Origin of the sequence: Arabiibacter massiliensis (assembly GCF_902386925.1) — a bacterium.
Classification (GTDB): domain Bacteria; phylum Actinomycetota; class Coriobacteriia; order Coriobacteriales; family Eggerthellaceae; genus Arabiibacter; species Arabiibacter massiliensis.
This window is the reverse complement of the sequence record NZ_LR698996.1, coordinates 1,314,134-1,371,804: the sequence shown is the minus strand read 5'-3', so window position 1 is coordinate 1,371,804 and position 57,671 is coordinate 1,314,134. Positions and strand designations below refer to the sequence as shown.

Sequence of the window (57,671 nt, the reverse complement as noted above, 5' to 3'; positions counted from 1 at the left end):
TGCTGTACGCCTCCGTCGCCGACACCACGGTGGGCGCGCCGGCGGAAGGCGAGGTCGCCGATCCGGACGCCGTAGATGCCGTCGATGAGGCAGCAGAGGAGATCGTCTCGTGAGCTGTTCTATCTTGCCCGGAGGACGCCCCGATCGCCCGGAGGAGGAGTGCGCCGTGTTCGGCGTGTTCGCTCCCGGCGAGGACGTGGCGCGCATGGCCTGCTTCGGGCTCCAGGCGCTGCAGCACCGCGGCCAGGAGAGCGCCGGCATCGCGGTGGGCGATGGCGAGACGATCATGGCGGCGAAGGATCTAGGGCTCGTGACGCAGGTGTTCGACGAGGCCACGCTCGCGGCGCTCGAGGGGTTCGTGGCCGTGGGGCACGCGCGCTACTCCACGAGCGGCGGCGCGGCGTCGTGGGAGGCCGCGCAGCCCCACATCTCGGCCATCGACGACGTGCTCATCGCGCTCGCGCACAACGGCACGCTCGTGAACACGAACGCCATCCGCGCCCGCCTGGTGGGCGAGGGGGTGCAGTTCCGCTCGCGTACCGATAGCGAGGTGGCCGCGAAGGCCATCGGCCAGGTCACGCAGGAGACGCACCACCTGAGGAACGGCATCCGCCGCGCCATGGAGCAGCTGGAGGGCGCGTACGCCATGGTGCTGGCCAGCCCCGACGCGCTCTACGCGTTCCGCGACCCGAACGGCATCCGGCCGCTGTGCATCGGCGAGCTGCCGGATGGGCGCGGCTGGGCCGTGTCCTCCGAGACGTGCGGCCTGGACATCGTGGGCGCGGCCTACGTGCGCGACGTGGCCCCGGGCGAGATCGTGCGCTTCAGCGCCGAGGGCATGCACGCCGAGCAGGGAGTTCCCGCCGGGCGCCGCGCCTCGTGCATCTTCGAGTACGTGTACTTCGCCCGCCCCGACAGCGTGATCGACGGGCAGAGCGTCTACCAGGCGCGCCGCAGCATGGGCCGCATCCTGGCCAAGGAGGCGCCGGTGGAGGCCGACCTGGTGCTCGGCGTGCCCGACTCGGGCGTGCCGCCGGCGCTCGGGTTCGCCGACGAGAGCGGCATCGCCTACGCCGACGGCATCGTGAAGAACCGCTACGTGGGCCGCACGTTCATCGAGCCCACCCAGGCCATGCGCCAGCTGGGCATCCGCCTGAAGCTGAACCCGCTGCCCTCGGTGATCGCCGGCAAGCGGCTCGTGGTCATCGACGACAGCATCGTGCGCGGCAACACCTCCAAAAAGCTCGTGCAGATGCTGCGCGACGCGGGCGCGGCGGAGGTGCATCTGCGCATCGTGAGCCCCGAGGTGCGGTGGCCGTGCTTCTATGGCATCGACACCGACACGCGCGACCAGCTGATCGCAGCGAACATGAGCTTGGGCGAGATGAACGCGTGGATCGGGTCGGACTCGCTCGCGTTCATCAGCCTGGAGGGCCTGCGGGCTGCCGTGCCCGACGTGCGCTGCCAGGGCTTCTGCGAGGCCTGCTTCACGGGCGACTACCCGGTGGCCATCCCGGACGCGATGGCGAAGAAGAGCTTTCTCACGAAGAAGGATTTCGAGGACGTGTACGCCGAGGGCGCCGGCGAGGCCGGCGTGTAAGGTACAAGGAGAGAAGATGACCGAGAGAAACACCGCAAGCCCCAAGCACGGCGCCGAGGCCCCGCACATGCCCAGCTGGATGGACGAGGACGCCGTCACCTACGCGCAGGCCGGCGTTGACACGGCCGAGGGCGCGCGCGCCGTCGAGGCCATCAAGGGCGTCGTGCACGACACGTACCGCCCCGAGGTGGTGGGCGACATCGGCGGCTTCGGCGGCCTGTTCTCCATCGCGGCGGCCAAGGACATGGCCGACCCGCTGCTGGTGAGCGGCACCGACGGCGTGGGTACGAAGCTCAAGGTGGCCCAGATGGCCGGCAAGCACGACACCGTGGGCATCGATTTGGTGGCCATGTGCGCCAACGACATCCTTGCCACGGGCGCCGAGCCGCTGTTCTTCCTCGACTACGTGGCCATCGGCAAGCTCAAGGCCGAGAACGTGGCCGAGGTCGTGGCGGGCATCGGCGAAGGTTGCAAGCAGGCCGGCTGCGCCCTCATCGGCGGCGAGATGGCCGAGCACCCCGGCGTGATGGACCCGGACGACTACGACCTGTCCGGCTTCTGCGTGGGCCTGGTGGACCGGGCGAAGATGCTCGACCCCGCGGCCGTGCGCGAGGGCGACGTGCTGATCGGCCTGGCCTCGAGCGGCCTGCACTCAAACGGCTACTCGCTCGCGCGCAAGGTGTGCGTGGAGGGCAAGACCCACTACGAGCTGCGCATCGAGCGCGAGGAGCTGGACGGCGCGAGCCTGCAGGATGCGCTTCTGGAGCCCACGCGCATCTACGTGAAGCCCGTGCGCGCCGTGCTGGCCGCATGCGAGGGCGCCGTGCGCGCGCTCGCGCACATCACGGGCGGCGGCATCTCCGAGAACCTCGACCGCGCCCTGCCCGAGGGCGTGGACGCCGAGGTGGACCTGGGCACGTGGCCCGTGCCGCTCATCGCGAAGTACGTGAGCGACGCCGCCCACCTCGACGAGGCCGAGGCCCTGAAGACGTTCAACATGGGCCTGGGCATGATCCTGATCGTGGACCCCGAGCGCGCCGAAGAGGTGGAGGCCGCCCTGGCCGAGGCCGGCGAGCAGACGTTCCGCGTGGGCCGCATCGCGGCCGGCGAGGGCAAAGTGCGCTACACGAACGACGGCAAGCTCTACGGCTACGAGGGGTAGAATTCAAGCGGGCAACCCTCCGGAATTTCCGGATGGTTGCCCGAAACGCACGCAACTATTAAGGAAAACTTAAAAGTTCGCGCAAGCGAGCACGACGACGAGTCGTTTTTGAGGGGGTCGTATGACCGAGAAGCTTAAGATTGGCGTTCTGCTCTCCGGGAGCGGCACGAACCTGCAGGCCATCATCGACTCGATAGCGGGCGAGGGGCTGCCGGTGGAGATCGTGCGGGTGGTGTCGTCGCGGCCGGACGCTTTCGGCATCGAGCGGGCGCGGGCGGCGGGCATCCCCGCGACCGTGCTCAACCGCGACGTGTACGCCGACCCGGAGGCGGCCGACGCGCGCATCGTTTCGGAGCTGCGCGAGGCGGGTGCCGCGTACGTGGTCATGGCGGGCTACATGCGCAAGGTGACGCCGGTCATGCTGGACGCGTTCCCCGACCGGGTGCTCAACCTGCATCCGGCGCTTCTGCCCTCGTTCAAGGGCGCGCACGCCATCGCCGATGCGTTCGACGCGGGCGTGAAGGTGACGGGCATCACCGTCCACTTCGCCAACGAGGACTACGACAAAGGGCCCATCGTGGCGCAGCGCGCCGTGGAGGTGCGCGAGGACGACACGCTGGAAACCCTCGAGGCGCGCATCCACGAGGCCGAGCACGCGCTGTATCCTGAAGTGCTGCGCCTCGTGGCCGAGGGCCGCGTGACCGTGGGCGAGGACCGGAAGGTGCATATCGGAATGGCATAAAAGGGGACTGTCCCCTTTTATGCCATTTTCCGACTTGAGGAGGGATTCATGGAGAGGGAAACGCTGCAAGGCATCGTCGACGACCTGCGTGCGGGGCGCACCCCGGTGCTCTCGCCCGAGGACTTCCCGTGCTTCTCGGCCGAGGCACTCGAGGGCAACGGGCATGTGGAGCCGTCGTATCTGGGCGTGATAGCCGCGAGCCTGACTGCGGCCGATATCCCCACGTTCGAGCGCGCCCTGCGCGCGATGGACGAGGGCGATCTGGCGTGGCTCGGCTTCAAGATCGTCTACGACGCCGCCGAGGCGCAGGCCAACACCGACAACGAGGTGACGAAGAAGTACGGCGACACGGGCTCCGCCGACGGCGAGCCGCTCGTGTTCTTCTGCAACGACGCGAAGGAGATCTTGGCGTCGCGCCCGTTCAGCCCGCGCGACACGTTCCAGATGAAGGACGCCACGCGCGGCCCCTCGATGCACAACGAGCAGTTCGAGGGCCTCACCTGGCTCTCCGTGCCGCTGTTCGACCAGGTGCACGTGTGGCTCTTGGGCGCGTCGGACGCCGCGAGCGAGGTGGCGGCGCTGGCCGACCACGTGGGCTTCGCGGTCACCGTGGTGGACTACGACCCCGCCTACGTAAGCGAGGCGCGCTTCCCGCGGGCGCGACGCATCGTGCTCGACGGCGGCAACTTCGACGGCCTGGCCGACCTCGCCTGCGCGCCGGAGGACTACGTGTGCGTGCTCACGCGCGGCCACATGTTCGACCCCGAGGGTTGCGTGTGGGCTGCGAAGCACCGCGTGCACTACGTGGGAATGATGGGCTGCGCCGGCAAGAACGACACCGTGCACGACCTCGTGCTGGCGAAGGGCGCCACCGAGGAGGACTGGGCGCGCGTCAAGCGCCCCATCGGCCTGAAGTTCGGCGCGAAGACGCCCGCCGAATTAGCTATCGCTATCGTCGCCGAACTGGTAGACGTGCGCTACCGCCAGCGCTACAGTGAAGAGGCGCGCGAGCGCCACGAGAGGAACCTGGGACGGTAGCCCAGGCGCACTGCCTGTTTCCCGTCGCGGATCGGCGGGTTCACCATAGCAGGACCGAACAGAAAGGATGTAAGACCATATGAGCGATCCTAAGATCAAACGCGTGCTGGTGTCCGTGACGGACAAGACGGGGGTGGCCGATTTCGCGCGCGCCCTCGTGGACGAATTCGGCGCGGAGATCATCTCCACGGGCGGCACCGCCCGCGCCCTCAAGGACGCCGGCGTGCCGGTGACGCCCATCGACGACGTGACGCAGTTCCCCGAGATGATGGACGGCCGCGTGAAGACGCTGCACCCGCGCGTGCACGGCGGCCTCTTGGCCAAGCGCGACAACCCCGACCACATGGCGCAGGCGGCCGAGCACGGCATCGAGATGATCGACATGGTGGTGGTGAACCTCTACGCCTTCGAGAAGACGGTGACCGGCGGCGCCGACTTCGGCACCTGCATCGAGAACATCGACATCGGCGGCCCGTCCATGCTGCGCTCCGCGGCCAAGAACTTCGAGAGCGTGGCCGTGGTCACGCGGCCGGACAGCTACGACGCCATCCTGGCCGAGATGCGCGCGAACGGCGGCACCACCCTGCGCGCCACCCGCGCGAAGCTCGCGCTCGACGTGTTCGAGACCACGGCCAGCTACGACGGCGCCATCGCCGCGTGGATGGCGGGGCAGCTGGCGGGCGACGAGGGCGCCGACGCGGCCAAGTTCCCCGCGCGCCGCACCGTGCGCCTGACGAAGGCCCAGGACCTGCGCTACGGCGAGAACCCGCATCAGGCCGCCGCGTTCTACCGCCGCGACGACTACGCCGACGCCCCCTTCAGCCTGGCGCACGCCAAGCAGCACCAGGGCAAGGAGCTCTCATACAACAACTACCTCGACCTCGACGCCGCTTGGACGGCCGTGCGCGAGTTCGACGAGCCCGCGTGCGTCATCGTGAAGCACCTTACGCCCTGCGGCGTGTGCCAGGACGACGACCTCGTGGCCGCCTACAAGCGCGCCCACGAGTGCGACCCGGTGAGCGCCTACGGCGGCGTCATGGCGTTCAACCGCCCGGTGACGAGCGACGTGGTGGTGGCCATCTTCGACAACAAGCAGTTCGTGGAAGCCATCGTGGCGCCCGAGTTCGCGGGCGACGCGCTGGACATGTACGCCGCCAAGAAGAACGCGCGCCTCTTGTCCACGGGCGGCGTGAACCCGGCCGGCGGCGAGGTGGAGTTCCGCGCTGTCGAGGGCGGTCTGCTGTGCCAGGACTCCGACGCCGTGGCCGAGGACCCCGCGGCGTTCACGGTTCCCACGAAGCGCCAGCCCACCGACGAGGAGATGGCCGAGCTCCTGTTCGCGTGGAAGGTGTGCAAGTCGGTGAAGTCCAACGCCATCACCCTCACGAAGGGCCGCGCCACCGTGGGCGTGGGCGGCGGGCAGCCCAACCGCGTGAACTCCGCGCGCATCGCCGTGGAGCAGGCGGGCGAGAAGGCGAAGGGCGCCGTGGCGGCCTCCGACGCGTTCTTCCCGTTCCGCGACGGCCTCGACGCGCTCGCCGACGCGGGCGTGACGGCCGTCATCGAGCCGGGCGGCTCCATCCGCGACGAGGAAGTGATCGCCGCCGCCGACGAGCACGGCATCGCGCTCGTGTTCACCGGGCATAGGCACTTCCGCCACTAGATACCGCGGCTTCGACGCGCCTTCGGACGGCCTCCCCCGGGAGGCCGTCCGTGTGTTCAGGCTCGTGAGCCCCTCTTGTCATCCTGAGCGAGCGCAGTGCCCCTCTTGTCATCCTGAGCGAGCGAAGCGAGTCGAAGGAACCCGTGCGGCGATAGCTGGAAGACTTCCGGTTGGCACCACACGGGATCCTTCGACTCCGCGCTGACGCGCTCCGCTCAGGATGACAAGGGGCAGGGTTTGTGGATGTTGTTTGACGGGTGGGCAACGGCGGCGGGGGAGGGCGCTCGTGGGCGTTGCCGTCACGTAAAGTGGGGGCATGAAGAAATCCGAAGCGCTCAAACACCTGGGGCTCACCGAGGGCGCGACCGACGACGAGGTCAAACAAGCCCACCGCAAGCTGGTGATCGCGCATCACCCGGACAAGTTCCCGCTCGACTCCCCGGAGCGCGCGGAGGCCGAGGAGTTCACCAAGCGCATCAACGAGGCGCGCGACGTGCTGCTCAACCGCTCGTGGACGCCCGAGTTCGACCCGCGCCGCGACCCGCGCCCCTACGCGGGCAACCCCTACGCGCACCCGGCCGGCGCGCCGCAAGGCGAGTGGGACCCGTTCGCGGGATGGCCGTTCGGCCAGGGCCAGCCCACGACGACGTCCTCCGGCGGGGGCCGCACCACCTATGTGTGGACCTCGTGGGACGGCACGCGCTCGGCCGGCGGCGAGGCGGGCGGCGGCATGCCGTTCGATTTCGACCCGTTCGACCCCTTCGCGCCGTTCCGCGCGACGGCCGCCCCGCAGAAGACGCCGCAGGAGGCGCTCGCCGATGCCACCGCCGACCTCAAGCGCGAGGGCGGCGCCGTGGCGGCGAAGGCGTTTCTGCTCGTGGCTCTCTCGCTTCTGGGCACGCCGGCCACGGGGCTGTTCTTCTACGTGATGGCCTCGGTCGTCTACGGGTTGTGGAAGCGCCTCGGCAGCTGCCTCATCGGGTTCATCATCCCCATCGTGCTCATCGGCGCGCCGTTCGTCTTCATGATCGCGCCCCGGCAGGGGGCGGTCACGGGCGGCCTGGCCGTGGCGTTCCTCATCGCCGTGCTGTTCGACGTGACGAACATCCGCGACCGGGTGCGCGTCCTCCAAGCGGCGCGCGCGGCCGCCGGGCGGTAGCGCGCGCCGCGGTCGTGGTATACTGATCTCTTTCGGGTCAAGGTTCGCGGAAGGGGTCGCTTTGAAGAAAGCGCTGCTGCTGGTCATCGGCATCGTGGCGGTGTGCTTCCTCATCGCGAACGCCGATTACCTGGCCAGCTTCGTCGCGACGCTCAAGACCGGCGCGCTCGTGCCGCTCGTGGTGGCGTGCGTGCTCATGCTGGCGCGCCATCTGGTGCAGGCGGCCTCCTACGACGCGGCCTTCGAGGCCGTGGGGCATAAGACGGGCTTCTGGCACAACGTCATCCTCATCTTCTCGCTCGTGTTCATCAACACGTTCTGCCTGTTCAGCGGCGCGACCGGCGTTGCCTTCATCATCGACGACGCGCACCGGCGCGGCTGCGACGCGGGCCAGTCCACCTCCGGCGCCATCCTCTCGCAGATCGGCTACTTCGCGGCCATCCTCGTGATCTCGGTCATCGGCTTCGTCACCATGCTCGTGTCGGGCTCCATGAACGCGCTCTTCCTCGTGGGCGGCCTCGCGCTCGCCGTGGTGCTCGCGGTGCTCTCCAGCATGTTCGTGGCGGGATACCGCCGTCCGCGCATCCTGTTCCGCGTGTTCATAGGCGTGGAATCGCTCATCAACAAGGCGCTCGGCCTGCTGAAGAAGCACCTCAAGCCCGCTTGGGGCCGCAAGATGGCGTCGTCGTTCATATCCTCGGCGTCCATCCTGGCGAAGAACCCGCAGGGCACGCTGGTCACGGTGGCCTACGCGTCGTTCTCGGCCATCCTCAACATGGCGTGCCTCGTGGCCATCGGCTACGCGTTCGGCTTCGACAACGTGGCCGCGCTCGTGGCGGCGTTCGCGGTGGCGGCCATCTCGGTGATACTCAGCCCCACGCCGCAGGGCGTGGGCGTGGTGGAGGCGGCCATCGCGGCCATCCTCACGGCGCACGGCTGCTCGCTGGCCACGGCCACGGCCATCGCGCTGGTGTACCGCGGCATCATGTTCTGGATGCCGTTCTGCATCGGCGCCGTGCTGCTGTCCCAGTCGGGCTTCTTCGCCGAGAAGAAGGACCCTTCCGAGGAGAAGCGCGCGAAGGACATGGGGTGGCTCTCCGGCACGCTCGTGCTCGTCATCGGCCTGGTCAACCTGGGCCTCGCGCTCATCCCGCAGTCGTTCGAGCCGTTCACCGTGCTCACCGAGTGGGTGAACATGGGCGGCGTGCTCATCGGTCCGGCGCTCGTGGCGGGCAGCGTCGTGCTCGTGGTGCTGGCGGTGGGCCTCATCCTGCGCCTGCGCACCGCGTGGGCGCTCACGCTGGGCGCGCTCGTATTGCTGGCCGGCGCGGAGTTCCTCTACGTGAACACCTGGCAGGTGGCCATGGCGGCCGTCGCGCTGGTGGCGTGGCTGTTCTGGAAGCGCGCCGCATTCGACCGGCCCCTCGTGCCCCAGGAGGACGCGCCGCGCCTCGTGCGCGAGTTCCGCGAGAACGTCGCGCGGTTCCGCGCGTGGAGGGGGGCGCGCCGGGCGGCGGCGTCCGAGGGCGGGAAAGCCCCGGTGGCCGAGCGCATGCGGGAGACGGGGGAGCGCCTGCGCGATGCGGCCGTGGCCACGGTCCTCGAGCCCGAGGGAAGCCCCGCAGAGCGCGTGCGCAGGAAAACGGGTTGGGAACGGAGGGCTGAAGAAGGCGCGGAGATCGGCCGCGCCGCCCAGCTTGACGCTATACTGGCTTTCGGCGACGACGCCGCCCTCGCGTCCGCGGCAGCGGGCGCTACCGGCGTTTCCGGCGCCGACATCGCATCGAAGGAGGATCCACGACATGATAGTGCTCGATGAGCCGTACGCTTCCGAACCGCTCGCGCAGTGGCTCGAGGAGTCGCAGCATCCGGTGCTCGACAACGGCTTCGCCCGCACGGTGGCGCCCGGCAAGCTGAACCTGGTGGCGCCCGAGGAGGCCGTCCGCCGCATCGACGGCGGCGAGCGCGTGTACACGAACTCGGAGAACGCGCTTTCGTGGATCGCGGACAACGTGGGCAACGAGTCCCTCGTGCGCGCCATCGGCCTGTTCAAGGACAAGGCCGCCATGCGCCGCGCGCTCTCCTCGCTCGATCCGGAGCTGTTCTTCAAGACGTGCTCGGTGGACGAGCTGTTCAAGCTGGATTTCTCGCAGCTGGAGGCCCCGTTCGTGCTCAAGCCCTCCGTGGGCTTCTGCAGCATGGGCGTCTACGCGATCCAGGACCGCGACGATTGGGAGCGCGCGCTCGCCGACATCCAGAAGAACGCCTCAACCTGGCACGACATGTACCCGGAAAGCGTGATCGGCGCGGGCTCGTTCATCTTGGAGGGCTACATCACGGGCACCGAGTACGCGCTGGACGCCTACTTCGACGAAGCGGGCCGCGCGCGCATCCTCAACGTGCTGCGCCACGACTTCGCCTCGCCCGAGGACACCTCCGACCGCATGTACGTGACGAGCGCCCCCATCGTGCGCGAGACGTCGCCGCTGTTCACCGCCTGGCTCGACCGCGTGAACGCGCTCGTGGGCGCGCGCAACTTCCCCGTGCACGTGGAGGTGCGCGTGGAGGACGGGCACGTGAGCCCCATCGAGTTCAACCCGCTGCGCTTCGCGGGCCTCGGCGGCACCGATGTCAGCTGGTACGGCTACGGCTACCGCACCTACCAGGCGTTCCTCGAGGACGACGCGCCCGACTTCGACGCGGCGTTCGCCGGCAAGGACGACAAGGTGTACACGATGTCGCTTCTGAACCCGCCGGCGTCGGCCACGGGGGAGGAGGCCTTCGACTACGACGCGTTCGCCGAGCGGTTCACCAACGTGCTGGAGCTGCGGCGCTTCGACGTGAACCGCGTGGGCAACTACGGGTTCCTGTTCCTCGAAACCGATGCTGATTCGGCCGGCGAGCTGGACTTCCTCATGAGATCCGACCTCGAGGAGTTCCTCCGCTAGGCGGGGGGACGCGATCGGCGGGGCGACGACGTGAAGCTCAATATCAGAAACCTGCTCATCGGGCTCGTCATCGTCATCGTGCTGGCGGTGGTGCTGCTGCGCGGCGACCAGCTGGTGGAGCTGGCGGAGACCATCAAGAAGGGCTCCATCGTGCCGCTCGTGGCCGCGGTGCTCACGCAGCTGGGCAAGTACTTCGCGCAGAGCTTCGCGTATTCCTACGCCTTCGAGGCCGTGGACGAGCACATGAGCCCGCGGAGCACGTTGCCGCTGGTGTTCGGCACGTTCTTCGTGAACACCATCGCGCCCTCGCTCAACCTGGCGGGCACGACGCTGGTGGTGGACGACGCGCGCCGCCGCGGCATCGCTCCGGGAAAGGCCACGTCGGCGGCGCTGCTCATGCAGATAACCATCGATTCGGGCTTCGCCACCATCATGCTGGTGGCCTTCGCCATCCTGGCGCTCACGGTGGGGCTCTCGCCGCTGTGGTTCTTGCTGGGGCTGCTGGTGATCGCGCTGGTGGGTGCCATGGTGACCATCCTCGTGCTGGGCCGCAAGCGCCCGGCGCTGGTGCTGCGCCTCCTGCGTCCCGTCGAGCGGCTGGTGGACCGCGTGCTGACGCGCTTCAAGAAGAAGCCGCTCGACCCGTGGGTGGAGCGCGTGGTGTGCTCGTTCTCCGACGCTGCCGGCCTCATCGCGCGCAACCCCAAGACCACGGCGAAGGCGTTCGGCTGCTCCATCGGGGCCAGCGCGTGCGAGCTCGCGTGCTTCTCCCTGGTGGGCGTCGGCTTCGGCGTGAACCATCCCGAGGCGCTCATCTGCGGGTACGTGGTGGCCACGCTGTTCGCCATGATCTCCATCACGCCGCAGGGCGTGGGCGTGGTGGAGGCCGCCGTGGTGGTGGCGTTCACGTCGTTCGGCGAATCGGCCGCCGCGGGCCTGTCCATCGCGCTCGTGTACCGCGGCATCGTGTTCTGGATGCCGTTCCTCATCGGCGCCATCCTCATCCAGACCACCAAGACCTTCAAGCGCGGCGCCAAGCAAGCCGTCCGCACCTCCGACAAGCGCAAGCGCTGAGGGGCGTGACGAAGGGCGCCGTCCGCACCTCCGACAAGCGCAAGCGCTGAGGGGCGTGACGAAGGGCGTGACAGGGGGGGGGCGGTGACAGGGGGACGGTTCTCTTGACACCGGGTTCGGGTGTCAAGAGAACCGTCCCCCTGTCACGCCCCCCTGTCACGCCCGTCCCTTCGTCACGCCAACTTTGGTGTCCTTGCGGTGTGCAGGGTGCGCGTTACCGTGCTCCAACTGCGCTTTCGTGGGCGCTCGTTCGCTTCTAATTCTGTTCGATCGCCGGATCGCGGCATGGTATTCTTGACGCTGCACTAGAATAGACGGATGCAGTCCACAGGTGCTGTGCGCGCTTGCGCGCGGATAGGGGGGATCATGCGCTCACGTGGTTCGAGGACGGTTCGGCTCCTTGCGGCGCTCGCCTGCGCGGGCGCGCTCCTGTGCGCGGGCTGCGCGTCCGGCGCTCCCGCCTCGCCCGAGCCCGAGGACGTCGATGCGGCGTCCCTGCTCGATCCGGGCGATCCGGTGCAGGTGGAGCTGTGGACGTACTACAACGGCGCGCAGCAACAGGCTTTCGAGTCGCTGGTCAAGGAGTTCAACGAGACGCGCGGCAAGGACGTGGGCGTGGTGGCCACGCACGCGAGCCAGGGCGGCGTGGAGGATCTGGCCGCCGCCGTCACGGACGCGGCCGAGGGCCGGGTGGGGGCTTCCGCCATGCCCGACGCGTTCCTCTCCTACGCCGACACGGCCTACGCCCTGGACAACATGGGCAAGGTGGCCGACCTTTCCGGCTACCTTTCCGACGAGGAGAAATCGCAGTTCGTAGAAAGCTTCCTTGCCGAGGGCGACCTGGCGGGCGACGGCTCGCTCAAGGTGTTTCCCGTGTGCAAGTCCACCGAGACGTTGCAGATCAACCTGACCGATTGGCAGAAGTTCGCCGAGGCCACGGGCGCGACCCTTGACGACCTGGCCACGGTCGAGGGCGTCACGCGCACGGCCCAGCGCTACTACGAGTGGACCGACGCCGCCACCCCCGAGCCCGGCGACGGCCGGCCCTTCTTCGGTCGCGACGCGCTGGCGAACTATCTGGTGTGCGGGTCGCGCCAGCTGGGCCACGACATCCTGAACGTGCAGGACGGCTCGTGCGCCATCGAGCTGGACCGGGCCACCATGCGGGCGCTCTGGGACAACTACTACGTGCCGCTGGTGCAGGGCTGGTTCTCCGCCGAGGGCCGCTTCCGCTCCGACGCCGTGAAGACGGGCGGCCTCGTGTGCTACGCGGGCTCCTCCACGTCGGTGGTGTACTTCCCGCAGGACGTGACGGTGGACGACGCCACGAGCTACCCCATCGAGTTCGGGTCGCTTCCCTCGCCGGTGTTCGAAGGGGGCGTGGCCTGCTCGCCGCAGCAGGGCGCGGGCTTCGTGGTGGCGAAGGCGGACGCCAAGACCGAGGCCGCGTGCGTGGAGTTCCTCAAATGGTTCACCGACGGCGAGCGCAACGTCTCGTTCTCGGTGGCGGCCGGGTACCTGCCGGTGAAGAAGGACCTGCTGGAGCGCGGCCGCATCGAGGAGCTGGCGGCCGACGTGCCCAACGCCCCGGTGAACTACCTGACGGGGCTGCCGGCGGCGCTCGACACCGTGAACGCCGGCGTGTACGCCACGGCGCCGTTCGCGGGCGGCGTGGAGGCGCGCGCCGTGCTGGAGCACAACCTGGCCGACAAGGCGAGTGCCGACGTCGCCGCCATCGAGGAGGCCATGGCGGGCGGGACTGTCCGCGCCGAGGCCGCGGCGGCGTACCTTGCCGACGAGAACTTCGACGCGTGGCTCGCCGACATGGGCGAGCAGTTGGAAGCGGCCACGAAGCAGGGCTGAAGGGGGCGAGGAGGCGGCGCGCAGCCGAAACGATGGTGCGGGGCAGACACAGAGCGGGGAAGAAGAAGGGCTTGACGTTTCGGGTCCTGGTAGCCGTGCCGTTCTGCATCGCCATCGCCCTGCAGGGGCTCGTCTGCCTGAGCGTGCTCTCGGCCAGCCAGACCACCTCGCAGATCGACGCCGTGGCCTACGACCTGTTCGCCGAGCGCGTGTCCAGCCATGCCGGCGCCCTTGAGAGCGACATGGTGTTCCGCTGGTCGGATTTCGACGCCGTGGCCAACGACGTGAGCGCCTCCATCGGCGACGTGCTGGCCCGCGAAGGGGCGGGGCCCGCCGACCTCGTGCCGGGGTCGGACGCGTCCCTGGCCGTCATCGAATCGGTGGAGGAGCGGCTCATCGAGTTCTCCCGGCGCACCGAGGTGGACGGGGTGTACGTGCTGTTGGCGGGCGCGGAGGAGGAGGGCGACGCCCTCGCGGGCCTGTACGTGCGCGACTCGAACCCCAAGGTGGACGTCGCGAACCGCTCCGACCTGCTGCTGTCGGTGTGCCCGCTCAGCGTGGGCAAGCGGCTGGATATCGCGCTCGACACGGGCTGGTCGGCCACGTTCCCGCTCGCGCCCGAAGGCGATGCGCGCAGCGACTTCTATTACCGGCCGCTGCGCGCCGCCGAGCAGCATCCCGATGCGCGCAGCGTCGATTTGGGCTATTGGGGCCGGCCGGTGGACCTGGGGTGGACCGGCACGTCGTCCATCACCTACAGCGTGCCTCTGCGCGGCGACAGGGGAAACCTGTGCGGCGTGTTCGGCATCGAGGTGCGGCTCGACCGCGTGACCGCGTTTCTGCCCTACCGCGACCTGGACGGCAACGGCTCCTACGTGCTCGCGGTGGAGGATGCGAGCGAGGCCGCGGGCGAAGGGGGCGGGCGCGTCTTCGAGGCGCTGGCCACCACGGGCGCCCTGCAGAGCCTCTACATCGACGAGGGGACGCTCGCGCTGGGATCGGGCGTCCACGGCGCCTTCACGGCCATGCCGCTGGATACGGAGGAGAACCCGCACGCCGCCATCGTGGCGGCGACGGACCTCAAGCTCTACGACGAGACGTCGCCCTTCGCGTCCGAGCAGTGGGCGGTTCTGGGCATGGAGAGCGAGGACACGCTGTTCTCGGCCTCCTATCAGCTGGAACGCAACCTTCTGGGCGTGTACGGGGCGTCGCTTGCCATCGGCGTGGTCATCGCGGTGCTGATAGCCTGGGCGTCGTCGTCGCGCCTGCGCTCGCTCATGCGCGAGGTGCGCGCCGCCAAGCCCGAGCAGCCCATCTCGTTCGACCGCACGGGCATCGTGGAGATCGACGAGCTGTCCGACGCCATCCAGATGCTGGGCTCGGAGGTGGCCGTGGCCGCGTCGCGCCTCTCGCAGATACTGCGGCTGTCCGACCGCTCGATCGCCGCGTTCGAGAACAACCGCGACACCGACGAGGTGTCCTATACCGCCGGCTTCTTCGACACGCTGGGCGGCGTGCTGCCGGCTGGCGCCGCAGACGCGGGCACCAGCGAGGCGCCGGGCGAGGTGGGCGGCTCCCTGGACATCCGCGAGTTCCGCCGCCTACTGGAGCCGCTTGCGCCGTACGCGCAGAAGGAGGCCGAGGGACGCTGGATCGTGTCCGATGCCGAGGGGCGGCGCTGGGTGCGCTTCGTGGCCGTGGCCAACGCCGACGGCGAGCGGGTGTACGGCCTGGTGGAGGACGTGACCGACGAGATTACCACGCGCCTGCGCCTGGAGCACGAGCGCGACCACGACGTGCTCACCGGCCTGTTGAACCGCCGGGCGTTCGAGGAGGCCGTCTGCGGGCGCCTCGCGCAGAACCCGCCGGCGTTCGCAGCCATGCTGATGATGGACCTGGACAACCTCAAGTACATCAACGACACCTACGGCCACGACTGGGGCGACCACTACATCCAGGCCGCCGCGCAGGTGATCGAGCGCACGTTCACGGGAAGGGGCTGCTTCGCGCGCATCTCGGGCGACGAGTTCCTCGTGTTCGTGGACGGGTACGCAAGCGCGCAGGAGGCCTGGCCGCTGTTCGACGAGTTCATGCGGGCGCTCGACGCGAGCGTGCTCGAGGCCCCCGACGGCTCGGTGCTGAAGGTGCGCGCGTCGGCCGGCGTGGCGCTCTACCCCGGGGACGCCGGCGACTTCGCCCACCTGCGCGAATACGCCGACTTCGCCATGTACGAGGCCAAGAGCCGCCGCAAGGGCGCGCTGCTGCGCTTCGATAGGCAGAGCCACGAGGAGAAGGCGTTCATCCTGAACACCAAGGAGGACCTGAACCGCCTGCTTGACGACGGCCTGGTGGAATACCACTTCCAGCCCATCGTGGACGCGCGCACGGGCGAGGTGGCGGCCTTCGAGGCGCTTATGCGCTCGCAGGTGGCCAGCATCCCCACGCCCGACCGCATCCTCACGCTGGCGCGGTCGCAGTCCAAGCTCTACCGGGTGGAGCACCTCACGTTCTTCGGCGCGCTGCAGGCGTTCTCGCGCCACGCGGAGGGCCTCGACGCCGTGCTGTTCGTGAACAGCATCGCCACGCAGCGGCTGTCCCCCGACGACGAGCAGCGGCTGCGCTCGTGCTATGGCAACCTGCTGAAACGGCTGGTCATCGAGATAACGGAGAGCGACTACAGCCGCGAGATGGCCGTGTACAAGGAGGCGCTCGCGCACCGGTTCGGGGCGCGGCTGGCCATCGACGACTTCGGCAGCGGAAGCAACGGCGAGACGTCGCTTCTGGACTACCACGTGGACTTCGTGAAGCTGGACATGGGCATCGTCCGCGATATCGACACGGCGGTGGACCATCAGGACATCGCGCGCAACCTGGTGGGATACGCGCACGACCGCGGCATCCGCGTGGTGGCCGAGGGCGTGGAGACCGAAGCCGAGCTGGCCGCCGTGGTAAAGCTGGGCGTGGACTACGTGCAGGGGTTCCTGTGCGGCCGCCCCGCGCCCGAGCCGAGCGACATCCCCGACGACGTGAAGCGCCTCATTCGATCGTTTTCGGAAAGGAGCGGCGCGTGACGTTCGCAGACGCACTGGGGATACGGGTCGAATCGGCCGACGAGCAGCGCGTGGAGGCCGTGATGCCCATCACGCCGGAGGTGCTCCAGCCCTTCGGCTTCGTGCACGGCGGGGCCACCATCGCGCTTCTGGAGACGGCGGCCAGCATCGGCGCCGAGCTGCGCGCGAACCTCGACGAGGAGCGCCCGTTCGGCGTGGACGTGCACGTGCGGCACCGCAAGAGCGGTCGCGCGGGCACGTTGCGCGGCGTGGCCGAGCTCGACCGCGAGGAGCCGTCGCGCGCGGCGGGCATGAAGCAGTTCTGGCGCGTGGCCGCCTACGACGACGCGGGCGACGTGGTGTCGGAAGGCGAGGTGGTGACGAAGATCGTGAGCCTGGACTACCTGGCCCGGAAGAACCGCGAGCGCGCAACCGCGAAGGAGCTCCCCCTGTCATCCTGAGCGGAGCGCGAAGCGCGAAGTCGAAGGATCCCGTGCGGCGTCAGCGGGAAGCGTCACGGCTGGCGCCGCACGGGATCCTTCGACTCGCTACGCTCGCTCAGGATGACAGGGGGCTGCGCTCGCTCAGGATGGCAGCGGACGCAGCGTGACGACGGCCACGGTGCCGCGGGGCTCGTTGGCCTTGAGCATGATGGTGCCGCCGTGCGCCTCCACGATGCCCTTCGCGAGCGAAAGCCCCAGGCCGTGGCCGCCGGTTTCCCGCGAGCGGGCCTTGTCGGCGCGGTAGAAGCGCTCGAAGACGCGCTCGCACTCTGCGGGGTCGATGCCGCAGCCGATGTCGGCAACCTCGATGATGCAACGCGCCCCCTCGGCCCGCGTCGACAGGCGCACCTCGTCGCCGGCCTCGGTGTACTTGAGCGCGTTGTCCAGAAGGATGCCCAGCAGCTGGCGCAGCTTGTCGGCATCGGCCTGGACGGTGCCGTCGAAGGCCGCTTCCGCATGCAGGCGCTTGCCCTGCGCCTCGGCGAGATCCCGGTAGGCGTCGGCCATGTCGCGCACGAGCGCATCCACGTCCACCGCGCCGAGGGCCGGTTCCGCGCGCCCCGCGTCGTCGAGCGAGAGCGCCATGAGGTCGTCCACCAGTCGCGAGAGGCGCTTCGTCTCCGTCGTGATGACGTTCACGTCCTCGAACCGGTCCACGATGCGCTCGCCCGGATGGTCCAGCAGGAGCTCGCCGGTTGCCTGGATGACGGCGAGCGGCGTGCGCAGCTCGTGCGAGGCGTTCTGCACGAATTCCGTCTGGGCCTGCCAGTTCGCCACGATGGGCTTGAGCATGCGCCGCGACAGCAGATAGCTGGCTGCCGCCGACGCCGCCACGGCTACGGCCAGGTAGATGACGAGCGTGCGCGTGAAGCCGTCCAGGATGGCCAGCTCGGCGTCCACGTTCACGAGCGCCTGCATGAAGGCGGCGCCCCCGTCCTCGCCGCTGGCGTAGGCGATGGTGCGGTAGGTGTGCCCGCCCGCTGACGTCTGGCGGATGTTCCCCAGGTCGTTCGCGTCGAAGGGCAGCTCGGCCAGGTACGCCGGATAGCGCTCGTAGAGGCCCACCGTGTCCACCAGCGCCCCGTCCTCGTCGCGCAGAAGCGTGATGATCTGCGGGTTGGCCTCCACGATGTCCTGCTGCGCGATGGTGACGGTGAGCGACGCCGCGTCCTCGGCACCGCCGGGATCGGGATCGCCGTCCACGCTGCTGCTGGCGGGCTTGTCCGCCGTCACGGAGCCGCCTCCCGCCTGTAGCTCCCGCAGGCTTGCGTCGGCTGTGCGGTAGATGCTCGCGCTCACCATGGAGTAGATGCCCGCGCCCAGAAGCGAGAACAGCAGCGCGAACACCACGAACAGGAGCGCGGTCTGCCGGGCCAGCTCGCGGCGGATGAGCGTCCGCTCAGACATGGTCGTCCTCGCCGAACAGGTAGCCCGCTCCGCGGATGGTGCGCAGGTAGCGGTCGTATCCCGAAGGCGCCAGCGCCTTGCGCAGCGCGCTCACGTACACCTCCACGACGTTGGAGGACGTGTCGGAGAGGAATCCCCACACCTTGTCGAACAGCTGGTCCTTCGACACGAGGCCGCCCTCATGGCCCACCAGGTACTCGAGGATGTCGTACTGCTTTCCTTTGAGGGGCACCGGCTCACCCGCGATCTCGGCCCGCTTCGTCTGCGTGTGCAGCACGAGGTCCTTGAACGCGATGGTGCGCACGTCGCGGCGGCCCGTCGCGCGGCGCAGGATGGCCTCGATGCGCGCCGTCAGCTCGTCGCGGTCGAAGGGCTTGGGAAGGTAGTCGTCGGCGCCCGCGCGCAGGCCGCGCAGCTTGTCGGCCGTCGCGCTCTTGGCGGTGAGCATGAGCACCGGCGTGTCCACGCCGCGCTCCCGCAGCTCCTCCAGAACGGAGAATCCGTCGCGTTCGGGCAGCATCACGTCGAGCACCACCAGGTCGTACACATCCTGCGCGGCGTAGAACAGGCCCTCCTCGCCGTCGAAGGCCTGGTCGATGTCGTAGGCGCCCTCCAAGCTGCGGGCCAGGGCGTTCGAAAGGGGCCGGTTGTCCTCCACTATCAGCAGTTTCACGGATCCCTCCTTCGTTCTGGCCCATTCTAGCACGCCCAACCTGAACGTTCCCTGAAACGGCTGTGCCGCAGGCGGCCGCGCATTCCGCGTCGTGTCGGTTCAGGAAGTTTTAAGGCGACCTTCGCTAGACTGCCCCGCAGACGGTATCCGGAAGAACGGAGGACTACATGAAGTCGAAGGGGTTCAAAGTGCTGGTGGCAGTGCTGATCGCGGCGATCATCGTGCTGGCCGGGCTGCTCGTGCTCAAGAACGTGCAGGAGCAGCAGGGCCTGGTGGGCACCGCGAAGACGGACCAGCAGGACGGCGCGGCGGGCGACGTCATCGTCGTGCCCGCCGAATCCGTTACGATATCGGGCGTGGAAGGGGAATGACGTGAAGCGGACGGTAGGGAAGGTTCTCGTCGTGGCGGCGCTGCTTGCCGTGGCGGGCGCGCTGGGCGCCTACCTCGCGTTCGGCGACGAGCTTCTGTCGAAGCCCTCCGAGTCGCAGCAGCCCACGCCGCCCCTCACGGCGCCCGTCACGCGCGGGACGGTGCAGCGAACCGTCACAGGCGTGGGCGAGGTGAAGCCGCTTGAAACCGAGAAGCTGCGGCCCGCCGACAGCTGGCACTGGCTGGAATCGTTCGACGTGCCGCTGAACAAGCGCATCCTCGCGGGCACCACGCTGGTGACCTACGCCAACGACGAGACGTGGGACGCGCCCTACGACCTGGTGGTGACCGACTACGAGCTGCCGGAGAGAAACGAGGGCGCCGTCACGCGCGACGACCACTTCATCGAGGTGCAGCGCATCGACGACGTGCTCATCGTGCTGCCTGTTCCCGAAGGCGATCTGGCGTCGCTTGCCGAGGGACAGGCCGTGCAGGTGAAGCTTGGCGCTGACGAAGGGCGGCTCTACGACGGCGTCATCGCGGACATCAACGAGGTGGGGAAGTACGGCGCCACGGGCTCTACGTTCGAGGTGAGCGTGCAGGTGGTCAACGACGGCAGCATCAAGCTGGGCATGTCGGCCAACCTCGCCATCACGGTGGCCGAAGCCGCCGACGTGCTCACGGTGCCGGTGAGCGCCGTGCTCGGAGCGGGGGAGGACAAATACGTGGAGGTCTACGACGCCGAAACCGGCACGCGGCACCAGGTGCCCGTGACCGCCGGAATCACCGACGGCACCGTGGTGGAGGTGGCGGGCGAGGGCCTGGACGTCGGCGATGCCGTGGTGCTCAACGAGGCGGATCCTTCCGCTTCCGGCGCCAAGGGCGAGGTGGAGGGCGGCCTTGTGACCGTCACGAAGTCGTAGGGCCGAAGGGAGGCGCTCGAGAGTGATCCGCTTGAAGCACGTGGGGAAGACCTACGACCTGGGCGGCCAGACCGTGTGCGCGTTGCGCGAGGTCGACCTGGAGATACGCCGCGGCGACTACGTGGCCGTGGTGGGGCCGTCCGGCTCGGGCAAGTCGACGCTCATGAACGTCCTGGGGCTGCTCGACGTGCCCGACACGGGGCGCTATCTGCTGGACGGCCTGGACGTGGGCGCGCTGCCCGACCGGCGGCTGGCCGCCATCCGCAACGAGAAGATAGGGTTCGTGTTCCAGAGCTTCAACCTGCTGGGCAAGCTGACGGCGCTGGAGAACGTGAAGCTGCCGCTCGCCTTCGCGGGCGTGCGCACGAGGGAGGCTGACGCCCGCGCGCGTCGGCAGCTTGCGCTGGTGGGCCTTCAGGGCCGCGAGCGCCACCTGCCCAGCCAGCTCTCCGGCGGCCAGCAGCAGCGCGTGGCCATCGCCCGCGCCCTGGTGGGCGAGCCGGAGATCGTTTTAGCCGACGAGCCCACCGGCGCGCTCGACACGCGCACGGGCGCGGAGATCATGGGGCTCTTCGAGCGTTTGCATGCCGGAGGCCAGACGGTGGTCCTCATCACGCACAACCCGCAGCTTGCCGCCGGGGCGGGCCGCGTGGTGCGAATGGAGGACGGCCGGCTGAGCGAACAGGCCCCGCAGCGGGAAGGGGGCGCCCATGCGCGTTAGCCATCTGGTGCGCACGGCGGTGCGCGCGGTGCTCCACAACGGGCTGCGCTCGGCGCTCACCATGCTGGGCCTGGTCATCGGCGTGTCCTCGGTCATCGTGCTCATGGGCATGGGCGACGGGTCCAACCAGCAGGTGCGCGAGAGGTTGCAGAAGCTGGGCGGCGACGCGCTTTCGACCTACGTGTACGAGGGCGAGCTCGGCTACGACGATATGGCCGCCATCGCCCAGCTGCCCCCGCTTTCCGGCGCGGCGCCCGCGAAGGGCCTGGCCGGCCACCTGACGGCGGGTGGCAAGACGTCGCGCAAGGCTTTCATCGAGGCGTCGGACGAGCACTACCTGGACGTGCGCAACCTCCAGCTGCTGGCGGGCCGCAACCTCAACGCCGTCGACCGCGAGAACCGCAGCAAGGTGGCGGTGCTGGGATCCGACGTGGCCGCCGAGTTGTTCGGCGCGCCCGCCGACGCGCTGGGCAACGCGGTCAAGTTCGACGGCGACGAGTTCCTGGTGGTGGGCGTGCTGCAGGACCAGGGGCAGTCGATGGGGCTCAATACGGCCGGCCTGGCGCTCGTTCCCTTCTCCACGGCGGTGGGGATGGGAAAGGGCGACGATATTGCCATGTTCTACGCGAAGGCGGTCGACGAGGGGTCGGTGGAGGCCGCCAAGCAGGCCATCAGCTCCTACCTCGTGGACGCGGCGCACCTGCTTCCGGGCCGCTTCGACGTGCTGTCGCAGGACGAGACGCGAAGCGCCGGCGCCGATGTCGACGCCACGATGACGCTCCTTCTGGCGGGCATCGCCGGGATATCGCTGGTGGTGGCGGGCATCGGCGTGATGAACGTCATGCTGGTGTCGGTGACCGAGCGCACGCGCGAGATAGGCATCAAGAAGGCGCTGGGCGCGCGGCGCGGCGACATCCTGGCGCAGTTTCTGCTGGAGGCGCTCATCATCAGCATCATCGGAGGAGCGCTGGGCGTGGGGGCGGGCATCGGCTTCGGCCTGCTGGCGAACACGGCGGGCCTCGCGTTCGCGCCGTCGTGGAGCGTGGCGGCCGTGGCCGTTGCGGCCAGCAGCGCCATCGGCCTGGTGTTCGGCATCTTCCCCGCCTACCGCGCCGCCGCCAAGAACCCCATCGAGGCCCTCCGCGCGGAGTGAGGGCGCTCCCGTCCTGCTATACTGCCCAGGAGAGCCCGGCTCCTTGCTTCATCGCGCTCCCACCTGCGGTTCGATACCGCAGGTTGACGGGCGGCGCGCGAAAAAGAAGCTGCAAGTTGGTTGAGCGGAGGCTCCGCAACCGGCAGTATGGAGGCATCGGCCACCGACGCGAAGAAGGACGGACCCATGAGCTTCCGCGACAACCTGCAGCACCTGCGCGCCACGCGCAACATGACCCAGGAGCAGCTGGCGATGCTTCTGGGCGTGAGCCGCCAGTCGGTATCCAAGTGGGAGGCCGAGCGCGCCTACCCCGAGATGGACAAGCTGCTGCGGCTGTGCGACCTCTTCGACTGCACGCTCGACGAGCTGGTCTGCGGCGATGCGACCGAACGTTCGGCCGAGGAGGCCGCGTGCATGCCGGAGGCGCTCGCTCCGCAGGACGTGACGGGCTACGACGAGGTCATGCGCGCCTTCGCGTGGAAGATGCCCTTGGGGGCGGCTGTCGCCATCGCAGGCGCCGCGCTCGCCGTCCTTCTGTCCGACCCTGCGCTTGTGCCGGGAGGGCTCCATGCATACGCGAGCGCTCTCGTGTTCATCGGAGCTGCCGCAGGGCTCGCCGTCCTGCTGCCTGCGGCGTTCGCTCGGAGCGGGTTTCGCAAGGCGCATCCCTTTGTCGAGGACTTCTACACGGCCGATCGGAGAAGCCGGGCCCGAGCCGGCCTGCTGAGGGGCCTTGTCGTCGGCATCGGCCTGGTCATGATGGGGCTGGCGGCAACCGTCCTGCTGCAAGCCCGCGTGTACCTCGCGAGCGCGGCGTTTCTCGCGTTCCTCGCGGCAGGCGTGTTCTTCATCGCGCGCGGATGGCTGCTGGCTTCGCGCTGCGACGTGGAGCGGTACAACCGCATATCGCTCGGCCGCATGGACGAGGCGCAGATCGGCGCGCTGGATGACGAAGAGCTCGCGGCGCGCGTGCGCCAGGCCAGGCGCGAGCGCAGCGTATACGCCGCCGTCATGTGCGCGGCCACGGCCGTGGGTCTCGTGATGCTGTTCACGCCGGCTAGCAGGTGGTTCTTCCTGGCGTGGCCCGTCGGCGGCCTCGTGTGCGCCGTCATCAAGGCGCTGCGCTCCTGACAGCGGGTTGAATGTAGGGCAAGGGCAGAGCCCTTGCCGCTCAACAGGGGAAACATTGCAGGTGGCGGCAAGGGCAGAGCCCTTGCCCTACGAAACCATTCCAAATCCATTCCCATTCTAAGGAGAACCCATGAGCTCCACTATCGTCGCGCGCGAAATCATGAAGTCGTTCAGCTCGGGGAGGGGGAGGAAGCGGCGCGTGACCCATGTGCTGCGCGGCGTGAGCCTTGCCGTCGAAGCCGGCGAGATGGTGGCCATCGTGGGGCCGAGCGGCTCGGGCAAATCGACGCTGCTCTACTGCCTGTCGGGCCTGGAGTCGGCCGACGCGGGCTCCATCGAGGTCATGGGCCGGCAGGTGGCGGGCGCGGGTCGCAACGACCTGTTCAAGACGCGGCGCGACCACGTGGGCTTCATCTTCCAGTCGTACAATCTCATCCCCTCGCTCACGGCGGGCGAGAACGTGTCGCTGCCCGCGCGCCTGGCGGGACGGCCCCTCGCGAAGGAGCGGACGGCCGCCGTGCTTGCGAGCGTGGGCCTGGAGGGCCGTGGGAAGAGCCGGCCCGCCGATATGTCCGGCGGCGAGCAGCAGCGCGTGGCCATCGCCCGGGCGCTCGCGGGCGGGGCCGACGTCGTGTTCGCCGACGAGCCCACCGGCGCCCTCGACTCGAAGAACGGCCGCGAGGTGCTGGGGCTTCTGCGCGGCATCGCCGACGACCCGGCGCGCTCGGTGGTGATGGTGACGCACGACCTGGAGGCCGCCTCGATGGCCGACCGCATCCTCGTGCTGAAGGACGGCCGGATGGTGCGCGAGCTGGGGCGTTCGACTCCGGCGGAGATCCTCGAGGCGTTGGAGGCGGCACGATGATGCGCCTGGTGCTCTGCGACCTGCGCGACCATGCCGCCACCTGGGTGGGTGCGTTCTGCGTAGCCGTGGCCTGCGGCTTCATCGGCGGCTTTGCGGCGTCGCTCGTGGCCACGGCCGAGACGTACCCGAACATGGAGTCGCTCGCGGTCACGGTGATCGTGTTCTCGGCGCTCGCGGCGGCAGCGGTGCTCGTGTCGGCGGCGAACCTGACGGTGGCGGCGCAGCGGCGAAGCTACGCGCTCTGGCAGCTGGCGAACGTGAGCCCGCGCCGGGTGAGCGCGGTGGTGCTCGCCCAGCTGGCCGTGGTGGCGGTGCTCGGCGCGGCGGTCGGCACGCTCGTCGAGGTCGCTTCATTCGCCCCGTTGTTTCCGCTCGTGTTCAGCTCGCCCTTCTATCAGCCCATCGACCAGGTGGTTCTCGATGTGGGATTGCCGCTCATGCCCGCGGTGTGGCTCGCGGTGGCGGGTGTGTTCCTCGTCGGCGGCTTGAAGGGTGCTCGCAGCGCGGGGAAGACGCCGCCCATGACCGCCCTGCGCGCGCCGGAGCTGCCGCGCAAGGGCATGACGTGGCTGCGCGCCGTGCTGTTCGCGGGGCTGGCCTTCGGCACGCGGCAGCTCGCCTCCTCCCTGTTCGGGAAAGACCTGGACGTTTTGGGCAATTCGCTGTTCCTCCCGCTGCTCATGGCGGCGGCGCTCGTGCCCGTGGCCCCGGCGGTGTTCTCCGCGCTGTTGGGAGCGTGGACGTCGCTCGTGCCGCAGGGCCGCTGGAATGCGTGGTACGTGGCGCGCCATACCGCTCGCCACGGCCTTTCGGTCAGCACCTCGGTGGAGACGCCCATCATGGTGGGGTTCGGGCTGGTGGCGGGCATCTTCTCGCTCAGCAGCTTGATGAGCGCGTACATGCGGCAGGCCGGCATCGTCGGGAGGAACGCCTCCTTCGACTTCACCTCGACCGTCCTCTTGCTCGGCGGCCCTGTCCTGCTGTGCGCCGTGGGGGCGGCGGTGAGCGTGGTCATGACGTCGCGCACCCGCACCCGCGACGTGGCTCTGCTCATCGCGAGCGGCGCGCGTCCGGAAACGCTCGTCGCGGCCGCCGCGTGCGAGGCGCTCATCCACGCCGTCACCGCCACGCTTGCCGGCATGGCGGTCGTCGTCGCCTCCAACGCCGTCGTGGCCGCGGCGGTGGGCATGCCGCTGTTCAGCGGCCTGGCCTTCGGCGAGGGCCTCGCGGTATCGCTCGCGGGCTTTGCCCTCGTGCTTGCCGCCACCCTCGCGCCCACCGTGTCGGCTCTGCGCAAAGAGCCCGCCGCCGTGCTCGCCGTGGGGGAGTGAGCCATGGGCGCCTTGGATACGGTTCGCTTCGCGCCCTCGTGGAAGCGCTGGCGCAGCCTTGCCATCGTCTTCTGCGTGTTCAGCGTGGCCGGCCATTGGGTGGAGGTGGGCTACTGCCAGCTCGTCCGCCTCGGCGTCGTGCCCGGCGTCTACGACCCGGCTTCGCCCATCCTGAGCGACTGGCTCTCCCCGTACTGCGTGTACGGCGTCGGCGCGATGGTCTGCGTGCTCGCGCTGACGCCGGCCAAGGATCTCCTCCTGCGGGCGTTTCGCGGGCGGGCGATGCCCCTCGTGCTGAGCTTCGCGCTGAACGCCCTCGTGTGCGCGGGCCTCGAGTTCGCGATGGGCCTCGCGTTCAACCAGCCCTTGCGGGGCGACGCGCTGCCATTGTGGGACTACCGCGGCATGCCCTGCAAATTCCTCGGGCAGGTGTGCCTGCAGAACGTCGTCGCCTTCGGGCTGGTGGCCACGTTCATGACGTGGATCGTCTGCCCAAGGCTCGAGACTCTGTTCCGGCGGGCGTCGAACCACGCCATGGACGACGCGTTCGCGGCGGTCGCGTCGGGGTTCGCCGCCCTTCTTATGTTGGGCGGACGTACGATCAGTCGAGCTTCGTAGAATAGTATGGCACGCAATCCCAAGTACCCCTTTTGTTGCGAATGTACAAAATCCTGCAACTTTCGAAGGCTCCCATGGTGTGACCAGCTCTGACCTCAAAGGTTTGCGGATGTTTTTTGCCAATGCACAAATCTGGGCCCTCGCTCATTGGGCAAAGCGTGAGGCTAAGGGGAACCTTGTGGAGAAAATAGGCGAAACGAATATGCAAAATGGGAATTGATTAGACGGCGAAGAAAAAGAGGGACAAGTTGCCATCGGGGACGAAATGCATCATGGGCATGTATCACCAGCTTTTTGAAAAAACAAATATAAAATGCTTGTTTTCTTATAAATAATGATGGATAGTACGTCACATAAGAGAGGTTATAAATGATAATTTGATCGTGATGATTTTGGCAATGTATTCTTCACATGAAAATTATAGGTCGTATATTTGCGTTCGGACGATGCGGTTGAAGGAGGTGTTCGCATGTTATTCTATGGAGAGCCAGAGGCGTACGGGATTTGCCTGACCATTGGTCCAGACAATCTATTTTGTGTGCGAGTCGGAGCATGATTAGCGTGCCGCTCTTTTTGAGCGGCACGCATTTTCATTATTGGGTAAGGCTATAATGGCGATCGACGCCGCTGCTCGTTAAGGGGAGGTCTTTGTGAGCGGAGAAGAATCTAGGGAGCTTGCTGCATCAATCGCTAAGCTGAGAAGGGGATGCAAGCTGATCAAGCGTTTTTGCATTGTTTGCCTCATTGGCTTTACCGCTTCCTGGGCCGTACTCCTTGCGCTCACCCTCTTTGATCTTGTTGCGGTTGGGGTAGACGGCGAGAAGGTTCGAACTGTTCTTTATATATTATGCAACGGGATAATTATTAGTTTCCTACTTGTGATATCGGTGCAGATTTTCGCCGGGATAGTAGCGGGTGATTCTCCGTTCACGATGAAGCAAGTTCGGCGGTTTCGAGTAACTGCGCTCCTTCTTTTTGCGCTGGCGTTTGTCGAGGCTCTGTTGGCCGCTAATTTCTCTCAAGTAGTAAATGTGCCTAATACGTATGTGGTATACGATAGCGTTGGGGGAGCTGAGCCGGTGCCGATCGATATAAATATTATGATATTATTCTTTGCGGTGATGATCCTCGGCGTGTCTATCGTGTTCCAGTATGGAAATCTGCTCCAAAGGCTCAGCGATGAAACGGAGTAAGATTTTCAGGTTGTTGTGAGTGTTTGCGTTTGGAAATTCATCAAATCCTTAACGCCTACGTCAAGTGCATCGGCAATTCTATTGGGCGTTTTGACTGCGACTTTCACATGGTCTATTTCGATGAGATAGACGCCAGATTGGTCGCTGTCGATCATAAGGCTAAGTTTCGCTTGCGATAAACCCCATTCGGCCCTATGGGATCCAATCTCGCACCCTAGTTGATGCAAGCATTGCTTGGAGTCTTTTCTTCCCATAGTTTATGCATACGGTTAAAATGATTCTGCGTTGCGACTAATCGGTAGTGCTGGAGCTAAAAATTCATTCGCAAGAACTTCTCGAACTAGGGTAATTCTTACTATTCGAAATCGTTGTGAATGTCATGATTGTCGGGAGTGTATTCGATTAGGTCACCTGGCTGGCAGCCGAGCTCTTTACAGATTCCCTCAAGAGTTGAGAATCGAACGGCTTTAATCTTCCCTGTTTTTATTCGCGACAAGTTCATGGGGGCTATGCCGATTTTTTCAGCCAAGTGATTGACTGAAATCTTCCTATCGGCCATAACCCGATCCAGCCTCATTATTATCGGCATCGAAGTCCACTCCTTGCGCAATCTCCTAAGCCCCTATTCTTTGGAAGATGTTAGCATAGACCAAAGGTATAGAAGCATAATGTCTTTCGTTCTCCAATTACGCTTGAGTGCATTTATCTCTCTTTTCTCCACGCTCATCAGATAGCTAATCTGCCCCACTTAGCTTTCTTCTTTTTCAAGAGCGATATTTATCTCTGAAGGTGCTTATCAGATATGGTATTAAACTATAAAAAACATTATTTATTATATGTTTAACATGTGTTAAACTCTCAACAGAGATTTTTGGACAAGTGCAACTCGATAGGATTTTTAGGTTTTTCTGTTGCGATAAATGATGGAGTAGATTGTGTCTAACCGTAACGAATGTTGTTTGCTTTGAAAAGAGGCTGGGGATGATTCTGAAGGGGTCGCAAACAGAGAAATCATCGGATTGTCGAAATAGAGGCCTTTTGTTTTTCATGGTCTCGATTGTTTTCATTCTTACTCTGGTCTCCTGTGCAAAAGCAGGTCCGGATAAAGCCAGTCTCGAGGAAGATGGGGATGAGCTCCTTGTTCTTCAAGATGCGGCCGAAATTTCGATTATGTACCCCAAAAATCAATATGGCGAAACGTATGGATCTTTGAGTGCAATACCCAATAACGTCACCGGCTCGCTTAATGACTACATGAGCATCTGCCCTGACCTTATCGCTGCTATTACAGATGAAGGGGTATATGGGTATGTTAAGAAAGTCGACTGGTTCTCGAAAAAGTCGCCGGATTCAAGAAAAACAAGACACGAAAAGGAGGTGCTAACCGTATACGAGGTGGATGGGAGAACGGTCGCAGGGGAGCTTCATTTAGACCAAGGAGAATGACATGCTTGAGAAAACCATTTCGAGAAGAGGCTTTGTAATGGCCGCAGGTGCATGCTCGTTGGCAGTTTTAACTGGGGTGCCTACACAGGCTGCACACGCTGTCTCCGGGAGTACGATCACTTTTACAGCCGAGGGGAATAATTGCCAGGCGTATGCGAGCTGCGGGCCTAAATCAAGCGGAAGTGGCGCATTTGGATCTGTCACAGTGTTGTGCGGTTCGCGTCCGGATCCGAGAACTATTTCGGCGGGGGTGGATTTGTTCAGGTACGACGCGTATGTAAGTGGAAGTAGGGTTTATAATCCAGGATGGGTTACTTCCTTCATGGCGCAAACGTCCAATAGTGCTTCTGGAACCTACTATGCAGCTGGAGACGTGTGGGGAAATACTTCAGGTGGTTTTTATGTTCCTGCAACTCCTTCGCAGTATTATCGAATGCCTATCCCTTCCCTAGCTGTCACTGAATATGAACTGAATGAGAATGGGCTCGAGTACGGATCCCTTCTATCGAAAAAATCTGTTGGCCATATACCGGATTTGATCAAAGCTGTTGCAACGAATGAGGAGCAAGGATATATATACAAAGCCGACTGGTTAGCCTTGGGCTCGAATGATTTTGAAGCGATGGTCGACGCTGCGCAGGATCCAGGCTATAGGTATATCCCAGTGTATGACATTGATGGCACGACGGTTTTGGGCGAGTTTGCCATGTACTTCGGGGTGGGTTCGTAATCTCTTCTGTGGGGGAAGTCCTGCTTCTGCTTGAAAAGCTGAAACACATGCAACGTCCTGACTGGTTGGGGCAAGGACTGCACGAAATGATGAATGACGCTTCATAAGTCTTCGAGTGCGCTTTCGACGATAGTGGACTCTATGCTCCTTGAGAAAAGGACATAGGGGTGCGACTACGAAAAAGCTTTTGGTTTTTTCTCTGGATGAGACCCAGACGTTGTTCCAGCTCAGTCGAAGAGAATGGCGTTTTCGAAGGTAGGGGCTGCATCCAAAGATGCAGCCCTTTTTCTTAGTGCGTCGAGCATGTGCACGTTTCCAATGGGTGAAAGTCCTTAATGCGCCTGATAGCGGGAAGCGCGTAGCTAAGTGCAAGGGTGTCTGTCGCGGAGTGGAATCTGAAGGGAGCAGGAGGCGAACCTCTGGTCTGACGAACAGAGATCGCGTTAGGCGCAAGTGGGCGGGTAAGGTTGCTTAACAAACCGAAGCCCGATAGCTATACGGAAGCCTATGGGGTAGATGCGGCAGGTGGATTGAGGGGAAGAAACGCGGCTTACCTCGGGAGGCATCATGGACGCGGGCATGATGGATTTCGTGCTCGCGGAGTAAAGCTTGGCGCAAGGAGTCAGCCGAAGCCATGCACTTGGAGAGTTGTCCAGCGCAAGGGAAGGGCTGAACCGTTAGCAGGGCAAGTAGGAGGAAGGTTGCCTTATGGGCGCGATGAACGGCAGCCGGCTCACAATGTAGGGCTTGCAGACGAGGACGCTTGCGGAACAAGGCGAGCAACCTGGAGCGTCGAGCGCGCAAGGGATGGGTCTTGACGAAAGCGCCAATATGCTCTGTCCGACGGATTTGTTGGAGCGGATCGTCGATAAGGACAACATGCGGCATGCCTACGGGAAAGATCAAGCCAATAAGGGTGCAGCTGGTATCGGCAAGATGGGCGTTGCGAATGCGTGGCTGCTTCAAGCGGCACTCAGACGGGCTTTTCGACCAAACCAAACAGGAGAAACACACCCTCCAGCCCCGTGCTTCGGGTGGAGATCCCCAAGAAGGAAGCTAGGAATCCCGACAGTGGTTGACCGAGTGGTGCAGCAAGCTATCGTCATTCAGCTAATCCCGCTCTTCGAGCCCAGGTTCTTAACACGGGTCTGCGTCGCGTCGTGGAGACGGGGTGTTACAACATTCTCCTCAGAACTGATATCGCGTCAGACGGCTATGAAAAGCCTTCTTATCAAACCTTGTCAATTTGACGGCTTTCGGAGAGCTGTTCGTCATGATCAAGGAAGACGAGGGGGTTCCGAATGCGGGCTTAGAATTAGTTCATGACCGGATCCCTGAGTTTAAAGATGGATACCGTAGCGCTTTGGGTGCGTTAGGGGTCGGAGGTATTTTGGGGTTAGAGGAGAGTGTCGATGCTGTCGGCCTAGATAATTTCAAGCTCTTCGTACCATTGCAGGATCAGGCTATGCTTCTCTCATTTGGGCGGATGTTCTGTACTGGTTTTCCTGTGGAATAGCGCAACAGCTCAGCATTCAATGAGCTGTACCGCAATACTCTCAACTAGGCTATATCCGAGATCGATCAGATTCGAAGTCACGAGGACGCGGAGATGGATGAGTTTTTGCGAATGGGGATGAAAGGCTAGTTGGCGAACGGCGATTCCCTTATTACTCCAGGTGTTGGCTTCGGGTACACTTGAGCTACTTTTCGAAAATGACGAAAGAGGGCAGGAATGCAGTTCGACGTGTTCATCTCTTACGCATGGGGAGGCCCGGAGAACATCGCGCATCGTGAGTGGGTGAGACTGCTCGCGGCGCATCTGAAGCAAATCGGCTTCCATGTCGGCATCGATTCCGAGGTCGACTACGGGGAAGACCTCACGGGTTTCATGCGAAAGGTCGAGGACGCGAAGCATGTATTGATGATTGTCGATGAAGGCTATGTCGAGAGGGCGGACAATCATCCCGACTCGGGTGTCGGGCGTGAGACGAAGACAATCCGAGATGTTGTTGACGGTCGGCCGAGCAACTGGCTTTCCGTTTTGTTCGTGCGCAACGAGAAAAGGCTTCTCCCGAAATGGATGGAAGGACGGGATCCGAAATACTTCGATTTCTCGTATCGCGATCGAGACGGCTCGTTTCCCGGTTCCGAGCAGATTGACGATCTGTGGCGATGGTTGGCGGGTCTTCCTGCGGACAAGGGGAGGGGCATCAGCCCAACGACGATACGGGAGAGAATGTACCGCTTGGAACGAATCGACCATCTCATGGAGCCGGGAAACTGGTCATGCCCTGAACTCGAGTCCAAGGGGGTGGCGATGGCCTACGGCGAGGCACCCTCAAAGGTGGTAACGCTAGGATACGGCAAATACGAGTTCAAGGTTGGCTTTGGGGAGCGTAGCGGCGATTCGGTGTACATTCTGAACGATTACATCAAGGCCGTCGGGATGATCCCGGACGCTGTACCGGACGTCGACCTTGATGCCGCTGTTGTTGCATCCTGCATCCGCTCGTGCAGGTGCGCTACGCCAAGCGTGGGCCAACGGGTAGCGCTGCTTAACGACTATGGTTGTGTATGCGCACTGAAAGTGACCGGAGTTACGAACGAATCTCATGATAACGAATACGTTCCGTCGCAAGTGGTGTTCGACTACTCAATATTCCCTGAAGACTGATTCGCATTGCGGCTGGGACGATGCTTTGCTTCTGGCGGAGGAATAAGGGTTGAATGACGGTAACCTGTTTTGCAGGGAAGGCATACAAAACAGCGCCTCCGTAAGGGGTCGGCAGCGCTGTTGTTTCGCGGGAAGCTTGCCTCCGGGGGCCCTTCAACGGGCAATCCCGTAGGGAACGGATCAACGTATCGAGTATCGCGCCTGGTTGCCTTTAAAAATGAGGAAGACGCAGAGGCTGCAGCTTCAGATGCGTCGCAGAAGGCTCCATAAGCCTAGATCGGATCGACGTTCGTCTATTGACATGTGCATAGGCCGGTGAAAGGGCTCAGTTTTCTAGGCGGCGGTTGTCATTGCTGGCCGTTTCTGCGAAACAGGAGAGATCATCAGGCGTTATGATTCTCGTCGATATTTAGGCGGCTATGCCTCGTTTTGCCTGAGGGATATACGGCAATTCCTGGTACGCGCGAAAATCAGCTTAAAACGCCGGTGGAGAAGGCGTGAAGCGGGAATTATTGTCGCAATTTCTTTCACCTTCGATTACATTGTGCTATCATAGCCGTCGCTGCGTGAGCAGTAATCGGGTTGTGGCTCAGCTTGGTAGAGCGCTGCGTTCGGGACGCAGAGGCCGCAGGTTCAAATCCTGTCAACCCGACCATGGAGCTTAAGGGGATGTTCTTAAAACAGCATCCCTTTTTTGCATCGGTGTGCCGTTCCGTTCATGCGACGGGACGGGGCGGGACCGCACAAGGCGGCCCCGTGAGAGCAACTTGGAGGAACGTATGAAGATCCTTGGAATGGGAATGCCGGAGCTTCTCATCATCCTTGCGGTGATCCTGCTCATCTTCGGCCCGAAGAACCTTCCGAAGCTCGGCAGCGCGCTCGGCAAGACCGTCAAGAACCTCCGCGACGGCATGGGCGGCGGCGAGAAGGCCATCGAGGACGCCGACGAAGAGGAAGAGGAGATCGTCGAGGAGGTCGAGGAGCCGGTCAAGAAGACCACCACGACCGCCAAGAAGACCACCACGGCGGCCAAGAAGAAGGCAGAGTAGCACCAGGTTCGCATGATGCGCGGTATGTGCAGACGGTCCACGCCTCGCACATACCGCTTTTTTCATATCGGCGCGGGGCCCTTCGCCGCGCCTCCCCTCACAGCTCGATAATATCCAGACCGCACGCTTGAAGGCACGAGCGTGCATGTTTTTGTAATTGGACAGGTGAAGGAAACCATGGCAGACAACAATTTCATCCTCACGCCGGAAGGCAAGGAGAAGCTCGAAGAGGAGCTGCATTTCCTCGAGACGGAAAAGCGCGCCGAGATCGGCGAGCGCATCAAGGTGGCGCGCGAGTTCGGCGACATCTCGGAGAACTCCGAGTACGACGACGCGAAGAACGAGCAGGGCATGATGGAGGCGCGCATCGCCGAGATCAGCCGCATCCTGTCGGAGGCGACGGTCGTGAACACGCCGAAGCGCTCGAACAACGTGCACATCGGCTCCACCGTGACCGTGGACATGGGCGGCCGCGAGCGCGCGTTCACCATCGTGGGCGGCGCGGAGAGCGACGCGGCAGCCGGAAAGATCTCCAACGAGTCGCCGGTGGGCTCGGCGCTGCTGGGCCACAAGAAGGGCGACAAAGTGGAGACGACCGGCCCGACCGGCCGCGAGATATCCATGGTCATCGTCAAGATCGAGCACTAGGGGACGGAACGCGAGATGAGCGACACCACCGAGCAGCAGATCATCGAGGACGATCCCATCGCGGTGCGCCTTGCCAAGCGCGAGGCGCTGCTGGCGGCGGGGCGCGACCCGTACGGCCACGCGTTTACGTATTCGCACCACCTGGCCGATTTGGCCGCCCAGTACGAGGGCCTCGAGGACGGCGCGTCCACGACCGACGAGGTGCAGGTGGCGGGCCGCGTGATGGCGAAGCGCGACCAGGGCAAGCTGGCGTTTCTGGAGCTGCGCGACTCCACGGGCGACATGCAGCTGTTCTGCCGCATCAACGCGCTCGGCGAGGATGCGTTCGCGGAGCTCAAGGACCTCGACGTGGGCGACTGGATCGGCGTGCATGGCACCATGATGCGCACGAAGCGCGGCCAGCTGTCCGTGGCGGTGGAGGGCTTCGAGCTTCTGTCGAAGAGCCTGCGCCCGCTGCCCGAGAAGTTCCACGGCCTGGCCGACAAGGAGACGCGCTACCGCCAGCGCTACGTCGATCTGGTCATGAACCCCGAGGTCAAGCAGACGTTCGAGCGCCGCTTCAAGATAGTGGCCGCCATCCGCCGCTTCATGGAGGACAACGGCTACTACGAGGTGGAAACGCCGTTTCTGCATCCCATCCTGGGCGGCGCGAACGCCAAGCCGTTCGTCACGCACTTCAACGCGCTCGACCGCGACTACTTCCTGCGCATCGCCACCGAGCTGCCGCTCAAGCGCCTGCTGGTGGGCGGGTTCGAGAAGGTGTTCGAGATCGGCCGGCAGTTCCGCAACGAGGGCATGGACGCGTTCCACAACCCCGAGTTCACCACCATGGAGTTCTACCAGGCGTTTTCCGATCTTGAGGGCATGATGGAGCTCACGCAGGGCGTGGTGCAGGCGGCGGCGCAGGCCGCGTGCGGCACCATGCAGGTGGAGTACCAAGGCCAGCAGGTGGACCTGGGCGGCACGTGGCGCCGCGCCACCATGATCGAGCTGGCCAGCGAGGGCGCGGGCGAGGACGTGAGCTTCGCGCGCACCCGCGAGGAGCTGGTGGCCATCCTTGAGAAGCACGGCGGGCACGCGGACGACGCGTGGGGCAAGGGCAAGCTCATCGCCGAGATATTCGAGGCCGTTGCCGAGGAGAAGCTCATCCAGCCCACGTTCGTGACCGAGCACCCCTTGGAGGTGTCGCCGCTCGCCAAGAAGAAGGCGGGCGATCCGAACCTCACCGAGCGCTTCGAGCTGTTCATCTGCGGACATGAGTACGCCAACGCCTTCGGCGAGCTGAACGACCCGGTCGATCAGGCCGAGCGCTTCCGCGCACAGGTGGAGGCGAAGGACCTGGGCGACGACGAGGCCATGGGCTACGACGACGACTACGTGCGCGCGCTCGAGTACGGCATGCCCCCGGCGGGCGGCTGCGGCATCGGCATTGACCGCTTGGTCATGCTGCTCACCGACGCGCCGTCCATCCGCGACGTGCTGCTTTTTCCCCACATGCGCGACGAGGTTCCGGCGGGCGGGCGGCCGCGCGCCGCGGCCGCCGAGGCGAGCGCTCCCGCAGCCGCGCCCGTCGACTTCTCGAAGGTGGTCGTCGAGCCCCTATTCGCCGACGAGGTGGACTTCGACACGTTCAGCAAGTCGGACTTCCGCGTCGTGAAGGTGAAGGAGTGCGTCGCCGTGCCGAAGTCCAAGAAGCTCCTGCAGTTCACGCTCGACGACGGCACGGGCACCGAGCGCGTCATCCTGTCGGGCATCCACGCGTACTACGAGCCGGAGGAGCTGGCAGGCCGCACGCTCATCGCCATCACCAACCTTCCGCCGCGCAAGATGATGGGCGTGGACTCCTGCGGCATGCTGCTCTCGGCCATCCACGAGGAGGAGGGCGAGGAGCGCCTGAACCTGCTCATGGTGGACGACCGCATCCCCGCCGGCGCGAAGCTCTACTAGCGCCCAAGCGCCATACGATCCCCAAGAAGGCCGCCCGCGCACCCCGCCGGGCGGCCTTCTCGCATAGCGATCTTTCTCGCAAGCCTAACCTGCCGTTTTTATCCCCATGCCATCGAGGATTCCGCTTATCCGCTTCCTCCCCTTTGAATAATCGTTGATGAGTCTGAGCACTCCGCTGCGCATATTTTGCACGTCGCTTTTGGGTAGCACCACCGCAAGCGACTCAAGCATGTCGGCATAGCCGATGTCTCTCACCGGGCCGACTTTGGCGCAAAACAGCCTTTCGTCGTGTGCGCAGATATTGCGAAAGTCGACGAGGGCGCGGAGGGTTAGCCTCATCCGTTTCGGATTCAGCTGCTCGCTGCCGCCTCGCAACTTTACTATTCTCCGACATATCTCGTTTTGCACGCTGCGTTTTTGCAGGTTGAAAAAGTAGGAAATGTTGCCGAATGTGAGGTCGTTCGCGAGCACCCATAAGGGGACGTCGCCATGCTTGTCCCGGTAATGCTGGATGAAGTCCTTGCATTTCGAGTCGGTGTAAGCTTTCCTGTTCAGCTTGCTGACGAAAGCGGGGAGGTCTTCGACGAACCTCCTCTTGCCAAGCATGTACTCGTCCCTCGCTGTGTAGTTGTCCATGTCGAGGTAGGATCTTGGCTCGGGAAACCTCTCGCAGAAGGTGTACACCGATACCGTCTTGATGAGCGATTCGGCTTTGATCAGGTTATGGAACGTGTACTCTCGGAGCGCCCTGTCAAACAAGAACAGTTCGTATACATCGCTGAAGCAGGTTTCCTGCAAAAACATCTCATGGCTACATGCTGAAGACTTCTCCTTGTCGATGAAGAACTCCTTGTATCCATTCACCACTGAATAGTAGTTTTCGGACAGCAGAACGTCGTAGGCTGAGTCCTCGACGAGCAACCCGCGGGATCGGAGAATCTCGATCTGCTGATCAATTGTTTTGAATGGTTTCGCCATACAGTACCCCGCCCCTCGAAAAATGAGAAAGGGCCGCCCGCCATTGGCAGGTGACCCTTCTCAGTCTCGGACTCCGTAGAGCACCCGAGCCGTTTCACTGCCACTACTGTACTTCTCGCAACCCTTCTCGTCAATCATGCAGACAGCAATAATACATTTGAAAAAAGGCGATGCCGCCACCTGGGCTCCGATGGCGGCCGTGCGCGAACGGCTTTCGCGCTTGCTCCTCATCAGACTGCCGTCGATCTTTTCAACTCCGCGTCGGAAATGAGCACTTTCGGAGGCATCGGGGGGATCGGGCGAGCATCAAGGGAGGTCGTGATACGATGGATTCTGCCGCAGCGCGGCTGCGAGTTATGGAGCGAGCGTGTGCGGCGGGCAACGCGTTGGCACTCTCTTGACGAGAGTGCTAGCATGTACTACGAAACACAGAAGCTCCGCGAGAATCGAGGCTTTACATGTCATTCGAGAAGTTCACCGACAAGGCCCGCAAGGTCCTTGTCTTAGCCCAAGACGAAGCGCGTTCCCTGCACCAGCCCTACGTGGGCACCGAGCACATCCTGCTCGGCCTCATCCAGGAGAAGGACGGCCTGGCCGCCCAGGCGCTCGACCGCAGGGGCGTGAAGTACGACGCCGTGGTGCAGGCCATCCGCCAGGTGGTGGCCATCGATGAGGACACCGACGTGTCCGGCCACCTGTCGTTCACCCCCCGCGTGAAGCGTGTGCTGGAGAACAGCCTGCGCGAGGCCATGCAGATGGGCCAATCCTACATCTCCACCGAGCATCTGCTGCTCGGCATCGTGCGCGAGGGCGACGGCACGGCGCTCGAGGTGCTCACGCGCCTGGGCGTCTCCGGCGACGATATCCGCAGCGCGCTCAACGACCTCGTGGGCCAGAGCCCGGTGTACGCCGGCCGCAACGCCTTCGACCCCAACGGCCAGGGCTCCGACAGCGTGCTGAAGGAGTTCGGCACCGACCTCACGCGCAAGGCGCGCGACGGCAAGCTCGACCCGGTCATCGGCCGCGCGGGCGAGATCGAGCGCGTCATGCAGGTGCTCAGCCGCCGCCAGAAGAACAACCCGCTCCTGATCGGCGAGCCGGGCGTGGGCAAGACCGCCGTGGCCGAGGGCCTGGCGCAGCTCATCGTGTCCAACCAGGTGCCCGACATCCTGCGCGGCAAGCGCCTGTTCACGCTCGACGTGAGCGCGCTCGTGGCCGGCTCCAAGTACCGCGGCGAGTTCGAGGAGCGTCTGAAGAAGTGCATCAAGGAGGTCATGGACGCGGGCGACATCATCCTGTTCATCGACGAGATGCATACGCTCATCGGCGCGGGCTCGGCCGAAGGCTCCATCGACGCGGCCGCCATCCTGAAGCCGCCGCTGTCGCGCGGCGAGATCCAGGTGATCGGCGCCACCACCATCGACGAATACCGCAAGCACCTCGAGAAAGACTCCGCGCTCGAGCGCCGCTTCCAGCCCATCACCGTGGGCGAGCCCAACGAGGAGCAGGCCATGCGCATCCTCGAGGGCCTGCGCGACCGCTACGAGGCGCACCACCAGGTGCACTTCACCGACGACGCGCTCCAGGCGGCCGTGAACCTGTCGAGCCGCTACATCCAGGACCGCTTCCTGCCCGACAAGGCCATCGACGTGCTCGACGAGGCCGGCGCCCGCATGCGCATCCGCAACATGACGCTGCCCAAAGAGCTGCGCGAGCTCGATGACGAGCTGCGCCGTTTGCGCGGCGAGAAGGACACGGCCATCGCCGCGCAGGACTTCGAGCGCGCCGCCCAGCTGCGCGACGAGGAGTCCGAGCTGAAGAAGAAGCGCGAGGAGGCCGAGAAGAAGTGGGAGGAGGACGCCCAGAAGTCCGTGCACCAGGTGACCATGCAGGACATCGCCGACGTGGTGTCCATGTCCACGGGCGTGCCCGTATCCAACCTCACCGAGGCCGAGACCGAGAAGCTCCTTCGCATGGAGGCCGTGCTGCATGAGCGCGTGATCGGCCAGGAGGAGGCAGTCACCGCGCTCTCGAAGGCCATCCGCCGCTCGCGAAGCGGCCTCAAGGACCCGAAGCGCCCCGCCGGCTCGTTCATCTTCCTGGGCCCCTCGGGCGTGGGCAAGACCGAGCTTTCCAAGGCGCTCGCCGAGTTCCTGTTCAACAGTGAGGACGCGCTGCTGTCGTTCGACATGTCGGAGTACATGGAGAAGCACAGCGTGTCGCGCCTGGTGGGCAGCCCCCCGGGCTACGTGGGCTTTGACGAGGGCGGCCAGCTGACGAAGGCCGTGCGCCAGCGCCCCTACTCGGTGGTGCTGTTCGACGAGATCGAGAAGGCGCACCCCGACGTGTTCAACATCCTGCTCCAGATCCTGGAGGAGGGCCGCTTGACCGACGCGCAGGGCCGCACGGTGGACTTCCGCAACACGGTCATCATCATGACGTCGAACGTGGGCGCGCGCGAGATCGCGCAGCCGACGACGCTGGGCTTCTCCACCGAGGAGCACGCGGGCCTCTCCGACAAGGAGATCAAGAGCCGCGTCATGGCCGAGATGAAGAAGCTGTTCAGGCCCGAGTTCCTGAACCGCATCGACGAGATCATCGTGTTCAAGAGCTTAAACGACCAGCAGATCGCCGAGATCGTCAAGCTCATGGTGGCAGATTTGCGCGAGCGTTTGATCGAGCAGAACATGTCCATCAACCTGACCGAGGCGGCGTGCAAGCTCGTTGCCAAGGAGGGCACCGACGCCACCTACGGCGCGCGTCCTTTGCGTCGCGCCATCCAGCGTTTGCTGGAGGATCCGCTGTCGGAGGAGATCCTCGAGGGCAAGTGGACGAGCGGATCGATCATCGACGTGGACGCGGTGGATGGCGAGCTCGTGTTCACCCAGGGCTCGGGCGCCATCCCCGAGCCGCGCAAGCGCGACAGCATCGCACGGGAGGCCGAGCTGTTGCTGACGAACTACGACCTGGGCCACGCCGGCGTGAGCTCGGGCGGCGGTTCCGCCTCGGGCGGTGCGGCCGACTAACAATCGCCTCTTAGAGAGCCCCTGCCTCCCCGGGTCGAATACGAAGCCCAGGGAGCAGGGGTTTCCTGCGTCTTGGGCCCGCATTTGTCGTATACTGGGAACGTCGCTCAACCATTTCACTACAGGAGGTTCCATGTTCGGAGATAACCTCGATCGCATCGTGAAGGGCATCGAGAAGAACTACGAGGCCGACGAGATATTCTTCACGAAGCCCGGGCGGCGGTACCCCAGCCGATCGGCCGTGAAGTGGGTGCTCAAGGACCTGCGCCGGGTGCTGTTCCCCGGCTACTTCGGCGATGAGATGCTCACGCCGTCCACGAGCCCTGAATACTTCATCGGCGAGACGCTCATCCAGATCGAGCGGGTGCTGCGCGAGCAGATCATCCTCGCGCTCGCGTACGCCTCCGACGACCGCGACGCCGAGGAGGCCGATCCGGCGCGATCGCTGTGCGGCGGCACGCCCGAGCACATCTGCGAGCGCGCCTCCGAGGTGTGCACCGCGTTCTTCGACCAGCTTCCCAGCATCCAGCGGGTGCTGCTCACCGACGTGCAGGCGCTCTACGACGGCGACCCGGCGGCCGGCTCGAAGGAGGAGGTCATCTTCACGTACCCGGGCCTGTACGCCATCTACGTGTACCGCATCGCGCACGTGCTCTACCAGCAGGACGTGCCCATCATCCCGCGCGTCATGACGGAGCTCGCGCACAGCGGCACGGGCATCGACATCGGCGCCGGCGCCCAGATCGGCGAGTATTTCTTCATCGACCACGGCACGGGCGTGGTCATCGGCGAGACCACGGTCATCGGCGACCGTGTGAAGCTCTACCAGGGCGTGACGCTCGGCGCGCTGTCCACGCGCGGCGGGCAGCGGCTCGCCGGGGTGCGGCGCCATCCCACCATCGAGGACGACGTGACCATCTACTCCAACGCCTCGGTGCTCGGCGGGGAGACGGTGATCGGGGCCGGGTCGGTCATAGCCGGCTCCGCGTTCGTCACCTCGTCCATCCCCCCGCATTCGCGCGTGTCGCTGAAGGCGCAGGAGATCACCGTGCGCCGGCCGGACGAGCGGGACTAGGCGCGTGGCGGCGGCAGGCGGGGCGGCAAGACAACACAAGGCGGAGAGGAAGGCCCTATGACGCAGACAATCGACCCGGTGTTCTCTTCGGCGGTGCTCGGCGCCCCGGAGCTCGCCATGGACGACCTCGACCTGGACACGCTCACGCAGGCGATGGGGGGCCTCAAGGGCGAGGTGGACAAGAACCCGCAGACCGCGGCCATCATCCTGGCCGGCGGCACGGGGGAGCGCTTCGGCAAGGAGGGCGGCAAGCAGCTGGTTGAGATCGCGGGCAAGCCCATCCTCACCTGGTCGGCCGAGGCTTTCGACGCGGTAGGCGACATCGGGCTCATCGTGATCGTGTGCCCCGAGGAGCGCTGCTCCGAGTACCTCAAGCGCGCCATCGACCCGTTCCCGTTCGTCACGCCCGTGGTGGTGGCGCCCTCCGGCCCCAGCCGCCAGGAATCGGCGTTCTCGGGCCTCGAGTACGTGCCCGACGACTACGAGTACGTCATCCTGCACGACGGCGCGCGCCCGCTCATCTCGCCGGAGCTCATCGGGCACGCCATCGCCACGCTCAAGGGCAACATCGACTGCGACGGCGCCGTGGTGGCGCATCCGGCCGTCGACACGCTCAAGGTGGTGGAGAACGGCGTGATCGTGGGCACGCCCGACCGCCGCGTGTTCTGGAACGCGCAGACGCCGCAGGTGTTCCGCGCCGGCATCTACCGCCGCGCGCACGCCTCGGCGCTCTCCGACGGCTTCATGGGCACCGACGACTCGTCTTTGATCGAGAGGCTGGGCGGGCGCGTGCTCGTGGTGGAGGGCAAGCGCGACAACATCAAGCTCACCGTGCCCGAGGACTACCTCATGCTGGCGGCTGCCGTGAGGACCATGTATATGAAGGGGAACCCGGAATGACGGGCGCGTTTAACCCTGCCAACCTGCGTATCGGGCAGGGGTATGATGTGCATGCGTTCGCGGAGGGACGGAAGCTCATCCTGGGGGGTGTGGACATACCGCATGCGAAGGGGCTCTTGGGGCATTCGGACGCGGACGTGCTGGCGCATGCGATATCCGACGCCCTCTTGGGCGGCATCCGCGGGGGCGACATCGGGAAGCTGTTTCCCGACACCGACCCGGCTTTCAAGGATGCCGACTCGCTCAAGCTCTTGGCCGCCGTGGCCGACAAGGTGCGCGCGGAGGGCTACGCCATCCTCGACGTGGACAGCGTGATCGCCGCGCAGGCGCCGAAGCTCTCGCCGCATCGCGACGCCATGCGCGCGAACCTGGCCGCCGCCATGGGCATTCCCGTTGAGAACGTGGGCGTGAAGGCCACCACCACCGAGCATCTGGGCTTCGAAGGCCGGGAAGAGGGCATCTCGGCCACCGCCGTGTGCCTGCTCTGTCGATGTAGCTAGCATCGCGCCGTAGGGCAAGGGCAGGGCCCTTGCCCTACGGCGCGGGCCGAGGCGTTTTCCCGGACGCCGGCCGCTGTGCTAGAATTTCAGGTTGACGTGCGCCCGCACGGGGCGGCGTTTCGGACAGGCAGGATGCGAGGATACCCTATGATCAGGCTCTACGATACCAAGGTCCGCGAGAAGGTGGACTTCGAGACGCTCGAGCGCGGCAAGGTCGGCATGTACGTGTGCGGCCCCACCGTGTACAACTACATCCACGTGGGCAACGCGCGCACGTTCATCAGCTTCGACAACATCCGCCGCTACCTCATGTGGCGCGGCTTCGACGTGAAGTTCGTGCAGAACGTCACCGACGTCGACGACAAGATCATCGGCAAGGCGCTCGAGGAGGGCCGCCCGGCCGCCGAGGTGGCCGCCGAGTACACCGACGCGTTCATCGAGGACATGCGCCGCGCGAACGTGCTCGACCCCGACATCCGCCCGAAGGCCACCGAGGAGATCCCCGAGATGATCGCGCTCATCAGCGAGCTCATGGACGGCGGGCACGCCTACGAGGTGGAGGGCGACGTGTACTTCAGCGTGCGCTCGTTCTCCGACTACGGGGCGCTCTCGGGCCGCAACGTCGACGAGATGGAAGGTGGCCACCGCGAGCTGCGCGCCGACGGCAAGGGCGTGGAGGACCGCAAGCGCGACCCGCTCGACTTCGCGTTGTGGAAGGCCGCCAAGCCCGGCGAGCCGGCGTGGGAGTCGCCGTGGGGCATGGGCCGTCCGGGCTGGCACATCGAGTGCTCGGCCATGTCGCGCAAGTACCTGGGGCTGCCGTTCGACATCCACGGCGGCGGCGGCGACCTCGTGTTCCCGCACCACGAGAACGAGCGCGCCCAGAGCGAGGCCGCGTGCGGCTGCACGTTCGCGAACCACTGGATGCACGGCGGCATGCTGCAGATCAACTCCGAGAAGATGAGCAAGTCGCTCGGCAACTTCAAGCTCTTGCGCGAGGTTCTGGAGGTCACGCGCCCCGAGGTGCTGCGCTTCCTCATGCTGCAGACGCACTACCGCTCGCCCCTCGACTTCTCCGACGAGCGCCTGGCCGAGGCGGCCGCCGCGCTCTGCCGCATCGAGAACGCGGTGAGGAACCTCGACTGGCTGCTCGCGAACGCCGAGGACATCCCCTCGCCTCTCGACCTGCGCGCGCTCATGGACCGCACGCGCCAGGCGAAGATGGGCTTCATCCTGGCCATGGACGACGACTTCAACACGTGCAAGGCGCTCGGCGAGGTGTTCGACTTCATCGCCGATGTGAACGCGCAGACGGCGGGCAAGACGCTGTCGCTGTCCGACGTGCCGCCCGTGCGCGACGCCCGGGCGCTCATCGTGGAGCTCATGGGCGTATTCGGCATCGACGTGGAGGCCGCGGCGGAGGAGGCCGAGGGCGCGTGCGCCTACCCGGCCGAGGTCGTGGCGTTGGCCGCCGACGTGGCGGGCTACGAAGGCGCCGACCCCGCGGGGGCCGTGGACGCCCTCCTGGCCGCCCGCGCCGACGCCCGCGCCGCCAAGGACTGGGCCCGCGCCGACGCGGTGCGCGACGGCCTGTGCGGCCTCGGCTTCACCATCGAGGACACCCCCCAAGGCGCCCGCGTGACCTACGAGGGGTAGGGCGGCGTCAAAGTATGCGCACGCGAAGGGCGGCCCGTCGGGCCGCCCTCCCTTTTTTTCGTCGAAGTTTTCCGGAAGCCAACCGGAAAACTTTCAAAAAGGAAGAGTTTTCCGGTTGGCGCTTGGAAAACCCTCTCATAACGAAGCCTGCAATCATGACGAAGCAGGAATCGCGGCCTCTCAGGTAAGTTTTTTACGACAATGCATGAATTGGAGGAGCGAAAGGCCGCATTTCACACGACCAGGGGAGGCCTCGTTGGGAGAACGCCTGGTCGATATGCTGCTCTCATGGTAGCGATTTGTGCATTGCTGGCGAAAAGTTACAGGAGGGGCCTCCTTTTCTGCTCGGGCCCTTGGCGGCGGGGCCGCAACGTCGCCATCCTGCGCTACAATACGGCGCATGCGAAATCGAACGACACATCTCCCCGAACTTCTTGCGCCGGCAGGCGGGCGGGCGCAGTTGGAGGCGGCGGTGCGCTTCGGGGCGGATGCGGTGTACTTCGCCTGCGACCGCTTCGGGCTGCGCCAGCGCGCCTCGAACTTCGCGCTCGACGACGTGCCTGCGGCCGTGGCCTGCGCGCATGCGGCCGGCTCGAAGGCCTACGCGGCTGTGAACGCCCTCATGGACGCGGACGATCTGGCCGCGCTGCCCGCGTACCTGGAGGCGCTCGACGAGGCGCAGGTCGACGCGCTCATCGTGAGCGACCTCGGCGCGTTCTCGCTCGCGCGCAAGCACGCGCCGCACGTCGAGCTGCACGTGAGCACGCAGGCCGGCGTCATGAACGCCGAGGCCGCCCGCATGTGGCACGAACTGGGCGCGAGCCGCGTGGTGTGCGCCCGCGAGATGAGCGTGGCCGACATCGCCCGCATGCGCGCCGACGCCCCGCGCGAGCTGGAGCTGGAGGCGTTCGTGCACGGCGCCATGTGCATGGCCGTGTCGGGGCGCTGCCTCTTGAGCTCAGCGATGGCCGGCCGCTCGGGCAACAAGGGGCACTGCGCGCAGCCGTGTCGGTGGAGCTACGCGCTGGTGGAGGAGCAGCGCCCCGGCGAGTTCTACCCGGTGGAGGAGGACGTGCGCGGCACCTACGTCATGAACGCGCAGGATCTCAACATGCTCGCGCACTTGGACGACCTCGTGGCCGCCGGCGTGGACTCGCTCAAGATAGAAGGGCGCAACAAGAAGGCGTTCTACGTGGCCACCGTGGTGCACGCCTACCGCGCCGTGCTCGACGGCGCCGACCCGGCCGTGGTGGCGCCGGAGCTGCTCACCATCTCGCATCGCCCGTACTCAACCGGTTTCTACTACGGCCGCGCCGAGCAGACGCCCGAGCGCGACGGCTACGTGAAGGAGTGCCTGCACGCGGCTACTGTGACCGCGTGTGAGCCGTCCGGCGCGGCAGCGTGGCGCGTGGAGGCCGTCTGCCACAACCGCTTCTGCGAGGGCGACCAGCTGGAAGCGCTCAGCCCCCGCCGCCCCGTCTCGCAGGTGCAAGTGCGCAACCTCGCGTGGTTGCCCAAGGCCGACGAGCTCGATCCCGCGCCCGCGCCGGTGCCCGTCGCTGTGGCGAACCGCTCTGCCGAGCGCTACGCCTTCGAGGCCGATGCGTCCCTCGCCCCCGGCGACTACCTCCGCATCCGCATTTCCTGATGCGCAGTCGAGCGTGCTCATAGGCGCGCAGACGCGCCATGCCATCTTGAGCGGAGGCGGCATAAGCCCGCTGGGGTCGAAGGACCCCATGCGGCGACGGCAGGGGCGCGATCGGCACGCTGGGCCCACGACACAAAAACCCGCCGGTTTGGCACGAAATCGCTTCCTCGGAGAATGACCAAGCGGCACCAAACAAGGTCGGAGTAGTATTTTCCCAGGTCAGATTTTGCCAGCACGATGACGAGCAGACAACCTTGTGCCAAACCGGCCGGTTTTTGTGTCGTGCAGAAGCATCCGCCTGCTGCGGGTGCAATGGGGCGTTATCCCGCCTCAGCGACTCTTTCACTTTTTTGTCCTGCTCGCTCAGGATGACGCAAGGGGGTCGCTCGCTCAGGATGACGCTGAGTCTCATCCCTTACAAACGCGCTTCCCATCTGCGCCGAAGCGATTGCGGACTGCGAATCTCCCGTAACGGGTTTCCGCCTCGCGCGGGGCTACACTCAAGGCACCCAACTACGAAAGCGAGGTGCATCATGCCCAATCATGCGTATCGCGCGACGGCCGCCCCCGGCGTCGTGCAGCGCGCCCGCGGCACGAAGACGGGCCGCAAGCTCGAGCGCGGCGGCTACCTGACCCCTGAGGTCGTCACGATGTGGGTGGTCTACGCGCTCACCCTGCTCGGAAACGTCGTCATAGAGGGAGGCCAGGTGGGGAACAACACGTCGGCGTCGGTGGCGTACGGCGGCGCGTACACGTGGTTCGCGCCTGCCGGCTACGTGTTCTCCATCTGGTCGCTCATCTACGTGGCGAACATCGTGTGGCTCGTCGCCTACACGCGCACGGCGCCCACGCGTCCAAAGCGCTTCACGGCCACGTCTGTGCTGTTCATCGCCAGCTGCGTGCTCAACGTGCTGTGGCTGGCGCTGTGGCACTTCAACCAGGTGGGCATCGGCTTCATCGTGATCCTGGCGGAGTGGGCGGTGCTCGCCGCCCTCTACCTGAGCGTGCGGCGCTGGGCCAAGCGCGGCTCGGAGTGGATCCCCATCTCCCTCTACGCGGCATGGATCACGGTGGCGACGCTCGCCAACCTGGCCATCCTCGTCGAGCGCGTCACGGGCGGCGGCCTGCCGTTTCTGGGCGCGCTCGGGGCCATCGTGCTCACGGCGGGCGTGCTCGCGCTCGGCTTCGCCATGAAGCGGGCCTACGGCGACAACTTCTTCCAGATCGTGTTCCTCTGGGCGCTCGTCGGCGTGGGCGTGCATGTGGCCGAGGCGTCGTGGCTCGCGGCGGGCATCGTGTTCCTCCTGTGCGTGGCGGGCGCCATCCTCACCTTCATGCCGAAGGGAACGCTGCGCAGCCTGCGCGGCTAGCCGTCCGTTCGCATGGCGATTTTGCGGCCCGGCCGGCGCGGACGCCCGGCCGGGCCGCGCTTCCGTATAATGGGCCCATGAGCACCGTGCTCGACATATACCGCGCCGCGCGCGCCGAGGGCCGGCAACCCGTCTCGTTCGAGATATTCCCGCCGAAGGGCGACCTCACGCTGGAAGCCGCGCATGCCGTGGCCGCGCGCCTGGCCGACCTCGTGCCCGACTTCATCAGCGTGACGTGCTCGGCGGGCGGCACCGGGGTCAAGGGGGCCACCGCCGACGTGGCCCAGATGATCCAGGACGACTTCGACGTGCCGACCGTCGCGCACCTCACCTGCGCCGAGGCCACGGAGGAGTCACTCGCCCGCGCCATGGACGACTTCAAGCGCCGCGGGATAGAAAACGTGCTCGCCCTGCGCGGCGACGCGATGCGCGAGGATGCGCCCGGCCCGTACCGCTATGCGCGCGACCTGGTGGAATGCCTTGCGGAAGAGGGATTTTGCGTGGGTGCGGCGGCCTACCCCGAAGGCCACATCGCCTGCGACGACATGTGCGCGAACGTCGAGCACCTCAAGCAGAAGCAGGACGCGGGCGCCTCGTTCTTCATCACGCAGCTGTTCTTCGACAACGACTGCTTCTACCGCTTCTGGGAGCGCGCGCTGGCGGCCGGCATCACGGCGCCCATCGCGTGCGGCGTCATGCCGATCCTCGGCCGGGCCCAGATCGAGCGCATGGTGTTCATGTGCGGCGCGTCGCTGCCCGCGGCCATCGTGAAGATGATCGCGCGCCACGAGCACGCGCCGGATGACCTGCGCCGCGCCGGCATCGAACGCGCCAACGAGCAGCTGTGCGACCTGGCAGCCCACGGCGTGGACGGCCTTCACGTCTACACGATGAACAAGCCCGACATCGCCCAGGCGAACGTGTCGGCGCTGCGCGCGGCATGGCGGGCATAGGCGGCCCCGCGCCGGCAGAGGGCGCGGCCGGCCGGCTCTCGCTCGACCGCGACGAGGCGCTGCGCTACCTGGGCTATTCCGGCCAGATTGTGGACGGGGAACTGCTCGCGCGCTTCGAGGAGCTCGCGCGCGCGTGCGAACTCGAGTTGAATCCCGCCTACGTCCACGCGGCCTTCCCCGTGGACGCGGCGCGCACGCGCTGGGACGAGGGCGACCCGGACCCCCAGGTGGCGCTTGCGGGCTGCGGACTCGTGCTGCCGGGGCGCGACATCGCCCGGCACCTGCGCGGCGCGTGCGAGGTCGCGCTCATGGCGTGCACGCTGGGGGCGGCGAGCGAGCGCGAGCTTCGCAAGCACGCGGCCGTGAGCCCGGCCGACGCGCTCATGTACGGCGCGGCGGCCTCTGCCCTCGCAGAGGCGGCGGCCGAGGCCTGCGATGCCGCCATCGCCCGCGAGGCGCGGGAGCGGGGCCTGTTCGCGGGCTCTCGCTACAGCCCCGGCTACGGCGACCTGCCGCTGTCGGTGCAGCCCGCGTTCCTCGCCGCCCTCGACGCGACGCGGCGCATCGGGCTTTCCGTCACGGAGGGCGACGTGCTCGTGCTCACGAAGAGCGTGACGGCCGTCATCGGCCTGTTCGACGACCCGCGCCCGGCGCAGGGGGCGGGCGCGGACGCGCAGTGCGCGGCATGCCCGCTCGAGGGGCGCTGCGGCTTCAAGGAGAAGGGGAGGACCTGCCATGGCTGATTCGACGGCGATCGATGCGCTCGTGGGCGTGCGCGTGAAGGACGCCCATCTGGAGCGCGCATTGCGGGGCGAGGACTTCCTCGTGTTCGACGGGGCCATGGGCACGCAGATGCAGGCGCGCGGCCTGGCCGAGGCCGGGGCGCTGCCGGAGCTTCTGAACCTCACGAACCCGGACGACATCGCCGCCATCCACGCGGACTACGTGGCAGCCGGCGCCGAGGCGGTCACCACCAACACGTTCGGCGCGAACGCGCGCAAGCTCGAAGGGCGCGCGACGGTGGCCGAGGTGTTCCAGGCCGCGGCGGCGTGCGCCCGCGCGGCGGGGGCGCGCTACGTGGCAGGCGACATCGGGCCCTTGGGCGTGCTCTTGGAACCCCTGGGCACCTGCACGTTCGAGGAGGCGTACGGCCTGTTCGCCGAGCAGGTGGATGCCGCGACGGCCGCAGGGTGCGACCTTCTGCTCATCGAGACTATGGCCGATCTGCGCGAGGCGAAGGCGGCGCTTTTGGCCGCGAAGGAGCGCAGCGACCTGCCCGCGGCGGTGACGATGACGTTCGGCGAGGACGGCCGCACCTTCCTCGGCACGCCGCCGGCTGTGGCGGCGTCCGTGCTCTCGTCGATGGGCGCGCACGTCGTGGGCCTCAACTGCTCGCTCGGGCCCGACCAGCTGGTGTCCGCCGTGCGCGAGACGGCCCGTTTCGCCCGCTGCCCCGTGCTGGCCCAGCCCAATGCCGGCCTGCCGCGCGTGGAGGGCGGGCAGACGGTGTACGACGTGGAGCCCGAGGGCTTCGCGCGCTCGATGGCGGCCATCGTGGAGGCGGGCGCGAGCCTGGTGGGCGGCTGCTGCGGCACGTCGCCGGCGTTCATCGAGCGTCTGCGCGCCCTCGTCGACGGCCTCGGCGCGCCCGAGCCCCGCATGCGCGAGGAGGCCCTCGTGGTGGCGAGCGCGCAGGAGGCCGTCGTGCTGCCGCGCGGCGCGTCGCGCATCGCCGTGATCGGCGAGCGCATCAATCCCACCGGCAAGCCGAAGCTCAAGGCGGCCCTGCGCGCCGGCGACCTCGACCACCTGGTGGGCGAGGCGGTGGCCCAGCAGGAGGCCGGCGCCGACGTGCTCGACGTGAACGTGGGGCTGCCCGAGCTCGACGAGCCCGCCGTGCTGCGCGCCGCCGTGGAGAAGCTGCAGGCCACGGTCACGCTGCCGCTGGTCGTGGACTCGAGCGATCCGGCCGCCGTGGAGGCCGCCGTGCGCGGCTACGCCGGCAAACCCCTGATCAACTCCGTGAACGGCACGCGCGAGAGCATGGACGCGGTGCTTCCCCTCGTGAAGAAGTACGGCTGCGGCGTGATCGCCCTCACGCTCGACGAGGACGGCATCCCGCCCACGGCCGAGGGACGCTTCGCCATCGCCGAGCGCATCGTGGCCGAGGCCGGCCGCCGCGGCATCCCGCGCGAGGACGTGGCCGTGGACTGCCTGGTCATGGCGGCCGCCACCAACCAGGACGAGGCGCGCGAGATCCTGCGCGCCGTCTCCCTCGTGAAGGAGCGCCTCGGCGTGCGCACCGTGCTCGGCGTGTCCAACGTGAGCTTCGGCCTACCGCAGCGCGGCCTCGTGAACGCGACGTTTCTGGCGGCGGCGTTCGGCGCGGGGCTCGATCTGCCCATCCTGAACCCGCTCTCGGCGCGCTACCGCGACGTCGTGGCCGCCTTCAAGGTGCTCAGCGGCCAGGACGCCGGCTCGCGCGCGTTCATCGAGGAGTACGCGGGGGCCGAGGATCCGTACCTTTGTCATCCTGAGCGGAGGAGCGCAGCTCCGGAGTCGAAGGATCCCGCGCTGCGCCAGCCGGGGGATTCGCAGCTATCGCCGCACGGGATCCTTCGACTCGCTCCGCTCGCTCAGGATGACAAAGGAGGCCGCTCTCCCGCTCAGGATGACAGCGCCATCCCCGTCCCGCCGTCCCTCGCCGACGCGGCGGACGACGTGCGCGCGACGGTGCGCCTCATCCTGTCCGGCCTCAAGGGACCCATGCCTGAGGCGACCGAGCGCCTGCTCGCGGCTCACGACCCCCTCGACGTGGTGAACGGCGTGTTCATCCCCGCGCTCGACGAGGTGGGGGAGCGCTTCGAGCGGGGCGCGTTCTTCCTGCCGCAGCTCATGGCCTCGGCCGAGGCCGTCAAGGCCGGCTTCGACGTCGTCCGCGCGCGCCAAGGCGGCAGGCCCGAGGCCGACGGCGGCAAGGCCATCGTGGTGGCCACCGTGAAAGGCGACATCCACGACATCGGCAAGAACATCGTGCGGATGCTCCTGGAGAACTACGGCTTCCGCGTCATCGACCTGGGACGCGATGTCGCGCCCGAGGACGTCGTGCGCGCGCTCGAGGAGACCGGCGCGCGGCTCGTGGGCCTCTCGGCGCTCATGACCACCACGGTGCGCGCGATGGAGGAGACGGTGCGCCTCGTGCACGAGCGCGTCCCGGAGGCGCGGGTGTTCGTGGGCGGCGCCGTGCTCACGCCCGAGTACGCGGCGCAGATCGGCGCGGACTTCTACGGTAAGGACGCCGCCGAGGCCGCGCGCATCGCCGAGCGCTTCTTCGCGGGCGAAACCGCGTGAGAGAATCTGCGTTTGCCGATGCATCTGCTCGGAGTTCTTGCTATGATAAGCCCCAAGGTATTCCCGGATGAAAGGGTCGCTATGGGAACGAAAGCAGCGGAGGCGCTCGAGATATCCTTCGACGAGCTGCCGACTTACCTGCACGCGAAGCACTCCGTGTACATGGAGGTCGACGGCGCGACGTACTACCTCACCGACGTGAACGATCGGTACTGGCGGGCGCAGGACACGACGAAGCTCAACGAGAAGGGCCACTACGTCGATGCGAGCGAGCTCGTGCCGACGGTGAGCGAGTTTCTGGCCCTGCCGTTCGCGGACGGGAAGTCGATCACCGAGGTGTTCGACGCGGCGACGTTCTACGCATCCGAGAAGAACGCGGAATGACGAAGACGGGGGCGGTTGCGACGAGCAGCCGCCCCCGTTGCATTCGGACGCCTTGCTGCGCGGCCGATCAGGCGCTTCCGCTCGGCTCGAGGGAGCCGGCGGCGAACTGCGCGTCCGAGGCCGCGCGCGGCACGGGTCGCGAGTAGTAGTACCCCTGCGCGATGATGCGCTCGTCCATGCGCACGAGCATGGCCGCCTGCTCGCGCGTCTCGACGCCCTCCACCACCACGTCCACGTCGAGCCTGTCCGCGATGGACACCACGCCGTCGAGCACGGCCCGGCAGCGCTCCCCGCTCTCGCTGCTCATGAGGAAGCTGCGGTCGAGCTTGAGCACGTCGATCGGCAGGTTCTGCAGCGTCCCGAGCGACGAGTAGCCGCTGCCGAAATCGTCGATGGCGATGCGGAAGCCCAGGTCCTTGAGCCGCTGGCACTGGCGCTCCGCCCGCTTCGGATCCTCCATCACGAGGTCCTCCGTCAATTCGAGCTCCAAAAGCCCCGCCGGCGCGCCGCATGCATCCGCGATGCCCCGCACCCGCTCCGGGAACGAGTCGTCCGTCAGGTGGAGCCGCGAGAAGTTGCAGGCGATGGGCAGCGGGCGCTCGCCGGCGTCGATCTGCTCGCGGATGCGCGCGCAGACACGCCTGAACATGCGCAAATCGAGGTCGCGCACCAGCCCCGTGCGCTCGAACAGGGGGATGAACTCGTCGGGCGGCACGAGGCCGCGCTCGGGCGACTCCCAGCGGGCGAGCGCCTCGAAGCCCACGAGGCGGTTCGTCGCGATCTCCACCTTGGGCTGGTAGAACGCCGTGAACTCGCCCCGCTCGAGCCCCTCGCGCGCGGCGGCCACGAGCGCCCGCTCGGCGACGTCGCGCTCCTTCATGTCGGCCGAGTAGAGCGCGGCCTCGCTGCGCGACACCTCTCCGATGCTGTCGCGGGCGTAGCGCGCGCTGTCGATGAACACGATGAGCGACTGCGCGTCGATGCGCGGCGTTTCGGGGCTCCGCTCGATCACGCAGACGCCGGCCTGCAGCATGAGCGTGTGAGAGAGCCGCGCGAGGGGGTCGGCGCCGTTGAAGCGCCGGTCGAGCTCGTCGAACCGCTCGAGCAGGTCGTCCCAGCCCCTCCAGCGCGACAGGATGACGAACTCGTCGGCCACCACGTGCGCCCAGTGCTCGTCTTCGCAGGCCAGCGCGCCGATGGCACCGTCCAGCGCGCGCAGCATCTCGTCCCCGGCGCCGTAGCCGAACGCGGCGTTGAAGCTCTTGAAGCGCTTCACGTCCAGGTAGACGATGGCGTAGGAGCCGTCGCGCGCGTTGGCCAGGAGGGCGCCCGCCTCGGTGCGGAAGCGCGCGAGGCTCCATCCCCCGGTCAAAGGGTCGCTGAAGGAAAGCTCCTTGACGCGCCGCGCCGCGCGCTCCCTCGTGATGCCCGCGTAGAGGGCCGCGCCCAGAAGCAGGGCGAACAGCGCCACGAGGCCCGCGATGATCTGGAGCGGGTACTGGCGCAGGAAGTCGAGGGGGCTCGTGGGGTGGGCGCTGAGGGAGCTCTGGGCGATCCAGGCGGTCATCGCGCCGCCGGAGGTGTACTGCACGCACCGGTCGAGGATGCTGACCAGCCGCTCGTCCATCGCGCGCGAGACGCCGATGCTCATATGGTTGTAGTACGTCGTGGTGGTGGTCACCCGCAGGCCCGCGTACTGCGACTCCTCCAAAAGGTAGTTCGCCACGTGCGTGTCGGCGTAGGCGATGTCGGCCCGGCCGTCCAGCACGGCGTTCAGGCATTCCTTGGGCGTGTCGAAGAGCACCACCTCGTCGCCCGCGTGCGCGCCCTGCGCCATCCGGCCCGCCAGGGCGAAGCCGCGCGGCAGGGCGATGCGCGTGCCGTCGGGGTTCGCGCCCGCGATGAGGGCCATCGGGTCGCGCAGGTAGGGCCCCGTCGTGGACAGCAGCTCGCCGGAGCGGTCGGCGTCGCGGTCGACGCCGTAGACGAGGTCGGCTTCTCCGTTTTGCACCAGGTCGAAGGCCTTGTCGTGCCGGTCCACGGGCACGAACTCGAAGCGCAGGCCGGTGACGCGGGAGATGTCGTCGAACAGAAGCGAGGCCGCCCCGGCGAACTCCCCGGTCTGGGGGTCGCGGAAGGACAGCGGCGCGCGGAAGGTGTCGTAGGCCACGCGCAGGACGGGCGCGGACGCGAGGTAGGCGCTCTCCTCCTCGGTGAACACGGGGTCCTGGTCGGTGTTCACGCCGAAATAGCGGTCGTAGAGCAAGGGGGCGAAGTCGGGGTCGCGCAGATCGAGACGGTCCATGGCCCGGTCGAGCTCGTCGGCCACCTCCTTGTGCCCGGGCGCGATGGCGAAGTAGGCGGGCTCGGGCGCGAACTGGGCTATCATGCGGAAGCGCGAGCTCCGTCCGAGGTGGCTGATGGCGGCGGCGTCCACCGCGCCCCCGTCGAGCGCATCGAACAGCTCGCCCGTGGCCTCGTATTCGACGATGTCCACCGAGAAGCCGTTGTCCTCGCTGTACTGGACGAAGGCGGCGGCGTCCTGGCCGCCTGCGATCACGCCCACGCGCATGCCCGAGAACGCGGAGAAGTCCTCGTAGGCGTAGCGCGTGTCGTCGAGGCGCACGTTGAGCGTGGTGTAGATCTCGCACATGGGCGACGAGGAGAAGCCCATCCGCTCGGCGCGCTCGTCGGTGCGGTACACCTGGGGCAGAAGGTCGGCCTCGCCCGCCTCGATCGCGGCGAGCGCCGGTTCGAAGCCGGGGTACTCCACGTATTCGTAGGTCCAATCGACGTAGCGCGCGATCTCGTCGAGGTACTCGATGTTGTACCCCTCGAGCTCGCCGCGGTCGTTGCGCTTCAGGTAGTCGCCGTCCTCGTAGAGCGCCACCTTCACGACGCGCGGCGCGGACGGGGACGTCTCGTCGCCGAATGCGGACGGCGCTGCGCAGAGGAGGAGCGCGAGCGCGCACGCGATCAGGAGCAGGACGCGCGCGAGCGGGCGCGAGGACGCGCGGCGGCGATCGGCTAGGGCGGCGCTTGTTCCCGTTCGGCTCAACTCGGCTCCGGTCTGCATGCTCTCGTTTCGACGGCCCGTCAGGTTCGGTGAAACTTTACCATACGAAAGCGGCGGCCGCGCGCGGCAGGCGGGCATCGGGCGAAGGAAGCGGGGGCGAACGGGGAAGGCCCGCATAAAAAACGACGGACGCGAATCCGCGTCCGTCGTGGCAAGGTGGTGGAGCCTAGGGGGATCGAACCCCTGACCTCATGGCTGCCAGCCATGCGCTCTCCCAGCTGAGCTAAGGCCCCGAAAAAGTGCGAGGACTATATTAACAGAACAGTCCGGCCGGTCAAGCGCTTTTTGAGAAAAACTTTTCGGCCGCGTTCCACCCGGCCCGGCCTTGGACTCGTTGGCGGAAGGGCGTTTCCTGGTACAATGCCCAGAGGAAGAACCGAGGAGAGGCGAGGGAGGACCCATGGCGGAAGGTGCCGCGACGGCTGGAGCGCCCATCGGCGACGACGGCGCGCCGATGACGGCGTGGCAGGTGTGGCTGCGCAGGCTGTGCCTGTTCGTCGTGGTGTGGGCCCTCGCGGAGCTCGTGCTGGGCACGGCGCTGTGGGGCGTCCACCTGCTGGGCGTCCAGCTGCCCGACGGGGCCGCGCTTTCCTTCGACGCGCCGGTCGTGGGCGCGATGGCGCTTGCGGGCGCGGTGCTCAACCTGGCCATCGGCGCGCTCGGCATCCGGGGCGCGCGCAACCCGCGCCGCATCACGCTGTTCTTCTGGATCACGTTCGTGGACGCCCTCTTGACCGTGTGGGCGCTCGCCAGCAGCGTGTCGGCGGGTTCGTGCGACCTCACCTCGCTCGTGAGCGGGCTCTTCGTGGTCGCGCTCGCCGTGTGCGCCTGGCAGGTGCGCGGCCAGACCGGCTACTTCGATATGCATCCGTGATCGTCTCGCTGCCGGAACCTCGCGAAAGCACCACTTGTGACGGTTCTGCGCAGGATTTTGTTGTTTTTACAACGCGATCGGAGGATGAGCGCGAGCCGTGCGATCCGTGACGAAACGCGACCTGGGCTAACGCAGTCAATGCTTCTGGACGTATGACGAAATCCTGCGCAGAACCGTCACTCGATGCGCTTTCAAGGGATTGCGGCGGCGCGGCGGCGGGGTAGCGTCCCGAACATGAAGAAGGCCCCCCGGTTGGGAGGCCTTCTCAAGCGCATGTTGCGGCGGGCGCGCCTACTCGGCCGTGCCGGCCGCCTCGATCTGGGCGACGATGGGGTCGAGCGCGCCGGCCACGTCGTAGTCCTCCACCCGGCCCGCATCGCACAGGCGCGCGAACTCGGGGTCGATGGGCAGCGTCGCGTAGGCGGGGATGCCGTAGCGCTCGGCCACGGCCTCGCCCTGGGGCTCGCCGAAGATATGGTGCTTCTTGCCGCACTCGTCGCACACGAAGTACGCCATGTTCTCCACCAGGCCCAGAAGCTCCACGTCCATGCTGTGCGCCAGGTTCACGGCCTTGCCCACGATCATGGCCACCAGCTCCTGCGGCGCCGACACGGTGACGATGCCGTCCACCGGCAGCGACTGGAACACGGTGAGCAGCACGTCGGAGGTTCCCGGAGGCATGTCGACGAACAGGTAGTCGATCTCGCCCCAGTTCGTCTCGCTGTAGAACTGGCGGATGGCGTTGGACACCACAGGTCCCCGCCAGGCCACGGGCACGTCGTCCTTCGGAAGCATCAGATTGGTGGACATCACCTTGATGCCGCTCTGCGTCTGGCCGGGCAGGATGCCGTCGGCGTCGGCCGTGAGCGGGTTCGTGATGCCGAAGGTCTTGGGGATGGACGGGCCCGTGACGTCGGCGTCCAGGATGCCCACCTTGTTGCCGCGCTTCTGCATCTCGCTGGCAAGCAGGCTGGTCACGAGCGACTTGCCCACGCCGCCCTTGCCGGACACGACGCCGATGACGTGCTTGACGTCGGAGCGCTTGTTCGTCTCGATGGTCGAGGGCCCCTGCTGGGTGCGGTCGCCGCAGCCGGACACGCCGCAGCTGCCGCACTCATGAGAGCATTCTTCTTCTGCCATGATGCCTTCTTTCAATCATCAGCGTCCGCCGCCCGGGCGGACGCGCCTCTCGTTGTACCGCGATGATAGCATAACGTTTATACTACATTGGATCGAATCCGACCTGCGCCCGCACGCGCGGATGAAAAGGAGCAAGCATGCTGTTCGCGAACATCGACCTTCTGGACGAGAACCTCGACTTCCGCCGCAGCTGGTGGGTGGGCGTGCGCGAGGGGCGCATCGCCTACGTGGGAGATGCGGCTCCGGCGGGGGAGGACGCGGAGGAGTTCGGCGAGGTGTACGACGGGCGCGGCAAGCTGCTCATGCCGGCGTTCTACAACGCGCACTCGCACGCGCCCATGACGCTTCTGCGCGGCTACGCCGAGAACCTGCCGTTGCAGGCGTGGCTCAACGACGCGGTGTTCCCCTTCGAGGCCAAGATCACGCCCGAGGACTGCTACTGGGGCACGCTTCTGGCCTGCGCCGAGATGGCGCGCTACGGTTGCGTGAGCTTCTCGGACATGTACTACCACATGGACCAGGTGGCGCGCGCGGCGCTCGATGCGGGGATGAAGCTGAACCTGTCGGACACACTCATCGCGTTCGGCGAGGCGGGGCTGGGCGATCTGCCGGTGGACGCGGAGAACCGCCAGCTCGTGCACGATTTGCAGGGGGCGGGCGACGGGCGCATCGTGGTGGACTGCAACATCCACGCCGAGTACACCACCAACCCGCGCGCCGTGGCCGACCTGGCGGCGTTCGCGCGCGAGCAGGGGCTGCGCATTCAGGTGCACGTGAGCGAGACGCAGCTGGAGCACGAGGAATGCAAGCAGCGCCACGGCGGCCTCACGCCGGTGCGCTACTTCGATAGCCTCGGCGTGTTCGACGTGCCCGTGACGGCCGCGCACTGCGTGTGGGTGGACGACGGCGACATCGACATCTTGGCCGAGCGCGGGGTGTTCGTGGCGGCCAACCCCGCGTCCAACATGAAGCTGGGCAGCGGCTTCGCGCCCGTGCCGAAGATGCTCGAGCGCGGCGTGAGGGTGTGCCTGGGCACCGACGGCATGGCGTCGAACAACA

General features: G+C 66.2%; 48 protein-coding genes and 2 tRNA genes (2 of these 50 running past the window's edge). 43 read left to right on the top strand and 7 right to left on the bottom strand.

The window, feature by feature from the left end:
* The 13 genes from srtB to FX134_RS05955 form a co-directional block, all read left to right on the top strand.
* Positions 1-113: the final stretch of a class B sortase gene (srtB, locus tag FX134_RS06015; protein WP_232050857.1), read on the top strand. Its footprint begins 763 nt before the window's first position; 113 of the gene's 876 nt are visible here — the last part of the coding sequence; its start codon lies beyond the left edge, outside the window; its stop codon occupies positions 111-113.
* On the top strand, positions 110-1,600 hold the full coding sequence (gene purF / locus FX134_RS06010; protein WP_080799061.1) for an amidophosphoribosyltransferase: 1,491 nt from the start codon (positions 110-112) through the stop codon (positions 1,598-1,600). The genes srtB and purF overlap by 4 nt, the downstream gene beginning before the upstream one ends.
* Before the next feature lie 16 nt (positions 1,601-1,616).
* Entirely contained in the window at positions 1,617-2,762 is a 1,146-nt protein-coding gene (purM, locus tag FX134_RS06005) for a phosphoribosylformylglycinamidine cyclo-ligase (RefSeq protein WP_080799058.1), read from the top strand.
* 121 nt (positions 2,763-2,883) lie between these two features.
* The gene (gene purN, locus FX134_RS06000; RefSeq protein WP_080799055.1) at positions 2,884-3,504 is read left to right on the top strand and encodes a phosphoribosylglycinamide formyltransferase; all 621 of its coding nucleotides are present in this window, start codon (positions 2,884-2,886) and stop codon (positions 3,502-3,504) included.
* 48 nt (positions 3,505-3,552) lie between these two features.
* Positions 3,553-4,542 (top strand): XdhC family protein, encoded by a 990-nt coding sequence (locus FX134_RS05995; protein ID WP_080799050.1) that lies wholly within the window; start codon positions 3,553-3,555, stop codon positions 4,540-4,542.
* A gap of 79 nt (positions 4,543-4,621) precedes the next feature.
* Positions 4,622-6,205: a bifunctional phosphoribosylaminoimidazolecarboxamide formyltransferase/IMP cyclohydrolase gene (gene purH, locus FX134_RS05990; protein ID WP_080799043.1), complete on the top strand. Its 1,584-nt coding sequence runs from the start codon at positions 4,622-4,624 to the stop codon at positions 6,203-6,205.
* Positions 6,206-6,521: 316 nt separating this feature from the next.
* Entirely contained in the window at positions 6,522-7,364 is an 843-nt protein-coding gene (locus FX134_RS05985; RefSeq protein WP_080799039.1) for a J domain-containing protein, read from the top strand.
* 61 nt (positions 7,365-7,425) lie between these two features.
* Positions 7,426-9,183: a lysylphosphatidylglycerol synthase transmembrane domain-containing protein gene (locus FX134_RS05980; protein ID WP_080799036.1), complete on the top strand. Its 1,758-nt coding sequence runs from the start codon at positions 7,426-7,428 to the stop codon at positions 9,181-9,183.
* Positions 9,167-10,312 (top strand): ATP-grasp domain-containing protein, encoded by a 1,146-nt coding sequence (locus FX134_RS05975; protein WP_080799033.1) that lies wholly within the window; start codon positions 9,167-9,169, stop codon positions 10,310-10,312. The genes FX134_RS05980 and FX134_RS05975 overlap by 17 nt, the downstream gene beginning before the upstream one ends.
* A gap of 30 nt (positions 10,313-10,342) precedes the next feature.
* Positions 10,343-11,386, top strand: a complete 1,044-nt coding sequence (locus FX134_RS05970) for a lysylphosphatidylglycerol synthase transmembrane domain-containing protein (protein ID WP_080799030.1) — start codon at positions 10,343-10,345, stop codon at positions 11,384-11,386.
* Between the two features lie 366 nt (positions 11,387-11,752).
* Entirely contained in the window at positions 11,753-13,249 is a 1,497-nt protein-coding gene (locus tag FX134_RS05965; RefSeq protein WP_080799029.1) for an extracellular solute-binding protein, read from the top strand.
* 71 nt (positions 13,250-13,320) lie between these two features.
* Positions 13,321-16,320, top strand: coding sequence for a GGDEF and EAL domain-containing protein (locus FX134_RS05960; RefSeq protein WP_232050856.1), 3,000 nt, complete (start codon positions 13,321-13,323; stop codon positions 16,318-16,320).
* Positions 16,317-16,760 (top strand): PaaI family thioesterase, encoded by a 444-nt coding sequence (locus FX134_RS05955; protein WP_080799023.1) that lies wholly within the window; start codon positions 16,317-16,319, stop codon positions 16,758-16,760. The genes FX134_RS05960 and FX134_RS05955 overlap by 4 nt, the downstream gene beginning before the upstream one ends.
* Before the next feature lie 123 nt (positions 16,761-16,883).
* Here FX134_RS05955 and FX134_RS05950 read toward each other — a convergent pair whose 3' ends face one another.
* Positions 16,884-18,209 carry a sensor histidine kinase gene (locus FX134_RS05950; protein WP_080799020.1) on the bottom strand — a complete coding sequence of 442 codons (1,326 nt, stop codon included), beginning with the start codon at positions 18,207-18,209 and terminating at the stop codon, positions 16,884-16,886.
* Positions 18,202-18,882, bottom strand: a complete 681-nt coding sequence (locus FX134_RS05945; protein ID WP_080799017.1) for a response regulator transcription factor — start codon at positions 18,880-18,882, stop codon at positions 18,202-18,204. Before FX134_RS05945 ends, FX134_RS05950 begins: the two co-directional genes overlap by 8 nt.
* Before the next feature lie 167 nt (positions 18,883-19,049).
* Here FX134_RS05945 and FX134_RS05940 point away from each other — a divergent pair, with 167 nt between their 5' ends.
* From FX134_RS05940 to FX134_RS05900, 9 genes are all read left to right on the top strand, one after another.
* The gene (locus FX134_RS05940) at positions 19,050-19,253 is read left to right on the top strand and encodes a hypothetical protein (protein WP_080799014.1); all 204 of its coding nucleotides are present in this window, start codon (positions 19,050-19,052) and stop codon (positions 19,251-19,253) included.
* 1 nt (position 19,254) lies between these two features.
* The gene (locus tag FX134_RS05935; protein WP_080799011.1) at positions 19,255-20,175 is read left to right on the top strand and encodes an efflux RND transporter periplasmic adaptor subunit; all 921 of its coding nucleotides are present in this window, start codon (positions 19,255-19,257) and stop codon (positions 20,173-20,175) included.
* A 22-nt stretch (positions 20,176-20,197) separates the two neighbouring features.
* Positions 20,198-20,896, top strand: a complete 699-nt coding sequence (locus FX134_RS05930) for an ABC transporter ATP-binding protein (protein ID WP_080799009.1) — start codon at positions 20,198-20,200, stop codon at positions 20,894-20,896.
* On the top strand, positions 20,886-22,049 hold the full coding sequence (locus tag FX134_RS05925; protein ID WP_080799007.1) for an ABC transporter permease: 1,164 nt from the start codon (positions 20,886-20,888) through the stop codon (positions 22,047-22,049). The genes FX134_RS05930 and FX134_RS05925 overlap by 11 nt, the downstream gene beginning before the upstream one ends.
* Positions 22,050-22,235: 186 nt before the next feature.
* On the top strand, positions 22,236-23,180 hold the full coding sequence (locus FX134_RS05920) for a helix-turn-helix transcriptional regulator (RefSeq protein WP_080803815.1): 945 nt from the start codon (positions 22,236-22,238) through the stop codon (positions 23,178-23,180).
* Positions 23,181-23,310: 130 nt separating this feature from the next.
* Positions 23,311-24,045 (top strand): ABC transporter ATP-binding protein, encoded by a 735-nt coding sequence (locus FX134_RS05915; RefSeq protein WP_080799004.1) that lies wholly within the window; start codon positions 23,311-23,313, stop codon positions 24,043-24,045.
* A complete protein-coding gene (locus FX134_RS05910) occupies positions 24,042-25,376 on the top strand; it encodes an FtsX-like permease family protein (protein WP_080799001.1) in 1,335 nt (444 codons plus the stop codon). The genes FX134_RS05915 and FX134_RS05910 overlap by 4 nt, the downstream gene beginning before the upstream one ends.
* Before the next feature lie 3 nt (positions 25,377-25,379).
* Positions 25,380-25,994: a putative ABC transporter permease gene (locus FX134_RS05905; protein WP_080798997.1), complete on the top strand. Its 615-nt coding sequence runs from the start codon at positions 25,380-25,382 to the stop codon at positions 25,992-25,994.
* Positions 25,995-26,644: 650 nt separating this feature from the next.
* Entirely contained in the window at positions 26,645-27,187 is a 543-nt protein-coding gene (locus FX134_RS05900) for a hypothetical protein (protein ID WP_080798994.1), read from the top strand.
* A 355-nt stretch (positions 27,188-27,542) separates the two neighbouring features.
* Here FX134_RS05900 and FX134_RS05890 read toward each other — a convergent pair whose 3' ends face one another.
* Positions 27,543-27,764, bottom strand: a complete 222-nt coding sequence (locus FX134_RS05890; protein WP_325063576.1) for a helix-turn-helix transcriptional regulator — start codon at positions 27,762-27,764, stop codon at positions 27,543-27,545.
* Between the two features lie 461 nt (positions 27,765-28,225).
* Between FX134_RS05890 and FX134_RS05885 the strand changes: the two genes are divergently transcribed.
* The 8 genes from FX134_RS05885 (at position 28,226) to lysS (ending at position 35,681) form a co-directional block, all read left to right on the top strand.
* A complete protein-coding gene (locus FX134_RS05885) occupies positions 28,226-28,633 on the top strand; it encodes a hypothetical protein (RefSeq protein ID WP_143412147.1) in 408 nt (135 codons plus the stop codon).
* Position 28,634: 1 nt separating this feature from the next.
* Positions 28,635-29,363: a hypothetical protein gene (locus FX134_RS05880; RefSeq protein ID WP_143412146.1), complete on the top strand. Its 729-nt coding sequence runs from the start codon at positions 28,635-28,637 to the stop codon at positions 29,361-29,363.
* Between the two features lie 1,273 nt (positions 29,364-30,636).
* A complete protein-coding gene (locus FX134_RS05870) occupies positions 30,637-30,879 on the top strand; it encodes a hypothetical protein (protein ID WP_143412144.1) in 243 nt (80 codons plus the stop codon).
* Positions 30,880-31,095: 216 nt separating this feature from the next.
* A complete protein-coding gene (locus tag FX134_RS05865) occupies positions 31,096-32,037 on the top strand; it encodes a toll/interleukin-1 receptor domain-containing protein (RefSeq protein WP_080798989.1) in 942 nt (313 codons plus the stop codon).
* Positions 32,038-32,615: 578 nt separating this feature from the next.
* A tRNA-Pro gene (locus FX134_RS05860) sits at positions 32,616-32,692 on the top strand.
* A gap of 124 nt (positions 32,693-32,816) precedes the next feature.
* Entirely contained in the window at positions 32,817-33,086 is a 270-nt protein-coding gene (gene tatA / locus FX134_RS05855; RefSeq protein ID WP_080798986.1) for a twin-arginine translocase TatA/TatE family subunit, read from the top strand.
* Between the two features lie 177 nt (positions 33,087-33,263).
* Positions 33,264-33,734 (top strand): transcription elongation factor GreA, encoded by a 471-nt coding sequence (gene greA / locus FX134_RS05850; protein ID WP_080798984.1) that lies wholly within the window; start codon positions 33,264-33,266, stop codon positions 33,732-33,734.
* Positions 33,735-33,749: 15 nt separating this feature from the next.
* Positions 33,750-35,681: a lysine--tRNA ligase gene (lysS, locus tag FX134_RS05845; protein ID WP_080798981.1), complete on the top strand. Its 1,932-nt coding sequence runs from the start codon at positions 33,750-33,752 to the stop codon at positions 35,679-35,681.
* 84 nt (positions 35,682-35,765) lie between these two features.
* Here the strand turns inward: lysS and FX134_RS05840 are convergent, their stop codons facing one another.
* The gene (locus FX134_RS05840) at positions 35,766-36,659 is read right to left on the bottom strand and encodes an Abi family protein (RefSeq protein ID WP_080798978.1); all 894 of its coding nucleotides are present in this window, start codon (positions 36,657-36,659) and stop codon (positions 35,766-35,768) included.
* Positions 36,660-37,117: 458 nt separating this feature from the next.
* On the opposite strand from FX134_RS05840, the gene FX134_RS05835 reads away from it, so the two are divergent.
* The 11 genes from FX134_RS05835 (at position 37,118) to FX134_RS05785 (ending at position 51,522) form a co-directional block, all read left to right on the top strand.
* Positions 37,118-39,685 carry an ATP-dependent Clp protease ATP-binding subunit gene (locus FX134_RS05835; RefSeq protein ID WP_080798975.1) on the top strand — a complete coding sequence of 856 codons (2,568 nt, stop codon included), beginning with the start codon at positions 37,118-37,120 and terminating at the stop codon, positions 39,683-39,685.
* Positions 39,686-39,818: 133 nt separating this feature from the next.
* The gene (locus tag FX134_RS05830) at positions 39,819-40,760 is read left to right on the top strand and encodes a serine O-acetyltransferase (protein WP_080798973.1); all 942 of its coding nucleotides are present in this window, start codon (positions 39,819-39,821) and stop codon (positions 40,758-40,760) included.
* Positions 40,761-40,817: 57 nt separating this feature from the next.
* A complete protein-coding gene (ispD, locus tag FX134_RS05825) occupies positions 40,818-41,660 on the top strand; it encodes a 2-C-methyl-D-erythritol 4-phosphate cytidylyltransferase (RefSeq protein ID WP_080798969.1) in 843 nt (280 codons plus the stop codon).
* Positions 41,657-42,160 carry a 2-C-methyl-D-erythritol 2,4-cyclodiphosphate synthase gene (ispF, locus tag FX134_RS05820; protein WP_080798966.1) on the top strand — a complete coding sequence of 168 codons (504 nt, stop codon included), beginning with the start codon at positions 41,657-41,659 and terminating at the stop codon, positions 42,158-42,160. The genes ispD and ispF overlap by 4 nt, the downstream gene beginning before the upstream one ends.
* Before the next feature lie 147 nt (positions 42,161-42,307).
* Positions 42,308-43,816, top strand: a complete 1,509-nt coding sequence (gene cysS, locus FX134_RS05815) for a cysteine--tRNA ligase (RefSeq protein WP_080798962.1) — start codon at positions 42,308-42,310, stop codon at positions 43,814-43,816.
* Positions 43,817-44,216: 400 nt separating this feature from the next.
* Positions 44,217-45,464 (top strand): peptidase U32 family protein, encoded by a 1,248-nt coding sequence (locus FX134_RS05810; protein WP_080798957.1) that lies wholly within the window; start codon positions 44,217-44,219, stop codon positions 45,462-45,464.
* Between the two features lie 533 nt (positions 45,465-45,997).
* Entirely contained in the window at positions 45,998-46,834 is an 837-nt protein-coding gene (locus tag FX134_RS05805) for a TspO/MBR family protein (protein WP_080798947.1), read from the top strand.
* A gap of 77 nt (positions 46,835-46,911) precedes the next feature.
* Entirely contained in the window at positions 46,912-47,787 is an 876-nt protein-coding gene (locus FX134_RS05800; RefSeq protein ID WP_080798944.1) for a methylenetetrahydrofolate reductase, read from the top strand.
* Positions 47,775-48,530 carry a hypothetical protein gene (locus tag FX134_RS05795; protein ID WP_080798942.1) on the top strand — a complete coding sequence of 252 codons (756 nt, stop codon included), beginning with the start codon at positions 47,775-47,777 and terminating at the stop codon, positions 48,528-48,530. The genes FX134_RS05800 and FX134_RS05795 overlap by 13 nt, the downstream gene beginning before the upstream one ends.
* Positions 48,523-51,138, top strand: a complete 2,616-nt coding sequence (locus FX134_RS05790; protein WP_080798939.1) for a homocysteine S-methyltransferase family protein — start codon at positions 48,523-48,525, stop codon at positions 51,136-51,138. The genes FX134_RS05795 and FX134_RS05790 overlap by 8 nt, the downstream gene beginning before the upstream one ends.
* Positions 51,139-51,219: 81 nt before the next feature.
* Positions 51,220-51,522 carry a CDP-alcohol phosphatidyltransferase gene (locus FX134_RS05785; RefSeq protein ID WP_080798934.1) on the top strand — a complete coding sequence of 101 codons (303 nt, stop codon included), beginning with the start codon at positions 51,220-51,222 and terminating at the stop codon, positions 51,520-51,522.
* Positions 51,523-51,589: 67 nt separating this feature from the next.
* Here the strand turns inward: FX134_RS05785 and FX134_RS05780 are convergent, their stop codons facing one another.
* Together FX134_RS05780 and FX134_RS05775 are read right to left on the bottom strand one after the other, a co-directional pair.
* Complete coding sequence (locus FX134_RS05780) at positions 51,590-54,598, bottom strand: EAL domain-containing protein (RefSeq protein WP_080798930.1); 3,009 nt, start codon at positions 54,596-54,598, stop codon at positions 51,590-51,592.
* Between the two features lie 157 nt (positions 54,599-54,755).
* Positions 54,756-54,831, bottom strand: a tRNA-Ala gene (locus tag FX134_RS05775).
* Between the two features lie 167 nt (positions 54,832-54,998).
* Between FX134_RS05775 and FX134_RS05770 the strand changes: the two genes are divergently transcribed.
* On the top strand, positions 54,999-55,472 hold the full coding sequence (locus FX134_RS05770) for a hypothetical protein (protein WP_080798926.1): 474 nt from the start codon (positions 54,999-55,001) through the stop codon (positions 55,470-55,472).
* 291 nt (positions 55,473-55,763) lie between these two features.
* On the opposite strand, the gene FX134_RS05765 is transcribed toward FX134_RS05770, so the two are convergent.
* Positions 55,764-56,612: an Mrp/NBP35 family ATP-binding protein gene (locus FX134_RS05765; RefSeq protein WP_080798923.1), complete on the bottom strand. Its 849-nt coding sequence runs from the start codon at positions 56,610-56,612 to the stop codon at positions 55,764-55,766.
* A gap of 137 nt (positions 56,613-56,749) precedes the next feature.
* Here FX134_RS05765 and FX134_RS05760 point away from each other — a divergent pair, with 137 nt between their 5' ends.
* Positions 56,750-57,671 carry the 5' portion of an amidohydrolase family protein gene (locus tag FX134_RS05760; protein WP_080798921.1) on the top strand. 380 nt of this gene lie beyond the right edge of the window, so 922 of the gene's 1,302 nt are visible here — the first part of the coding sequence; it begins with the start codon at positions 56,750-56,752; its stop codon lies beyond the right edge, outside the window.

Coding starts and splice junctions, on each gene's coding strand:
- purM (WP_080799058.1), top strand. CDS start 1,617: ATGACCGAGAGAAACACCGCAAGCCCCAAGCACGGCGCCGAGGCCCCG.
- purN (WP_080799055.1), top strand. CDS start 2,884: ATGACCGAGAAGCTTAAGATTGGCGTTCTGCTCTCCGGGAGCGGCACG.
- FX134_RS05995 (WP_080799050.1), top strand. CDS start 3,553: ATGGAGAGGGAAACGCTGCAAGGCATCGTCGACGACCTGCGTGCGGGG.
- purH (WP_080799043.1), top strand. CDS start 4,622: ATGAGCGATCCTAAGATCAAACGCGTGCTGGTGTCCGTGACGGACAAG.
- FX134_RS05985 (WP_080799039.1), top strand. CDS start 6,522: ATGAAGAAATCCGAAGCGCTCAAACACCTGGGGCTCACCGAGGGCGCG.
- FX134_RS05975 (WP_080799033.1), top strand. CDS start 9,167: ATGATAGTGCTCGATGAGCCGTACGCTTCCGAACCGCTCGCGCAGTGG.
- FX134_RS05965 (WP_080799029.1), top strand. CDS start 11,753: ATGCGCTCACGTGGTTCGAGGACGGTTCGGCTCCTTGCGGCGCTCGCC.
- FX134_RS05950 (WP_080799020.1), bottom strand. CDS start 18,209: ATGTCTGAGCGGACGCTCATCCGCCGCGAGCTGGCCCGGCAGACCGCG.
- FX134_RS05940 (WP_080799014.1), top strand. CDS start 19,050: ATGAAGTCGAAGGGGTTCAAAGTGCTGGTGGCAGTGCTGATCGCGGCG.
- FX134_RS05925 (WP_080799007.1), top strand. CDS start 20,886: ATGCGCGTTAGCCATCTGGTGCGCACGGCGGTGCGCGCGGTGCTCCAC.
- FX134_RS05920 (WP_080803815.1), top strand. CDS start 22,236: ATGAGCTTCCGCGACAACCTGCAGCACCTGCGCGCCACGCGCAACATG.
- FX134_RS05915 (WP_080799004.1), top strand. CDS start 23,311: ATGAGCTCCACTATCGTCGCGCGCGAAATCATGAAGTCGTTCAGCTCG.
- FX134_RS05910 (WP_080799001.1), top strand. CDS start 24,042: ATGATGCGCCTGGTGCTCTGCGACCTGCGCGACCATGCCGCCACCTGG.
- FX134_RS05905 (WP_080798997.1), top strand. CDS start 25,380: ATGGGCGCCTTGGATACGGTTCGCTTCGCGCCCTCGTGGAAGCGCTGG.
- FX134_RS05890 (WP_325063576.1), bottom strand. CDS start 27,764: ATGAGGCTGGATCGGGTTATGGCCGATAGGAAGATTTCAGTCAATCAC.
- FX134_RS05880 (WP_143412146.1), top strand. CDS start 28,635: ATGCTTGAGAAAACCATTTCGAGAAGAGGCTTTGTAATGGCCGCAGGT.
- FX134_RS05870 (WP_143412144.1), top strand. CDS start 30,637: ATGATCAAGGAAGACGAGGGGGTTCCGAATGCGGGCTTAGAATTAGTT.
- FX134_RS05865 (WP_080798989.1), top strand. CDS start 31,096: ATGCAGTTCGACGTGTTCATCTCTTACGCATGGGGAGGCCCGGAGAAC.
- tatA (WP_080798986.1), top strand. CDS start 32,817: ATGAAGATCCTTGGAATGGGAATGCCGGAGCTTCTCATCATCCTTGCG.
- greA (WP_080798984.1), top strand. CDS start 33,264: ATGGCAGACAACAATTTCATCCTCACGCCGGAAGGCAAGGAGAAGCTC.
- lysS (WP_080798981.1), top strand. CDS start 33,750: ATGAGCGACACCACCGAGCAGCAGATCATCGAGGACGATCCCATCGCG.
- FX134_RS05840 (WP_080798978.1), bottom strand. CDS start 36,659: ATGGCGAAACCATTCAAAACAATTGATCAGCAGATCGAGATTCTCCGA.
- FX134_RS05835 (WP_080798975.1), top strand. CDS start 37,118: ATGTCATTCGAGAAGTTCACCGACAAGGCCCGCAAGGTCCTTGTCTTA.
- FX134_RS05830 (WP_080798973.1), top strand. CDS start 39,819: ATGTTCGGAGATAACCTCGATCGCATCGTGAAGGGCATCGAGAAGAAC.
- ispD (WP_080798969.1), top strand. CDS start 40,818: ATGACGCAGACAATCGACCCGGTGTTCTCTTCGGCGGTGCTCGGCGCC.
- ispF (WP_080798966.1), top strand. CDS start 41,657: ATGACGGGCGCGTTTAACCCTGCCAACCTGCGTATCGGGCAGGGGTAT.
- cysS (WP_080798962.1), top strand. CDS start 42,308: ATGATCAGGCTCTACGATACCAAGGTCCGCGAGAAGGTGGACTTCGAG.
- FX134_RS05810 (WP_080798957.1), top strand. CDS start 44,217: ATGCGAAATCGAACGACACATCTCCCCGAACTTCTTGCGCCGGCAGGC.
- FX134_RS05805 (WP_080798947.1), top strand. CDS start 45,998: ATGCCCAATCATGCGTATCGCGCGACGGCCGCCCCCGGCGTCGTGCAG.
- FX134_RS05800 (WP_080798944.1), top strand. CDS start 46,912: ATGAGCACCGTGCTCGACATATACCGCGCCGCGCGCGCCGAGGGCCGG.
- FX134_RS05795 (WP_080798942.1), top strand. CDS start 47,775: ATGGCGGGCATAGGCGGCCCCGCGCCGGCAGAGGGCGCGGCCGGCCGG.
- FX134_RS05790 (WP_080798939.1), top strand. CDS start 48,523: ATGGCTGATTCGACGGCGATCGATGCGCTCGTGGGCGTGCGCGTGAAG.
- FX134_RS05785 (WP_080798934.1), top strand. CDS start 51,220: ATGGGAACGAAAGCAGCGGAGGCGCTCGAGATATCCTTCGACGAGCTG.
- FX134_RS05780 (WP_080798930.1), bottom strand. CDS start 54,598: ATGCAGACCGGAGCCGAGTTGAGCCGAACGGGAACAAGCGCCGCCCTA.
- FX134_RS05770 (WP_080798926.1), top strand. CDS start 54,999: ATGGCGGAAGGTGCCGCGACGGCTGGAGCGCCCATCGGCGACGACGGC.
- FX134_RS05765 (WP_080798923.1), bottom strand. CDS start 56,612: ATGGCAGAAGAAGAATGCTCTCATGAGTGCGGCAGCTGCGGCGTGTCC.